The 55404-nt window shown below is 66.0% G+C and carries 56 protein-coding genes (1 of these 56 only partly in view); 22 read left to right on the plus strand and 34 right to left on the minus strand.

Features of this window, described 5'->3' with window-relative positions; all coding sequences use genetic code 11:
• Positions 1-195 precede the first annotated feature (195 nt).
• The 4 genes from ACR65K_RS17550 to ACR65K_RS17565 are packed head-to-tail and all read right to left on the minus strand — an operon-like array spanning position 196 to position 4264.
• Positions 196-1395 carry an N-acetylglucosamine-6-phosphate deacetylase gene (locus ACR65K_RS17550; RefSeq protein WP_440154290.1) on the minus strand — a complete coding sequence of 400 codons (1200 nt, stop codon included), beginning with the start codon at positions 1393-1395 and terminating at the stop codon, positions 196-198.
• A gap of 3 nt (positions 1396-1398) precedes the next feature.
• Positions 1399-2199: a copper homeostasis protein CutC gene (locus ACR65K_RS17555; RefSeq protein WP_440154291.1), complete on the minus strand. Its 801-nt coding sequence runs from the start codon at positions 2197-2199 to the stop codon at positions 1399-1401.
• The gene (gene nagB, locus ACR65K_RS17560; RefSeq protein WP_440154292.1) at positions 2184-2963 is read right to left on the minus strand and encodes a glucosamine-6-phosphate deaminase; all 780 of its coding nucleotides are present in this window, start codon (positions 2961-2963) and stop codon (positions 2184-2186) included. Before nagB ends, ACR65K_RS17555 begins: the two co-directional genes overlap by 16 nt.
• A gap of 50 nt (positions 2964-3013) precedes the next feature.
• Positions 3014-4264: a PTS transporter subunit EIIC gene (locus tag ACR65K_RS17565; RefSeq protein WP_440154293.1), complete on the minus strand. Its 1251-nt coding sequence runs from the start codon at positions 4262-4264 to the stop codon at positions 3014-3016.
• 230 nt (positions 4265-4494) lie between these two features.
• Between ACR65K_RS17565 and ACR65K_RS17570 the strand changes: the two genes are divergently transcribed.
• Both ACR65K_RS17570 and ACR65K_RS17575 read left to right on the plus strand, forming a co-directional pair.
• Entirely contained in the window at positions 4495-4725 is a 231-nt protein-coding gene (locus ACR65K_RS17570; RefSeq protein ID WP_050053469.1) for a PTS sugar transporter subunit IIB, read from the plus strand.
• Positions 4725-5183, plus strand: a complete 459-nt coding sequence (locus tag ACR65K_RS17575; RefSeq protein WP_440154294.1) for a PTS sugar transporter subunit IIA — start codon at positions 4725-4727, stop codon at positions 5181-5183. The genes ACR65K_RS17570 and ACR65K_RS17575 overlap by 1 nt, the downstream gene beginning before the upstream one ends.
• A 9-nt stretch (positions 5184-5192) precedes the next feature.
• Here the strand turns inward: ACR65K_RS17575 and ACR65K_RS17580 are convergent, their stop codons facing one another.
• Together ACR65K_RS17580 and ACR65K_RS17585 are read right to left on the minus strand one after the other, a co-directional pair.
• On the minus strand, positions 5193-5945 hold the full coding sequence (locus ACR65K_RS17580; RefSeq protein ID WP_440154295.1) for a GntR family transcriptional regulator: 753 nt from the start codon (positions 5943-5945) through the stop codon (positions 5193-5195).
• Between the two features lie 110 nt (positions 5946-6055).
• Entirely contained in the window at positions 6056-7354 is a 1299-nt protein-coding gene (locus ACR65K_RS17585) for an MFS transporter (RefSeq protein WP_440154296.1), read from the minus strand.
• Between the two features lie 168 nt (positions 7355-7522).
• On the opposite strand from ACR65K_RS17585, the gene ACR65K_RS17590 reads away from it, so the two are divergent.
• Both ACR65K_RS17590 and ACR65K_RS17595 read left to right on the plus strand, forming a co-directional pair.
• Positions 7523-8395, plus strand: a complete 873-nt coding sequence (locus ACR65K_RS17590) for an IclR family transcriptional regulator (RefSeq protein WP_440154297.1) — start codon at positions 7523-7525, stop codon at positions 8393-8395.
• A gap of 166 nt (positions 8396-8561) precedes the next feature.
• Positions 8562-9401 carry a hypothetical protein gene (locus ACR65K_RS17595; RefSeq protein WP_440154298.1) on the plus strand — a complete coding sequence of 280 codons (840 nt, stop codon included), beginning with the start codon at positions 8562-8564 and terminating at the stop codon, positions 9399-9401.
• An 84-nt stretch (positions 9402-9485) separates the two neighbouring features.
• On the opposite strand, the gene ACR65K_RS17600 is transcribed toward ACR65K_RS17595, so the two are convergent.
• The 3 genes from ACR65K_RS17600 to ACR65K_RS17610 all read right to left on the minus strand — a co-directional run bounded on the left by ACR65K_RS17600 (position 9486) and on the right by ACR65K_RS17610 (position 12872).
• Complete coding sequence (locus tag ACR65K_RS17600) at positions 9486-10082, minus strand: nucleoside/nucleotide kinase family protein (protein ID WP_440154299.1); 597 nt, start codon at positions 10080-10082, stop codon at positions 9486-9488.
• Positions 10083-10240: 158 nt separating this feature from the next.
• On the minus strand, positions 10241-11494 hold the full coding sequence (locus tag ACR65K_RS17605; RefSeq protein WP_440154428.1) for an SLC13 family permease: 1254 nt from the start codon (positions 11492-11494) through the stop codon (positions 10241-10243).
• A gap of 259 nt (positions 11495-11753) precedes the next feature.
• The gene (locus tag ACR65K_RS17610; protein ID WP_440154300.1) at positions 11754-12872 is read right to left on the minus strand and encodes a PrpF domain-containing protein; all 1119 of its coding nucleotides are present in this window, start codon (positions 12870-12872) and stop codon (positions 11754-11756) included.
• Between the two features lie 239 nt (positions 12873-13111).
• Here ACR65K_RS17610 and ACR65K_RS17615 point away from each other — a divergent pair, with 239 nt between their 5' ends.
• The 3 genes from ACR65K_RS17615 (at position 13112) to ACR65K_RS17625 (ending at position 15320) form a co-directional block, all read left to right on the plus strand.
• Complete coding sequence (locus ACR65K_RS17615; protein WP_440154301.1) at positions 13112-14050, plus strand: LysR family transcriptional regulator; 939 nt, start codon at positions 13112-13114, stop codon at positions 14048-14050.
• A 70-nt stretch (positions 14051-14120) separates the two neighbouring features.
• Complete coding sequence (locus tag ACR65K_RS17620) at positions 14121-14384, plus strand: hypothetical protein (protein WP_056329763.1); 264 nt, start codon at positions 14121-14123, stop codon at positions 14382-14384.
• Positions 14385-14387: 3 nt separating this feature from the next.
• Entirely contained in the window at positions 14388-15320 is a 933-nt protein-coding gene (locus ACR65K_RS17625; RefSeq protein WP_440154302.1) for a threonine/serine dehydratase, read from the plus strand.
• Between the two features lie 65 nt (positions 15321-15385).
• Here the strand turns inward: ACR65K_RS17625 and ACR65K_RS17630 are convergent, their stop codons facing one another.
• Positions 15386-15736 (minus strand): hypothetical protein, encoded by a 351-nt coding sequence (locus tag ACR65K_RS17630; protein WP_018770711.1) that lies wholly within the window; start codon positions 15734-15736, stop codon positions 15386-15388.
• A 156-nt stretch (positions 15737-15892) separates the two neighbouring features.
• Between ACR65K_RS17630 and ACR65K_RS17635 the strand changes: the two genes are divergently transcribed.
• Positions 15893-16810 carry an SMP-30/gluconolactonase/LRE family protein gene (locus ACR65K_RS17635; RefSeq protein ID WP_440154303.1) on the plus strand — a complete coding sequence of 306 codons (918 nt, stop codon included), beginning with the start codon at positions 15893-15895 and terminating at the stop codon, positions 16808-16810.
• Between the two features lie 76 nt (positions 16811-16886).
• On the opposite strand, the gene ACR65K_RS17640 is transcribed toward ACR65K_RS17635, so the two are convergent.
• From ACR65K_RS17640 to hisC, 3 genes are all read right to left on the minus strand, one after another.
• Positions 16887-17528 carry an NADPH-dependent F420 reductase gene (locus ACR65K_RS17640; protein WP_440154304.1) on the minus strand — a complete coding sequence of 214 codons (642 nt, stop codon included), beginning with the start codon at positions 17526-17528 and terminating at the stop codon, positions 16887-16889.
• A 70-nt stretch (positions 17529-17598) separates the two neighbouring features.
• Positions 17599-18231 carry a YitT family protein gene (locus ACR65K_RS17645; RefSeq protein WP_440154429.1) on the minus strand — a complete coding sequence of 211 codons (633 nt, stop codon included), beginning with the start codon at positions 18229-18231 and terminating at the stop codon, positions 17599-17601.
• A 38-nt stretch (positions 18232-18269) separates the two neighbouring features.
• On the minus strand, positions 18270-19388 hold the full coding sequence (gene hisC / locus ACR65K_RS17650) for a histidinol-phosphate transaminase (protein WP_440154305.1): 1119 nt from the start codon (positions 19386-19388) through the stop codon (positions 18270-18272).
• Between the two features lie 83 nt (positions 19389-19471).
• On the opposite strand from hisC, the gene ACR65K_RS17655 reads away from it, so the two are divergent.
• Together ACR65K_RS17655 and ACR65K_RS17660 are read left to right on the plus strand one after the other, a co-directional pair.
• A complete protein-coding gene (locus tag ACR65K_RS17655; RefSeq protein WP_440154306.1) occupies positions 19472-19951 on the plus strand; it encodes an Lrp/AsnC family transcriptional regulator in 480 nt (159 codons plus the stop codon).
• Between the two features lie 384 nt (positions 19952-20335).
• Positions 20336-22312, plus strand: a complete 1977-nt coding sequence (locus tag ACR65K_RS17660) for a rhamnogalacturonan lyase (protein WP_440154430.1) — start codon at positions 20336-20338, stop codon at positions 22310-22312.
• A gap of 225 nt (positions 22313-22537) precedes the next feature.
• On the opposite strand, the gene ACR65K_RS17665 is transcribed toward ACR65K_RS17660, so the two are convergent.
• From ACR65K_RS17665 to ACR65K_RS17690, 6 genes are all read right to left on the minus strand, one after another.
• Positions 22538-23140: a hypothetical protein gene (locus tag ACR65K_RS17665; protein WP_440154307.1), complete on the minus strand. Its 603-nt coding sequence runs from the start codon at positions 23138-23140 to the stop codon at positions 22538-22540.
• Positions 23141-23432: 292 nt separating this feature from the next.
• The gene (locus tag ACR65K_RS17670) at positions 23433-24377 is read right to left on the minus strand and encodes a hypothetical protein (RefSeq protein WP_440154308.1); all 945 of its coding nucleotides are present in this window, start codon (positions 24375-24377) and stop codon (positions 23433-23435) included.
• Between the two features lie 538 nt (positions 24378-24915).
• Positions 24916-25908 carry an SRPBCC family protein gene (locus ACR65K_RS17675; RefSeq protein ID WP_440154309.1) on the minus strand — a complete coding sequence of 331 codons (993 nt, stop codon included), beginning with the start codon at positions 25906-25908 and terminating at the stop codon, positions 24916-24918.
• A gap of 176 nt (positions 25909-26084) precedes the next feature.
• Positions 26085-28745, minus strand: coding sequence for an exo-rhamnogalacturonan lyase family protein (locus ACR65K_RS17680; RefSeq protein WP_440154310.1), 2661 nt, complete (start codon positions 28743-28745; stop codon positions 26085-26087).
• Between the two features lie 147 nt (positions 28746-28892).
• Complete coding sequence (locus tag ACR65K_RS17685; RefSeq protein ID WP_440154311.1) at positions 28893-29042, minus strand: hypothetical protein; 150 nt, start codon at positions 29040-29042, stop codon at positions 28893-28895.
• Positions 29043-29285: 243 nt separating this feature from the next.
• Positions 29286-29762: a sensor histidine kinase gene (locus ACR65K_RS17690; RefSeq protein ID WP_056329797.1), complete on the minus strand. Its 477-nt coding sequence runs from the start codon at positions 29760-29762 to the stop codon at positions 29286-29288.
• Between the two features lie 169 nt (positions 29763-29931).
• Here ACR65K_RS17690 and ACR65K_RS17695 point away from each other — a divergent pair, with 169 nt between their 5' ends.
• Positions 29932-30684 (plus strand): ZIP family metal transporter, encoded by a 753-nt coding sequence (locus tag ACR65K_RS17695; RefSeq protein WP_440154312.1) that lies wholly within the window; start codon positions 29932-29934, stop codon positions 30682-30684.
• Positions 30685-30782: 98 nt separating this feature from the next.
• Here the strand turns inward: ACR65K_RS17695 and ACR65K_RS17700 are convergent, their stop codons facing one another.
• Together ACR65K_RS17700 and ACR65K_RS17705 are read right to left on the minus strand one after the other, a co-directional pair.
• A complete protein-coding gene (locus ACR65K_RS17700) occupies positions 30783-31484 on the minus strand; it encodes an ABC transporter ATP-binding protein (protein WP_440154313.1) in 702 nt (233 codons plus the stop codon).
• A gap of 28 nt (positions 31485-31512) precedes the next feature.
• The gene (locus tag ACR65K_RS17705; protein WP_440154314.1) at positions 31513-32616 is read right to left on the minus strand and encodes an ABC transporter permease; all 1104 of its coding nucleotides are present in this window, start codon (positions 32614-32616) and stop codon (positions 31513-31515) included.
• Between the two features lie 166 nt (positions 32617-32782).
• On the opposite strand from ACR65K_RS17705, the gene ACR65K_RS17710 reads away from it, so the two are divergent.
• The 4 genes from ACR65K_RS17710 to ACR65K_RS17725 all read left to right on the plus strand — a co-directional run bounded on the left by ACR65K_RS17710 (position 32783) and on the right by ACR65K_RS17725 (position 36720).
• Positions 32783-34102: a sensor histidine kinase gene (locus ACR65K_RS17710; protein ID WP_440154315.1), complete on the plus strand. Its 1320-nt coding sequence runs from the start codon at positions 32783-32785 to the stop codon at positions 34100-34102.
• Positions 34095-34754 (plus strand): response regulator, encoded by a 660-nt coding sequence (locus ACR65K_RS17715; protein WP_440154316.1) that lies wholly within the window; start codon positions 34095-34097, stop codon positions 34752-34754. The genes ACR65K_RS17710 and ACR65K_RS17715 overlap by 8 nt, the downstream gene beginning before the upstream one ends.
• Before the next feature lie 53 nt (positions 34755-34807).
• A complete protein-coding gene (locus ACR65K_RS17720; protein WP_440154317.1) occupies positions 34808-36421 on the plus strand; it encodes an AMP-binding protein in 1614 nt (537 codons plus the stop codon).
• 113 nt (positions 36422-36534) lie between these two features.
• Complete coding sequence (locus tag ACR65K_RS17725) at positions 36535-36720, plus strand: hypothetical protein (RefSeq protein WP_440154318.1); 186 nt, start codon at positions 36535-36537, stop codon at positions 36718-36720.
• A 196-nt stretch (positions 36721-36916) separates the two neighbouring features.
• On the opposite strand, the gene ACR65K_RS17730 is transcribed toward ACR65K_RS17725, so the two are convergent.
• The 3 genes from ACR65K_RS17730 to ACR65K_RS17740 are packed head-to-tail and all read right to left on the minus strand — an operon-like array spanning position 36917 to position 37778.
• Positions 36917-37219: an antibiotic biosynthesis monooxygenase family protein gene (locus tag ACR65K_RS17730; RefSeq protein WP_440154319.1), complete on the minus strand. Its 303-nt coding sequence runs from the start codon at positions 37217-37219 to the stop codon at positions 36917-36919.
• A 40-nt stretch (positions 37220-37259) separates the two neighbouring features.
• Positions 37260-37595 carry a GNAT family N-acetyltransferase gene (locus ACR65K_RS17735; protein ID WP_440154320.1) on the minus strand — a complete coding sequence of 112 codons (336 nt, stop codon included), beginning with the start codon at positions 37593-37595 and terminating at the stop codon, positions 37260-37262.
• An 18-nt stretch (positions 37596-37613) separates the two neighbouring features.
• A complete protein-coding gene (locus tag ACR65K_RS17740) occupies positions 37614-37778 on the minus strand; it encodes a hypothetical protein (RefSeq protein WP_440154321.1) in 165 nt (54 codons plus the stop codon).
• Between the two features lie 59 nt (positions 37779-37837).
• On the opposite strand from ACR65K_RS17740, the gene ACR65K_RS17745 reads away from it, so the two are divergent.
• Positions 37838-39067 carry a GAF domain-containing sensor histidine kinase gene (locus ACR65K_RS17745; protein ID WP_440154431.1) on the plus strand — a complete coding sequence of 410 codons (1230 nt, stop codon included), beginning with the start codon at positions 37838-37840 and terminating at the stop codon, positions 39065-39067.
• A 69-nt stretch (positions 39068-39136) separates the two neighbouring features.
• On the opposite strand, the gene katG is transcribed toward ACR65K_RS17745, so the two are convergent.
• The gene (gene katG, locus ACR65K_RS17750) at positions 39137-41431 is read right to left on the minus strand and encodes a catalase/peroxidase HPI (RefSeq protein ID WP_440154322.1); all 2295 of its coding nucleotides are present in this window, start codon (positions 41429-41431) and stop codon (positions 39137-39139) included.
• Positions 41432-41578: 147 nt separating this feature from the next.
• Here katG and ACR65K_RS17755 point away from each other — a divergent pair, with 147 nt between their 5' ends.
• Positions 41579-41725 carry a hypothetical protein gene (locus ACR65K_RS17755; RefSeq protein ID WP_440154323.1) on the plus strand — a complete coding sequence of 49 codons (147 nt, stop codon included), beginning with the start codon at positions 41579-41581 and terminating at the stop codon, positions 41723-41725.
• Positions 41726-41821: 96 nt separating this feature from the next.
• Positions 41822-42913: an SDR family oxidoreductase gene (locus ACR65K_RS17760; RefSeq protein WP_440154324.1), complete on the plus strand. Its 1092-nt coding sequence runs from the start codon at positions 41822-41824 to the stop codon at positions 42911-42913.
• Positions 42914-42949: 36 nt separating this feature from the next.
• On the opposite strand, the gene ACR65K_RS17765 is transcribed toward ACR65K_RS17760, so the two are convergent.
• The 3 genes from ACR65K_RS17765 to ACR65K_RS17775 all read right to left on the minus strand — a co-directional run bounded on the left by ACR65K_RS17765 (position 42950) and on the right by ACR65K_RS17775 (position 44380).
• Positions 42950-43270, minus strand: coding sequence for a DMT family transporter (locus ACR65K_RS17765; RefSeq protein ID WP_440154325.1), 321 nt, complete (start codon positions 43268-43270; stop codon positions 42950-42952).
• A complete protein-coding gene (locus ACR65K_RS17770; protein WP_440154326.1) occupies positions 43267-43623 on the minus strand; it encodes a DMT family transporter in 357 nt (118 codons plus the stop codon). Before ACR65K_RS17770 ends, ACR65K_RS17765 begins: the two co-directional genes overlap by 4 nt.
• A 118-nt stretch (positions 43624-43741) precedes the next feature.
• Complete coding sequence (locus ACR65K_RS17775; RefSeq protein WP_440154327.1) at positions 43742-44380, minus strand: isochorismatase family protein; 639 nt, start codon at positions 44378-44380, stop codon at positions 43742-43744.
• A 136-nt stretch (positions 44381-44516) separates the two neighbouring features.
• Here ACR65K_RS17775 and ACR65K_RS17780 point away from each other — a divergent pair, with 136 nt between their 5' ends.
• Positions 44517-45485 (plus strand): GlxA family transcriptional regulator, encoded by a 969-nt coding sequence (locus ACR65K_RS17780; RefSeq protein WP_440154328.1) that lies wholly within the window; start codon positions 44517-44519, stop codon positions 45483-45485.
• Here ACR65K_RS17780 and ACR65K_RS17785 read toward each other — a convergent pair.
• The 6 genes from ACR65K_RS17785 to ACR65K_RS17810 are packed head-to-tail and all read right to left on the minus strand — an operon-like array spanning position 45434 to position 51385.
• On the minus strand, positions 45434-46582 hold the full coding sequence (locus ACR65K_RS17785) for an amidohydrolase (RefSeq protein WP_440154329.1): 1149 nt from the start codon (positions 46580-46582) through the stop codon (positions 45434-45436). The genes ACR65K_RS17780 and ACR65K_RS17785 overlap by 52 nt on opposite strands.
• Entirely contained in the window at positions 46579-47691 is a 1113-nt protein-coding gene (locus ACR65K_RS17790) for a mandelate racemase/muconate lactonizing enzyme family protein (protein ID WP_440154330.1), read from the minus strand. Before ACR65K_RS17790 ends, ACR65K_RS17785 begins: the two co-directional genes overlap by 4 nt.
• Before the next feature lie 57 nt (positions 47692-47748).
• On the minus strand, positions 47749-48558 hold the full coding sequence (locus ACR65K_RS17795; protein ID WP_056329842.1) for an amino acid ABC transporter ATP-binding protein: 810 nt from the start codon (positions 48556-48558) through the stop codon (positions 47749-47751).
• Positions 48555-49556, minus strand: a complete 1002-nt coding sequence (locus ACR65K_RS17800) for an amino acid ABC transporter permease (RefSeq protein WP_440154331.1) — start codon at positions 49554-49556, stop codon at positions 48555-48557. The genes ACR65K_RS17795 and ACR65K_RS17800 overlap by 4 nt, the downstream gene beginning before the upstream one ends.
• Positions 49553-50494, minus strand: a complete 942-nt coding sequence (locus ACR65K_RS17805) for an ABC transporter substrate-binding protein (protein ID WP_440154332.1) — start codon at positions 50492-50494, stop codon at positions 49553-49555. The genes ACR65K_RS17800 and ACR65K_RS17805 overlap by 4 nt, the downstream gene beginning before the upstream one ends.
• Before the next feature lie 24 nt (positions 50495-50518).
• Positions 50519-51385: a GNAT family N-acetyltransferase gene (locus ACR65K_RS17810; protein WP_440154333.1), complete on the minus strand. Its 867-nt coding sequence runs from the start codon at positions 51383-51385 to the stop codon at positions 50519-50521.
• Between the two features lie 104 nt (positions 51386-51489).
• Between ACR65K_RS17810 and ACR65K_RS17815 the strand changes: the two genes are divergently transcribed.
• From ACR65K_RS17815 to ACR65K_RS17825, 3 genes are all read left to right on the plus strand, one after another.
• Complete coding sequence (locus ACR65K_RS17815; protein ID WP_440154334.1) at positions 51490-53088, plus strand: PucR family transcriptional regulator; 1599 nt, start codon at positions 51490-51492, stop codon at positions 53086-53088.
• 217 nt (positions 53089-53305) lie between these two features.
• Positions 53306-55039: an ABC transporter ATP-binding protein gene (locus tag ACR65K_RS17820; RefSeq protein WP_440154335.1), complete on the plus strand. Its 1734-nt coding sequence runs from the start codon at positions 53306-53308 to the stop codon at positions 55037-55039.
• Positions 55036-55404, plus strand: partial view of an ABC transporter ATP-binding protein gene (locus ACR65K_RS17825; protein ID WP_440154336.1) — the 5' portion only. Its footprint extends 1659 nt past the window's final position; only the first 369 of its 2028 coding nucleotides appear in the window; it begins with the start codon at positions 55036-55038; its stop codon lies beyond the right edge, outside the window. The genes ACR65K_RS17820 and ACR65K_RS17825 overlap by 4 nt, the downstream gene beginning before the upstream one ends.

The raw sequence follows: 55404 nt of genomic DNA on the forward strand, positions 1-55404 counted from the left end.
CAACCCCGGCCGCCAGGAAAGCATCCTCGCAGTCCAGCGCATCGAGGGCAGCAACAGAGGAGTGAACACCCTCCAAAACCACCCCACCACCGCTGCCGATTCCCATGGAAACATCATCCATCGAGGGTCCGACAATCGTGGTTCCCAGGCATCAAGCCGCGGCCAGAACGACCGGGACTTGCCGTATCGGGGCACTCAGCTTGGCGCGGTGGCCCAAGAACCCTTTCGCAACACCCCGGCCAGGTTCAGTTCCTGATCAACCAGGACCACATCGGCGGGCATTCCAGGCCGCAGATCGCCTGCCCTAGCTGAAAGACCCAGCACGGCGGCGGGGACGGCGGTCGCGGACGTCACCGCATCCCGCAGGGAAACGCCAGCAGCAACGGTGGCCCGGACAACGTCCAGCAAAGTGCTGGTCCCGCCGGCGATGGCCCCCGTGCCATCCACGCGCGCCACGCCTCCGCTGACTGTCACGGAGAGGGAACCCAGCCGGTACCGCCCGTCGTCCAGGCCGGTGGCGGCCATGGCGTCGGTCACCAGGGCGATGTTCTCCGCACCCACAAGGTCGAACACCAGCTTCACAATTTCCGGGGCCAGGTGCACGCCATCAGCAATCAGTTCCACCACTGCTTTTCCAGCTTTTGCCGCGCTGAGGCTCGCCGAGACAGGGCCGGGGGAGCGGTGGTGCAGGGGAGGCATGGCATTGAATAAGTGCGTTACCGTCGGGCGGTTCCTCCCGGTGGAATTGGCGGCCGAGTCCAAAGCGGCCGCCGCGCGCGCCAGGAAGGCTGCCGAGGTCGTATGGTCCGCCGCGGTGTGGCCCAGCGAAGGAATGATGCCGCGGGCGGTGAGCAGGTCAGCAAGTTCGGAGGCGCCGGGCAGCTCGGCCGCCAAGGTCATGGAGGCCAAGGTTGGCCCTGCCGCGGCCAGCATGCGGGCCACCACATCCGGGTCGGGGTCCAGCAGCAGCGCGGGATTGTGGGCTCCGCACTGCTGGCCCGAGAGGAAAGGACCCTCCAGGTGCGATCCGGCAATCAGCCCCAGTCCTGCCAGCTCCCGCAACACCCCAAGGTTCCGGACCAGGTCCCCTGGCTCTCCGGTGACCAGGCTGCCCACCAGTGTGGTGGTTCCACGGCTGTGCAGGTAGCGTGCAGCCCGCTCGGCGCCGTCGCGATCGCCCTCCGAGAAATCCGAACCATACGCGCCATGGCAGTGCACGTCCACCAGGCCGGGTATCAGGACGCGGCCGGCGGGTGCGTCCGGCGGAACTACCCCGGGAAAGTCCCGCGCAGGGCCCGCGAAGGTGACTAGGCCGCCGTCGGCCGCCACCACCCCGTCCGCAATATCCAGCGACGCGGTGACGATACGCCCGCGAAGAAACAGTTCATTGCCCATCGTTTACTGTCCTTCATTCGTCGGTTGCATCAGCGGTACGGCGGCCACGGCGGCTGCCATGCGGGCGGCCAAGCCTTGGTCCGCGGCGCCAGCCCGGTCCCCGCCCCCGTGCCGGGGCCGCGCCGAGGTGTGTACGGCATGGACTCCCACTTCAAGGAGCGACGGTACCAGCGCCAGGGTGACACCCCCGCCTGCCATGATCTGGACCGAAGGAGCGCTCCGGCGTCCCTGCTGCACAATCCTGCCCAGCATCTCCAAGCCCGCGGCGCAGTTGGGGCCACCACCACTGGTGAGGACCCGGTCCACCCCGGCCTCCTCCAGCCGGGAGAGCGCCTCGGCGGGGTCCAGGCCGGCGGCCAGGGCTGCGTCGAACGCGCGGTGGAACGTGACTTCGGCGTCCGGCCTCACGGCCCGCGCTGCTGCCACGACGCGCCGGATAGCCTGGACATCCGGGCCGCCGTCGGATGCCAGGACACCAACCACCACGCCCGCCGCTCCGGCACCCAAAGCCGCAGCGGCATCGCGCTCAATGACATCGAGCTCGCCGGGTGAATAGGTGAAGTTGCCCGGCCGCGGACGCACCAGGACATGGACGGGAAGGCCCAGCCCGCACGCCTGCTCGATGGTGCCGATGCTTGGCGTGATGCCCTCCGTCTCCGCCAGGGCGGCGCAGAGTTCAACCCTGGCCGCGCCCACGGCGGCGGCCAGCCGGACGCCGTCGGCGTTTTCCACGGCAAGTTCCAGCTGCGGGCAGCGGACAGCAACCACCGGCGTGCCCTGGCCCGTGCTCAAAGCCCCTGCCACGCCGGCTTCCGTCCGAACGTATCCGTGTAGTAGTCCCGGTGGGCCAGCCGCGAGGCTGCGGCCTCGTCCACCAGGACCGAGACGTGCGGGTGCAGCTGGAGCGCGGATGCGGGGCAGTTGGCGGCGACCGGGCCCTCGACGGCGGCCGCGATGGCTTCCGCCTTGGCCTCGCCCATGGCGAGCAGCAGCAGGTGCCGGGCCTCGCGGATGGTGCCCAGCCCCTGGGTCAGGACGTGGTCCGGCACGGCGTCCGCGGAGTCGAAGAAGCGGGCGTTGTCCTGGCGCGTCTGGCGGGTAAGGGTCTTGATCCGGGTGCGCGAGCCGAGCGAGGACATCGGTTCGTTGAAGCCCACATGCCCGTCCGTGCCGATGCCAAGGATCTGGAGATCCACCCCTCCTGCAGCTGCAATCCGCGCCTCGTACTGCTCCGCCTCGGCCTGCAGGTCCTTTGCTATGCCGTCCAGGCCATGCACCGCGTCGGCGCCGAAGTCCACGCTTGCCGTGAATTCCTCCCGGATGACCGAGTGGTATGACTGCGGATGCCCGGCGGACAGTCCCACGTACTCGTCCAGCAGGAACGCCCGGGCCTCTGCGAAGCTCAGGCCGCCGCTGCGGTGCCGTTGGATGAGTTCCTGGTAGGTGCCCAGTGGTGTGGACCCGGTGGCCAGTCCCAGGACGGACGGGCCGCGACGGACCTGGTCCTCGATGGCGTCCGCGGCCGCGCGGGCGACGTCGGCAGGGGTGGGCAGAATGATGATTTCCATGCGGTCTTGGTGCTTCCGGTTGCAGTTGCGGGAGGTAAGGACGGAGGCCGCTACTTCGCGGCGTCTGTCTCCACAGTGACTTCGTCGTCCTCACGGCCAGGGGTTCGCAGGTTCCAGCGCTTGATGACGAAGGAGAAGAGGAAGTAGTAGATAACTGCGTAGCCCAGTCCTATGGGGATGAGCAGCCAGCCGTTCTGTGATTTGCCGAAGTTGAGGACAAAGTCGATCAGGCCTGCTGAAAACGTGAACCCGTGATGGATTCCCAGCGCGTTGACCAGGGCCATGGACGTTCCGGTCAGGGCGGCGTGGACGATGTAGAGCGGGAAGGCCACGAACATAAAGGAGTACTCAAGCGGTTCGGTGATGCCGGTGAAAAAAGCGGTCAACGCGGTGGAGAGCATGATGCCGCCGACGATCTTCTTCTGCGAGGGCTTGGCGTGGCGCCAAATGGCAAGTGCTGCTGCAGGCAGGCCGAACATCATGATGGGGAAGAAACCGGTCATGAAGATGCCCGCGCTGGGGTCCCCGGCGAAGAAGCGGTTGAGGTCGCCGCGGACCAGGTGGCCCGAGGCGTCGGTGTAGTCGCCGATGAGGAACCAGACGCCGGAGTTCAGGATGTGGTGCAGCCCTGCGGGAATCAGCATGCGGTTGGCGAAGCCGTAGATGCCTCCGCCGGCCACAGCGTTGCTTGCCACGGCCTGGCCCACCGCGGAAAGGCCGGCGTTGAAAAGGGGGTAGGCCAAGGCAAGGACGACGCCGGCTACCAGGCTGGAGACGGAGGTCAGGATTGGCACCAATCGGCGGCCGCTGAAGAAGCCAAGGAAGTCCGGCAGTTTTGTGCGGTAGAACCGCTGCCACAGCGTTGCGGAGAGCAGACCCACCACAATGCCGGCCAGGACGCCGTAGTTGATCATCGCTTGCTTGCCGGCCGGGTCAACCTGTCCGGCCAGGACCAGCGGGGACATGGCCTTGAAGACCCCGTCGATCACCATGTAGCCAACGACGGCGGCCAGAGCAGTGGAACCATCGGCCTTCTTGGCCCAGCCGATGGCGATGCCGACTGCAAAAATGAGCGGCAGCCAAGTGAAAACGGCATTGCCGGCTGCGGAGATGACGGCGGCGCCACCTTCAAATCCAGGGATGGCGCCGAGCAGGTCGGCCTGGCCAATGCGCAGCAGGATGCCTGCGGCGGGAAGAACAGCGATGGGCAGCATCAGGGTGCGGCCCAGGCGCTGCAGTGTGGCAAACGCCTTGTTTGGCTTCTTTTCGGGAGCCAGGGCGGCGGTCTCGGATGTTGACATGGTTGCACCTCTGCGGGTTCTGGTGGGGCTTGTAAAGGAGGGGTTCCAGCCGGTACTGTCTGGTTATGACCAGTTCAGTGTGATCCATCCCACGAGCGCCTGTCAAGGCAATGGGAAATCCTGCCGGGCCATTCAAAAGGCCGGTGGTGGAAGCCATAATTGGTCGCACTTGGGCCGCCGGCCCGGTGAGGAAGCAGTGCTCCGAGTGGGCACCGTCAGAAAGGGCAACCATGTCCAAAGCAGAAAAGATCATTGAAGGACTGGGCGGAGCCGGCAACATCGTGGAGATTGAAGCCTGCATTACCCGCCTTCGCACTGAGGTTAAAGATGGTTCCCTCGTGAACGAGGCCTCCTTGAAGGCGGCCGGAGCCCACGGCGTGCTGGCCTCCGGCACGGCTGTCCAGGTCATCGTTGGCCCCGAGGCCGATACCCTGGCCGAAGACATCGAGGACCTCCTCTAGTGGCGCAGCCCCTGGTGGTCCTGGCGCCCATCGCCGGCACCGTGATTCCCCTTGCCGAGGTCCCGGACCCTGTTTTCGCCGGCCAGATGGTGGGTTCCGGCGCGGCAGTGGAACCGCCTGTAGGCGAGATGTTCGACGTCGTGTCCCCCGTGGCGGGAAAGGTGATCAAGCTGCTGCCGCACGCCTTTGTGGTGGTTGAGTCCTCAGGGCGCGGCGTCCTCACCCATGTGGGCATAGACACGGTCAAGCTCAAAGGCGAAGGCTTTAAGCTGCTGATTACCCAGGGAGAGACTGTGGACGCCGGCGCTGCCGTGATGCGCGTCGATCCCACCGCCGCCCTCGCGGCCGGTTACTCGATGGTGAGTCCCGTCGTCGTCCTCGACACCAAGCCGGACACGGCAACCTTGGTCGGAGCCGGCACTGTCACCGCCGGGCAGCAGCTGTTCTCGCTCGATTAGGGCTGAGCGCTAGAGCCGGACTTCCATGTTCAGGGAGTAGCGGTCGGAGCGGTACCACGAGCGTGAATGCTCGATGGCAAGGGGCCCTGAATAGGACACCCGGTCGAAGGCCAGCACCGGCGCCCCTGTGCCGGTTCCGAGGAGCGCCCCCACGTCCGCGGGGGCGCCCTCGGACCTCACGCTCTGCCGGGCCCTGTCGATCTGGTGCCCGAACTGCGCGGCGAGGGCTTTGTAAACCGAGCCTGTCAGGTCGATATCCAGAAGTCCGCGGGCATGCTCAGGGTTGTACCAGGCGTCATCCACGCTGACCGGCCGGCCGTCTGCAAGTCGGAGGCGCTTCAGATGGATGGCCTCGGAGCCCGGTGGCAGGCTGAGCGCTTCGGCCGTATCCGTGGGGGCAGCGCCGGCTTCGGCCACCAGCACCACCGTGCTGGGCACGTGTCCCATCGCCTCCATTTCCTGCGTGAACGAGGCAAGGTGCAGTGTTGACTGCACGGGGGAATCCGCCACAAACGTGCCCTTGGCCGGAACCCGCACCAGGTGCCCCTCGTTGACCAGGCGGCCGATTGCAGCGCGGACGGTTATGCGGCTGACGCCGTAGGAGTCCATGAGCGTTCGCTCGCTGGGAAGCCGGGCTCCGGGCTCCAGTTCCTCTTTGGCGAGCTTGAGTATGATCAGCCGCAGTTGCTCGTGCTTGGGGACCTGGGTGTTATTGATGGCCGCGGCCGCTGCTCCCGCGGTGCTCCTTAATGTGGCGGACAATTGACGCCCCTCCTGCTGCTGGATAAGTCCGGTCCGGACCACCTGCTTGGATTATTCCACAGGCGCGGGCCGTGGGGAGCCGCCCGCCCACCTTTGTCGCGGGCCGGGCGTCAGCCCACCAGCTCCGCGTCCTGGGCAATGGCGGGCCGGCGTACTGCCCTGGCGCGCAGGGCGAGCATGAGCATGGCGCCCAGCAGTGCCGGCGCCGCGAATGCGATGGCGGCTACGGGGACGCCGCCCCCGAAGCTGACCAGCAGGGCGCCGTAGGTTGGGCCTGCGATGGCCCCGATGCGTCCCACGGCCAGCGCCCAGCCAAGGCCGGTGGCCCGCGTGGCGGCAGGGTAGAACTGTGCGATGTAGTCGTTAATCATGTTTTGCGTCCCCAGCCCGCCAAAACCTGCGACGGCGGCGAGTATGGTCATGAGCGCGGCCGGCGGGTTGGTGGACATCAGGAGCAGGGCCGCCGCTGCACTGACGAAGCCCACCACGACCAGCGGCCGAGGCCCGAACTTCTGGCTGGCAACAGATGCAAGGACAGTGCCGACCACGGCACCCACCGAGTACGCCAGCAGGAATGACACGGAGGATCCGACGCCGAACCCGGCGGTGCGCATGATCTGCGGCAGCCACGTGCTGACGCCAAAGATGGTCAGCAGGCTCAGGACGGTGATGGCCCACAGCAGGACAGTGGTTCCGGCGGTGCCATTGGCGAAGAGGGCGCGGGTGGGGGAGACGCGAACGGCAGCGGCCGGGACATCCAGGGTACGGGGCAGCCCGTAAGCGGCCTCGATCCGGTCTGCCTCGGATGTGCGGAGCTGGGTCCGCAGGAACGAGGGCGACTCCGGCAGCAGGAGCCAGGCGAAGGGAACGATCAGCAGGCCTGCAGCTCCGATCGCGTATACCGGGCGGAACCCGCTGGACTCCAGGACAGCCAGGGACGTCAGCGAGGCGGCAACAGTGCCCGTCGCCGGCCCCGTGAGCACGGCGCCCAGGACCAGCGACTTCTTCCCGGGCGGGGCGAACTCATTGGTGAGGGCCACCGCCGTCGGCAAAAGGCCGCCCACGCCGAAGCAGGCGATGAAGCGGAACGCTGCGAAGAGTTCCCAGCCCGGTGCCATGGCGCAGGCAAGCATGGCCAGCGAAAACAGCGCCAGCGCGCCTACAAAGATCCGACGGCGGCCCAGCCGGTCCGTCAGAGTACCCACGATCAGTGAGCCGAGCAGCATTCCCACCAGCGCCAGGGATCCCACCGCCCCGGCCCCGGCAGGCGTGACATTGAAGGGTGGCTGTCCGATCAGGGCGGGCAGGGTTGCACCGTAGACATAGAGGTCGTAGCCGTCGGCAAGCAGGCCAAGCCAGCACAGCACGAAGATTCCGGCCAGGGATTTGCTGGGGGCATTGGAGTTCATCATTGATTCCAATCGGGTCAAGGGACGCTGGCTGGATGCCTGCGGGACGTCCTTCAGCTTCGCCCCACGGTACTTGCCCTGTGGCCGGTCTTTTCACTGGGTGAAAATCCTCTTTGTGGCGGAGCCCACATTGTCCAAGCTTGATAGAGGCAACAGATGGAGGCGGACATGGCCGGAGCAGGCAGGCAAACAGCAGCCGCGCCCAGCGACGCTGCGCCTGCACTTCCCGGCACGCCCGTGCTGGTGCGGGCCCTGAGCCTGCTGGCCCAGTTTACGGAACAGCGCCGGGCCCTGAGCCTGTCCGAACTGTCCCGCCAGGCCGGCCTTGCCCCGGCAACGGCGCTGCGGCTGGTGAGGCACCTGACCGAGTGGGGTGCACTGGAGCGCCTCGAGGACGGCCGCTACGTGGTGGGGTTACGCCTCTGGGAAATCGCCTCGCTTTCACCGCGGGGCCACGGGGTGCGGCAGATCGCCCTGCCGTACCTTGAGGACCTTTACGAGGTCACGCGGCATCACGTGCTGCTGGCCGTCCGCGAAGGCACGGACGCAGTCCTGATCGACAGGCTCTCCTCGCGTACCGCGACTGAGGTGGCTTACCGGGTTGGAGGCCGAATGCCTTTGCCGACCACCGCCGTCGGGCAGGTCCTGCTTGCCTCCGCCGGCCCGGAACTGCTGCAGGAACTGCTTGCCCAGCACACGGAATCGCACGCGGTCGCGGGCGGAGTTCCGGATTCCGGCAGCCTTCCTGCGGCCCGGCTTCGCGGCGTCCTGGCAAACGTCAGGCAATCCGGCGTCGCAGTGGTCCGCAGGGACCATCCGTCCCGCACTGTCTCCGTTGCCGCACCCATCTACGGGGCGGACGGCGGCGTGGTGGCTTCATTGTCCATTGTGGTTCCGGATGCACAGACGCCGGCCCATGAGCTGGTGCCGCTGGTCCGCGCCGCCGCGCGTGCCATCTCCCGGAGCCTTGGCTACCAGGCGAAAGCCAGCGGAGCCTGGCGGCAACCGCAGCCCCTGCAGCCGGGTCACTTCCCCGTCTGAGCCGCGGTCAACGGGGGGGGGGGGCGAGTCCGCCAGATTTGAAATCATTCCGTTATTTCCGTCCCCGCCTTTCACCCTTTACGCTTAGAACTACTAAGCATGCTGTCTATTCTGGAGGGTAATCCTGATGCGAAAAGTTTCTGCGCTTGGAGTTGTGACTGCGGCGATGCTTGCTTTGGCAGGCTGTTCCGGAGGAGGCGGGGGTACTGCCACTCCGTCAGGCACGGCAACGACGTCCGCTTCTGCTTCCGCCACACAGACCGCAAACGCCAAGGTGTATTCGGAGGATGAGCTCCGCAACCTCATCTCAGGCAAGAAGGATGAGGACGGGAACGAACTCAAGCTGTACTCAAAGGAACAGGTTGACCAGGGTGGAAACATCGCCAACCTGCTCATGAGCACGGCAACTATTGACCCCAAGGACTGCAAGGACATCGCCACCGCCGGTCTGCTGGACAAGGTGGAAAGCGGCGACGTGGCCGTGGCACTCTCTGAGGGCAACCAGCCGCGCACACTGTCCGCCCAGTCCGGCAGCGCGGGCCCTGACGCCGTCAAGACGCTGAGCGACATCAGCGGCAAGATGAACCAGTGCGCCAAGTTCTCGGTTTCAGCCCTGGGCCAGAAGTACGACGTTTCCAGCCAGGAACTGAAGGCGGACACTGACGCTGAAAAGACCTTCGCTACCGTCAGCACCCGCAGCGGCGACAACCAGCAGAAGCTGATGCAGGTTTCCGCTGCCGAAGGCCGCCTGCTGGTGGTTGCCACCAAGAGCGGCACGGACCTGGGTGACCAGGACCAAAAGGAGCTTGAGGAGCTCATTAACGACGTGTTGAAGGCGGCCGAAAGCGGCGCAACGTCGAGCCCCACCTCCACCAGCTCGTCCGGTTCGGCCGGTATGTCCTCGCCGAGCAGCTCGGCTTCGTCCACCGCCTCATCCACCTCGTCGGCGACGATGTCCTCGGGCAGCGGCTCGTCGTCGTCGGCCTCTCCCACGGCATCGCGGTAGCGGCACCCACTCCGCAACCTTTGAAAGGGGGCGGGCCGGGACTTTACTGTCCCGGTCCGCCCCCTTTCTGTGGGACTACGGCGCCTACCCGGATAGAGCCGAGTCTGTATCCACGCCCACGGCGGCCAGCCGCGAGAGCATCTCCGCCAGCAACTGCTCTTTCGGGGCGGAGGCGTCCACCTTCACGAACCCCGCGTACTCCGGCAGATCGCGGTACCCGGCCTGGAATGCGGCGAGATCGTCAAGGCTCTCGGAATCCGTTCCACGCGCAACGATGCGGCGGTGTGCCTCGGCGGGGTCGATATTCAGGTGGATGACGGCGTCCGGCTGCGGCAGGCGGGCCAGCAGCCAGGGCAGGAACCGCCCGCGCGGCAGTCCGCTGGCGGAACGCAGCGCCAGCTGGCAGTGGAGGTGCCGGTCCATCACCACCAGGCCATCGAAGCGGCCGGCGCGCAGGTGTGAGACCAGGGCGTTGCCCACCCTGAGGGCGGTTTCGACGGCGTCAGAGAGTCTGGCGGGCAGGCGCACTCCCAGCCTGGCAGCCACCAGGGACATGACCCGCCGGCCTGCATGGTTGCTCAGGAGCAGGGCCCTGCCGCCCTTCGCCCGCACGGACGACACCAAGGCCTGGTCCGCCGTCGACTTTCCCGATCCGTCGATGCCCGTCAGCACAATGATCACGTGGCCTCCTTCCGCCGTTCCGTTTTAACGCCGGGGGTGGGCGCAACGTCCCGGGTGGGCTGCAATTCACAGGCAGGAGACAGAATCGGACCGAGGAGCGGAACAGCCAAACGGCCCGCCAGCACATGCTGACGGGCCGCCGGTGGTGAAGAGCCGACTTACATGATGCCGGTGGGTACCAGCAATGCCCAGGCCAGGGCGGGGGCTACCAGCACCACGCCGCCTGCGTAGAACATCAGCTGCTTGTAGACGCGCTGCCGGTCGTCCTCGCGGGCGTTGGCCACAACAAGTGCACCATCCGTGGAGAAGGGGGAGACGTCGACGACGGTGGCGGCGATGGCCAGGGCGGCAACGGTTCCGGAGGCGCTGAGCGAGCTGGTGGCCAGGAGCGGGCCGGCCAGCGGGATGAACGCGGTCAGCAGTGCGGTGGACGAGGCGAAGGCGGAACCAACACCGATCACGTAACAGAGGACCAGTGCGATCAGCAGCGGAGCCCCCAGGGCCAGGGCCTGCTCGGCCAGGGTGTCGATGACGCCCACGTGCTGCAGCAGGGACACATAGGTGATCATGCCGGCCACCAGCAGCACGGTGGACCAGGAGATGCCGCCGATGAACGTCTTGTGTTCCTTGATGTTGATGAAGGCGAGCAGCAGGCCTGCGGAGAGGGCCACGAAGCCGATGGGCATGTGGAAGCCGAGGGTGCACACCAGCATTGCCGCGATCAGCGCCAGGGTCAGGATCTGCTGGCCGTGCGGGCGCCCGGTGGAGGACGTATCGATGTCCACGTGCTGCCCGCTGCCGTCGCGCAGCTTGCCGATCAGGGCGAACAGGACGATGGTCAGCACCGACAGGATCAGGTTCAGCGCGAAGCTGGCGATGAACAAACCACCCTGGGAAATCGGGAAGTCATTCTTCAGTGCGATGTCGTGGACCAGGACGCCGGCCACGGACAGCGGGGAGAAGCCGCCGGCGTGTGCGCCGTTGATGATGAAGGCGCCCATGACCACCGGGTGGATGCGCGATTCGTACGCGAAACCGATGGCGGCCGGTGCCAGCAGGGCGATGGCGGCAGGGGAGAACGTTCCGAGCGAGGTCAGTGCGGCGGCGATCAGGAAGAACACCCACGGCAGCAGCAGCGTCTTGCCGCGGACCATCCGCACGCAGCCCTTGACGATGATGTCGATGGTGCCGTTCCGCTGGGCCATGCTGAAGAAGTATGTGACGCCGATGATGGTCAGCACGATGCTGGCAGGGAACTCTTCGAGGATCTGCTTATCGGACATCCCCAGCATGAAATATCCGACGCCGAAGGAGGCCACGAGCCCCATCACGCCAATGTTCAGCGGCCATTTGGTGGCCACGACGAACATCACCACGAGGATCACCAGCGGGATGATCTGGACAGCGGTCATGGTCGGCTCCGGGTCCGTGACGGCTCCCTGGCTGAAGATGCCGCCGACAACGAGGGCAATCACACCCAGGATGGCCAGGCCGGCCACCACCCACAGCAGGATACGACGACGCCGGGAGGAAGCGCGCGCGGGGCGCCCGTCCGGCGTTTCCGGCACGGGGGCAGCACCGGTCTTTACGCCCTTGGCCAGCGGGTCTTTGGTTTGCGGGTCTTCGGCCAGCGCATCTTTGGTCTGGACAGTGTTTGTCATGACAGTCTCCTCAGAGGGTAGCGCCCACGAGGGCTGCAGCGGCGGCGCTGCCGGAGACCTCGGGGAGATGGATGATGGTGGTGGCGATGGTGCGGGCCGTGCGGTCGACGCCGACGAGCAGGCTTCCGTCGTGGTCCTCGGTCCACGTTTCGATCACCCCGGCCGGGGTGCGGAGACGCAGTGCGGCGCCCAGGTGGCGGCCGGTGATGGCGTGCAATACAGTTCCGGGCGTCCGGGCAGCCAGGGTCAGGGCGATGCTCCCGGTGATGGCCAGTGCGGGGTGCGGCTTGCCCATCGAAAGCATCATGACGTTCACATCGCTGGCCGGGTCCCGGTCAGTGGGAGGTCCGACGACGGCGAGCTTGGGGATGGCGCGGGCCGCACCGGCGATGGTGGGAGTCAGTCCCATCCGCACGGCTGCCTGCCGCCGGATCTGTTCCAGGACCTCGAGTTGTTGTTCGATGCCGGTCTGCCAGGTTTCGTAGCGGTCCAGGTCCAGGCCGAGTTCAGCGGCGAGAACCATCACGACAGGAGCCCCGGCATCCACCATGGACACCGTCCAGCGGGTTCCGCCGGCAGTGATGGTGTCGGTTGCGGCCCCGGTGGGCAGCAGGGCCCCGGTGGTCTTCCCAGCGGGATCCTGGAAACCCAGCCCCACCAAGTGGCCGGGAAACGGTACCCCCGGCATGTGCGCCGACGGTACGTCCGGCAGTTCTCCGGACGGAGTGGCCACACGCTGGACGATGACCTGGCCGGTGTTCGTGTTCCGGGTGACAACGCGGGTGACGTCGCCTTCCGGAACCACCCACCCCTTCTCGATGGCGTACAGGCCAACCACTGCTGAGCAGTTTCCGCAGTTGCTGCCCCAGTCCACAGTGGCCTCTTCTATGCCCACCTGGGCGAAGGTGAACTCGATGTCCACGCCGTCCCCGGCCGGCCGATGCAGGATCACAGCCTTGCTGGTGGTGGACGTGGCTCCACCCACGCCGTCTATTTGCCGGGAATCGGGACTCCCGTACAGCCGCGGCAGCAGCACATCCAGGCTGGCGCCGCCTTCCTGAAGGTGCCCGGCCTCGAACACCCAGCATTTGCTGGTGCCCCCGCGCATCCATTCCGCTTCAAACTTCATTGCTTCCCACATCTCCTTGTGCCTGGTTTTCGTTGTGGCGCCTGAATCGAGAATGAGCCAGATCACAACTGAAGACAATGTTCAATAGTTGAAGAGGGATGTAGTGTTGCTTCAATCACTTGCAGTAAAAGGCGTCGGGAGCAGTAAAACCTGCGCCTGGTGCTGTGGAAGTTCCGCAGCAGTCAGGTTTTTATCGAGCAATTGCAGTTGGTGAATCAAATCCGTGGAAGGGTTAAGAGTTGCTTCAGGAAGAAGAGGACTATTTATTCGACATCCGGCGGCTCGCCCTGCTGCTGGAGGTGGTGGAGCAGGGATCCATCACCGCGGCAGCCGAGCTGAAGATGTACAGCCCGTCAGCCGTGTCCCAGCAGCTCCGGAAGCTGGAGCAGGAGGTGGGCCAGCCACTGTTGAACCGCCGCTCGCGTGGGGTGGTTCCCACCGAGGCAGGACAGATGCTGGCCGGCCATGCACGCAAGATCGTGCGCCAGATGCGGGCAGCGCAGTCCGACCTGAACCAGCTGGCAGGACTGAACCGCGGCTCCCTGACGGTAGGTACCTTTCCCACGCTGGCGGGCTCCTTCCTGCCCCTCGTCATCCGTGCCTTCAAGAAGCGTTACCCCGCAATCGGACTGTCCCTCCGCAGCGCCCGCTTCGACGAACTCGTCGCGGACCTCGAATCCGGGGTTACCGGGCTGTGCCTGCTCTGGGACTACCCCTGGAATCCCTTTCACGACGACGCCATCCGCGTCACAGAAGTGTTCCGTGAGAGCACTGTTGTCCTGGTGGCCCGGGGGCACCGGCTGGCGGACCGGGAGGAGGTCAGCATGGAGGACCTCCGCACCGAATCGTGGATTGTGCGGGCGGAGGCGCACCCGGTGGTGGAGGTGCTTCAGCGCTCCGCCCATGACGCCGGGTTCGAGCCGGTAATTGCCTTCCAGGCGAACGACTACCAGGAGGCGCAGGCGATGGTGAGTGTGGGGATGGGGGTGGCAATGGTCCCCAAGACTGCGGTGGCACTGCAGCATCCCGATGTGCGGGTATTGAGCCTGGGTGAGGCTGCGCCGCTGCGGCGAGTATTGCTGGCGCAGCGGCAGGACAAGGTGTACGCCCCGGCTGAGGTCGCCTTCCACTCAACGCTGCTGGAAATCGCGCGGGAACGGGCCGGCGACTACCTGTAGACCGTAGGCTGGAGGCCGGGCGGGGTTATCCGGCCGGTTGCACAGCAGTTCCCAGGTGAAAGGCAGGACCATGACCGTTTCCAGCGACGATCCCCAGAACACCGCAGACCTTCGCGGACCGGGCGACCCGGACGAGGCCAGGAACGAAGCGAAGGAGGCGCCGCAGGCCGGCATGCACCCGGAGCAGCCCGGTGCGTCGAACATCCGGGAGGAACAGCAGGCGCATGCTGCCGGAACCGTCCCGGCGTCGTATGTGGGCGGCGAGGAAGCAGCCCGGGAGCCCGAGCCGGAAGACGCACTTAAGGAGACGGGTACCTGGGATGACGAAGTCTGACGGATGATCACCCGCGCTGACGTCGACCAGGCCGCACAGCGGACCGCGGGCCTCATCCGCAGGACCCCCGTCATGGAGGCGGACCCGGGCGCGTTCAATGGCCCGGTCTGGTTCAAATGCGAATTCATGCAGCACACGGGCACGTTCAAGGCCCGCGGTGCGCTCAACCGGATCCTGGCCAGCAAGGAGCGGGGTGAGTTGCGGGCGGACGTGGGCGTTGTTGTGGCGTCGGGCGGGAACGCAGGCCTGGCCAACGCCTACGCGGCCAGGCAACTCGGCGTGCCCGCAACCGTGTTCGTTCCTGAAACCGCGCCGGCAGTCAAAGTCAGCAAACTGAAGGCGATCGGCGCCACGGTGGTCCAGGGCGGTGCGGAGTATGCGGCCGCCTACCAGGCCGCTGTGGTGCACGCGGAGACCACCGGCGCCATCTACTGCCATGCCTATGACCAGCCGGAAATCGCCGCGGGTGCCGGGACGGTTGGCTCCGAGTTACTGGAACAGGTGCCGGCTGTGGACACGGTCCTGGTGGCCGTGGGCGGTGGCGGGCTGATGGCGGGAGTTGCTGCCGCCGTCGAAGGCTTTGCCAAAGTAGTGGCCGTTGAGCCCGAAACCGCCTCCACCCTGCACGCTGCGCTGGCAGCGGGGAATCCGGTGGACGTCCCGGTATCGGGCGTCGCCGCCGACTCCCTGGGTGCCCGCCGCATAGGGGACATCGGGTTCTCCGTCGCGGTCCGCTGCGGCGTCGAAAGCGTCCTGGTGACCGACGAACAGATCGTTGCCGCTCGTTCGGCGCTGTGGAACGACTACCGGATCGTGGTGGAGCACGGCGCCGCAGCTGCCTACGCAGCGCTGACCTCCGGCGCCTACGTGCCGGGGAAGGATGAACGGGTTGCCGTCATCCTGTGCGGCGCCAACACGGATCCGGCCACGCTCTAGGCCTGGACACAAAAGGGGCCGGCCGCATGTCCGCAGGCGGCCGGTCCCCTTTGCAAGTGGATTGTTTAGCCGCCGGCCTGGCCGCAGAACTTGCTGTACGTGCTGCCTGCCTCCTGGTAGCCGGACTGGAGATCGGCCAGCTTGTCCTTGTCCGGGTTTTCCTTGGCCTGCTCGTCCGTGTACGCAAGGATCGAGGCCAGGGCGGGCTTGAGGTCGTCCGAGGCAACCGCGTGGATGGGGCGGATCTGGTTGGCGAGGTTGTTCATGCCCGTCTTGCCGGCGTTGTTGGCGGGGTTCGACACAACGGCCTGGATCCGCTCGCAGGTTTCAGCGGTGGACAGTTGGTGCGTGGCGGAGCAGGCCGTGGCGGAAGCAACGAGGCCGGCGGCAAACAGGGCTGTGGCGAATTTCTTCATGGGTCCCTCAGTAGTGGTCAGAGGTTTCGATTGTAAGCAGATTGGGTAGCCCCATGCCTTCGCAAGCCCAATACGGGCGCTTAAACTGGCAGCACCAATCGTGCGGAGCTTCCGCAGATGGGCCCCGCGCGCATCGACCCAGACTAAGGAACCAGCATGCGCCAAACAGTACGCCGCCGTGCCGCCGCCGGGCTCGTGGCCTCATTTTCATTGCTTCTTCCCACGGCCCTTCCGGCGCTGGCCGCGCCGGATCCCAGGGAGATAGTGCTCGACGGCGCCACCTCCGCCGAGGGCATCGCGGCAGGGGAGGGCAAGACTTTCTATGCAGGTGAACTCACCACCGGCGACATCTTCCGCGGCGACATCCGCAAGGGCACCGCAAGCCGCTTCATCGACGCGCCCGCAGGTCGCGCGGCCGCCGGGATGAAAGCCGACACCTGCAACGATCTGCTGTTTGTGGCAGGGGCCAACACCGGCAAGGCGTTCGTCTACAGCACCGAAACCGGTAAGCCCATTGCCGACTTCAACCTGGGCAAAGGGTTCATCAACGACGTCACGCTTACCGGCGACGGAGCCTGGTTCACCAATTCAGCGGCGGCGGAACTCTACTTCCTGCCGGTGGAAGACCACGGCCAGCTGGGCAAGGTGAAGACCCTCAAGCTGAGCGGCCCGGCGGCAGAGCTCACGCAGGGGTTCAACCTGAACGGCATTGCCGCGTCCGAGGACGGGAAAGTCCTGATCGTGGCCCACTCCATGAACGGAGCCCTGTACACGGTCAATCCCAAGACCGGGGAAAGCGCCGCAATCAAGGGCGTCAGCGTGCCGTTTGTGGACGGCATCCTGGTGCGCGGCGACAACGTATGGGCGGTCCAGAACCAACTGAACCAGATAACGCGCCTGGATCTTTCCAGTGACTTGTCCTCCGCCGAGGTCAGGAACACCATCAAGAGCGACGCCTTCAATATTCCCACCACCGTGGCCCTGTTCGGGGAGGGTACTCTCGCTGCGGTCAACGCCCAGTTCAACCAGCCGCCCAGCCCGTTCGAAGTGGTGCTGGTACCCGCCTGGAAGTAGTGCCTCGACACAAGACTGGCCGGCAGTAGGAACTGCCGGCCAGTCTGGGTGGGGCGAAAGCTATGGATGGGATGGATCAGACGGTCCGCGGCGCCTTGGCCAGGTTGTCCTTCAGCTCCAGGGCGTTCTGCCGCTTTACGTAGGCAGGGCGGTCCCGCTCCACGCGCCAGCTCTCGGACAGCGGCCCCACGTCCACGGTGTCGAAGCCGAATTCGTCGTAGAGGCGGGTGACCAGGTCCGCTGCTTCCGGGTAGTTGCTGGAAGTGGCCAGGGCGCGCCGGTCTTCGGTGCCGGCCGGAGTTCCGTCGGTGGTGATGTCCTTGGCCATGATGTGGTTGAAGCCCTTGGCCACCTTGGACTGGGGCAGGTGCTCCTGCAACAGGCCCGAGGTGGTGGCTTCGCCATTGTCCAGGGCGGGGATCCTGCCGTCCCGCTCCCAGTAGTAGTTGTTGGTGTCGATCACAATCTTGCCGGCCAGCGGCTCCGCCGGAACGTCCTTGTAGTTCTTCAGCGGCACCGTGACCACGGCGAAGTCCCCGGCCGCTGCCGCTTCAGCTGCCGTAGCCGCGCGGGCTTTGGGGCCCAGCTCGGACACCAGGTCCTGGAGGGTTTCCGGGCCGCGGGAGTTGCTGATGACTACGTCGTAGCCCAGTTCCACGGCCTTCCGTGCAACCTGGCTGCCAATATGTCCTGCACCGATAATTCCGATTGTTGTCATATGGGCCCCAACGCAGGTCCCCGCGCAGATATTTCAGCCGGCTGCGGGGAATAAACGGCCGGCCGGCTGCCTACTTTCCCAGGTAACGGCCGGGCCGGTGGTTCAGGGCAAGGATGAGGTTCAGGAGGGTGGCGCCGGCCGCGGACAGCAGCACCATCATCGGCGCCACGAGGATAAGCGATGCCAGGACGATGGCCACGTCCAGCACCATCTGCACATACCCCGCCCGCCACTTCAGTTTTTCCTGCAGCAGCAGGGCCAGGATGTTGAAGCCGCCCAGGCTGGACTGGTGCCGGAACAGGATCAGGAGGCCGACGCCGGCGAGCAGGTTTCCGCCCAGCACGCCGTACGCCGGGTCAATCTGCAGGGCCCCCAGGGCCGCGGGGTGCAGGCTGGCCATCGCCGAGACCAGGGCAATGGCGGCGCCGGTGCGGAGGGCGAAGTTCCAGCCCTTCTTCCACACCGCCAGGGCGAAGAACGGCAGGTTCACCGTAAAGAAGATGACGCCGAAAGGCAGCGCGACCGAATAGCTGAGCAGCAGCGCCAGGCCTGCGGTGCCTCCGGTCACTGCCCCGCTGGACTTGAGCAGGAACAGCCCAAGAGACGCGGCGAACGTGCCAGTCAGGATGCCCAGGACGTCCTCAACCACGGAATGACGGACGGCCGACGGCGGTACTGAAGGTGCCGCCGTCGGCCCTTCCATGTGCCGGGCCGGGGCAGCGGGGGTTTCTGTGGAGGTACTCACCGGGCTGTGCCCGCCTCACCAAGGAACCGCCCGCGATCGGCCAGGACGGCAAGGACACGGTTGTTGGTGGCTTCATCGGCCAGGGTGATTCGTACCCCGTCCAGCGCGTAACCGCGCACTAAAATATCGGCGTCGGCCAGCGCTTCCAGGAGCCGCATCCGCAAATCGTCGTCGGCCCGCAGCCAGTAGAAGTTGGCCTGGCTGTCCGGCACATCCCAGCCGTAGCTTCGCAGCGCCTCGATGACCCGGGTGCGTTCCCGGGCTACCGCCTCGGTCCGTTCAAGGACCTCGTCCCCGGCTGCAAGCGAGGCAACCGCGGCCGCCTGCGCCATTCTGTTGACGCCGAAGGGGACGGCGGTTCGGCGGAGGCCTTCGGCGATGTCCGGGCGGGCTATGGCGTAGCCGATCCGCAGGCCTGCCAGCCCGTAGGCCTTGGAGAAGGTCCGCAGGATGCAAAGGTTGGGGTAGCGGCGGTAGAAATCGAGCGAGTCAACGCCTGGCCCGCGCTGGAACTCGATGTAGGCCTCGTCCAGCACTACCAGCACGCGTGCCGGAACCGAGCGGAGGAACTCCTCAAGCGCAGCTTCACTGATGGACACGCCGGTGGGGTTGTTGGGCGAACACAGGATTACCAGGCGGGTTCGGTCGGTGATGGCCACGGCCATGGCGTCCAGATCGTGGTGTTCATTGGCCAGCAGCGGCACGGGGACTGAAGCGGCGCCTGCCACTGCCACCAGGATGGGGTAGGCCTCGAAGGACCGCCACGCATACACCACCTCGTCGCCGTGGCCGCAGACGGCGGAAATGATCTGCTGCAGCACACCCGAGCTTCCCGGGCCGGCGGCAATTTCGTCAGGGCTGACACCGAAGTGCCCGGCAATGGCTTCACGTGCCTCCACCGCACCCGTGCTGGGGTACCGGTGGATCCTCCCGGCCTCGGCCGAGATGGCTTCGATGACAGATGGCAGGGGAACGAAGTGGCTTTCGTTCGAGGCCAGGGCGGCGGTCAGGGCAGACTGCGCGCTCTTGCCGGCCACGTAGGCGGGAAGCTGGGCGACGACGGCGCGGACCTCGGGTGCCGCGGCTTCGGGAAGGGTGCTGGTCATGGACAGCATGGTGCGCGGATTCGGGACGTTTGCGCAACACAACGGTTTGGCGGAGGACAGATCAAGCCCTGGGAACAGGCCGGGATGGCAAAATGCTCAGTATGCACCTCATTGATGCTCTTGACGCAGAGATCCTCCTCACACTCGACCAGGACCCCCAGGCCACCGTGCTGTCCCTCTCGAGAACGCTGGGAGTGGCGCGCAATACTGTGCACGCCCGGCTCCGCCGGCTGGCCACCGACGGGAGCCTGGCGCCCTTCAGCCAGCGGGTGCGGACGGAAGCGTTGGGCCTGCCGCTGCTGGCCTTCATTTCAATTTCGATCAGCCAGTCCTCCAGTGACATTGCCGTGGCGGCGCTGCAGACCATTCCGGAGATCATCGAGATGCATGCCACCACCGGCGACGCCGACCTGCTCGCCAAGGTGGCCGCGAAGGACCCGGCTGACCTTCACCGCATCACCAACGCGATGCTGGCGATTGACGGCGTCGTCCGTACCAGCACCGCCATGTCCCTGGTGGAGGTCATGCCCACCCGCACCCTCCCGCTGCTGCAGGCGGCAACCCGCAAATAGCGGACCAACGCCCGCTCACCTTTGGCGCGTTTTGAGGCAACGCCCGCTCACCTTTGACCCGTTTTGAGGCAACGCCCGCTCACTCCAGGGGTTGAGAGTGAGCGGGCGATTGGGCAATAGACGTCAAAAGTGAGCGGGCCTCCAAGGGGCGTAGAAGCAAACGCAATAGAACAAATTCTCCCAATAACTTTCGGTCAAACTGTTGACGGACTTTGTCAGGCGCTGATAAACCTGAAGGGCAGAAAGCGTTTCCTCACAGACCAAATCCCTCGAAATTACTCCCGTGGGAATGCTTGGCCAAACGAATGAAACGTTACAAAACTGTCGTGCGGCAGACTCAGCTGCCGCCGCATCAAAGGAGATGTTCTTTTGGCACACCGCTCAATGTGTTCCCCGAAGTCCCCAGCGGGCAGGGCCTGGAAGGCTGCGCCCGCCGCAGCCGTGGCCACTTTCACCGCAGCGGCGCTCGCTTTCACCGGTGTCCCGTTCGCCGCTGCTGATCAAGGCCAGCCAACCCCGGCAGTGTCCGGACCCACGCGCCAGGTGGAAAACCTGGACCGCGCCCCGGTGGCAGTGCTCACGGACCAGGGCGTCACCCTGGGCTGGCGGATGCTGGGCCTGGACAAGGACAGTGTGGGCTTCCATGTCATCCGCGACGGCGTCCAGATCACCGACGAGCCCATCCGCAGCACCACCACCTATGTGGACCCGGCGGGAACGGCCGCCTCCAAGTACGTCATCAAGACGGTGGGGAACGGCAATGGGCAGGACAAGCTCAGTGCCGAGTTCAGCCCGCTGGCACAGAACTACCTGCCCATCAAACTGGACAAGCCGGCCGATGGCGTCAGCAAGGACGGCAAGCCGTACACCTACACGGCCAACGATTCGACCGTGGCGGACCTGGACGGCGACGGCGCCTACGAAATCATCCAGCTGTGGAACCCTTCCAACGCGCAGGACAACTCCAAATCCGGCTACACCGGCAACGTATACGTGGACGCCTACAAGATGGACGGCACCAAGCTGTGGCGCATCGACCTGGGCCGCAATATCCGCGCCGGGGCCCACTACACCCAAATGCTGGCCTATGACTTTGACGGCGACGGCAAGGGGGAAGTGGCCTTCAAGACCGCCGACGGCACCACCGATGCGGCAGGAACGGTCATTGGCGATGCCGCCGCAGACTACCGCACCAGCGCCGGCTACATCCTCTCCGGGCCGGAATACCTCACGGTATTCAACGGCGCCAGCGGCACCATCATGGACACCGTTCCCTACGACCCGCCCCGCGGAAGCGTTGCCGCCTGGGGCGACAGCTACGGCAACCGCGTGGACCGTTTCCTGGCAGGCGTTGCCTACCTCGACGGCGAGCACCCGTCCCTGATGTTCAGCCGCGGCTACTACACCCGCACCGTCCTGGTCACCTACGACCTGGTCAACGGCAAGCTGGTCAAGCGGTGGAAGTTCGATTCCGACGTTGCCGGCGCCGAATACAAAGGCCAGGGCAACCACAACCTCTCCGTGGCAGACGTGGACCAGGACGGCAAGGACGAGTTCGTCTTCGGCTCCATGACCATCGACGACGACGGCACCCCGCTGTACAACACCAAGCTCGGCCATGGCGACGCCATCCACACCGGCGACCTCGATCCCTCCCGCCCGGGCCTGGAGACCTTCGCCGTCCACGAGAGCATGTCCGCCAGCGGCAACCGCGGCGCCACTTTCCGCGATGCTGCAACGGGCGAAGTGCTGTGGAGCATTCCCGCCGTCAAGGACACCGGCCGCGGTGCCACCGGCGACATCGACCCCCGCTTTCCCGGCTCGGAAAGCTGGGCCGTGGGTGGCGACGCCGCCTGGAACTCGCCCGTCGGGTACCTGATGTCGGCCAAGGGGGAGCGGATTTCGGACAAGATCCCCGCCGCCAACTTCATGGCGTGGTGGGACGGCGACCTGCTGCGGGAAGTCGTAGACCACGACTTCAACGCCGAGGCCGGCGTGGGCGTACCCACCATCTCCAAGTGGAACTGGGAGACCGAAACCAGTGACAGGCTGCTGACGGCCACCGGTGCCCGCACCAACAACCACACCAAGGGAAACCCGTCACTTCAGGCGGACCTGCTGGGCGACTGGCGCGAGGAGCTGGTGTTCCCGTCCGCGGACAGCACCGAGCTTCGGGTTTACACCACCACCTCGCCCACCGAGATCCGGCTCCGTACCCTGATGCACGATCCCATGTACCGGACCGCGGTAGCCCGCGAAACGGTGGGCTACAACCAGCCGCCGCACCCGAGCTTCTTCATCGGCGAGGGAATGCAGACCCCGGCCATGCCGGCTGTCTTCTACGCCGGAAACGCCAAGTAGGCCCAGTCCAACTATCGCGGGACGGCTGGCAGCAATGACAACGACCGTGGCCAACCGCCACGGTCGTTGTCATTGTCTCGACGGTTCTCGGTGGCAACGAAGGCCCAAGGACTCTGTGTTGGGCGGACAGCCAGCGACAGGAGCGGAATCGTTTGCCTACTCCTACATCTCCATTTCGAAGATCTCCTCTCTGACGTTTTCATCAACGTCCCGTAGGTGCAGCAGTTAGTGCGAACTCTTCACCTCGTCGACAAACTGCTGCGCGATCTGCGACATCAGGTTCAGCGCCTCTTCCTCAGTTATCGCCAGCCCTGTGTTTGCGCCCATATCGAGAGACACCGTTCCGGCCAGGACGCGGAGCCCGACCCCAGCAGTGTTCCCGCTAAAGGATTCCTTGGTGACGTAGGCCTTCTCCCCGATGTCCGGACCAGGGAGAAGCTGGATCGTTATCTTCTGGGGCCCGGTGGCTCCGAACACCGTCTGGTCGAACGTGGTGCAGCGGACCATCAGTTCCGGGCTGTAATCAAAGTCGGCTCTGGCAAGAGTCTCCCGGGGACCGCTTCGGACATCGAAAAGGATCATGCCGGTTCCATGGGCGCCAACGTTAAAAATCTCGGCCAGCGCGAAGCCCATGGAGGGATCCAGTTGTGCCTCGTGCTGCCACGACCTATGGAAGACGTTGCACTCACCCGGCTCGGTCGGACCCAGTATCGAGGATGCTGATGCAGACATTGGCGGCTGCGTCATCAAGGCGTAAGACTTGCGGGCCATGGCTGTGTCTTCGGCCCTTCCGCCGTGCGGCTCCAGCACTTTGCTGCTGATTGCCATGAGCTCCTGGTCTGTGAAGACCTTCGGCGGCGTGGCGGTGGCCTCAGCCGACGGCGAGGCGGTACTGCTTGCAGCCGTTGTGGTGCTGCTGCCGCTGTTGGATGCGGTATCACGAGATTGCCCGGCTCCGCACGACGTGAGGATTAGCGCTCCGGCAGCCAGCATGAGGGCTCTGCCAACCCGACTGGCAGGCAGGAGCTTCCGTACGGATTTTCCGGCTTCTGGATGCATCAGAGTGTTCCTCAGGATTCGTTTCTTCCAAGAGCCTGGCGGGCGGCGAGCACGGGCTGGCTCAGAAGTTGATCCCCTTGACCAGGGTGACGAACTGTTCCTTGACCTGCTCTTCGGTGGGCCCGGCTGGTGAGATCAGGATCTCTGCGACAAATATGGCCATGTTCTGGCCGCGGGCCACCATCAGTGACATGTAGGTGACCGGGACATCGCTTGGCGGCCGGAGTGCTTTTGGTCCGCCCGGATCTGACCGGATAACCAGGATGGCTTTGTCGCCGACACCTTCGATGCTTTGGCCATCAGGGGGCAGAACTCGCGAGAGCGCGGACGCGCCGCCCTGGTGGAGCTCGATGGCGAATTTGAGTGAGTCAGGCCCTGGTGTGCCCAGAGCGCCAAATAGGTATCGGCAGTTGCCCTCGCCGGGGAGAACCTGCGCCTGGGTTGTGGCCCCGAAGGCCTGCTTGAGTGCGTCGGCGCTGACCAGGGCGCAAACGGGGCTGTCTGTCTCAGTCTGGGGACCGACAGGTGGCGCGGCCGGAACATGAAGTTCAGCGCCGTTGCCCCACCCGCCCTCGACAAGGGCCTGGGCAAGTGCTCGCGCTGTGGCGTCACCGTCCGGTACCGGGAAATCCGGCGTTATTGGTGGTGCGTCGACGATGCGCAGGTCGAGGGACTCGTTGCCCCGGACTGCCTTCAGGACAGTGTTGGCCGACGCCCCTCCGGGCTCGCCGCGGAACCACCCCGTCCACTGCATGCAAGCGAAGTCACCGATGCCCTCCACTGCTGAGCAGTCCGGAGTATTTTTCGTTTCCGCAATCTGCGGCGCCGAGGCGGGCGATGTCAACGAGACGGAAAGAGCCCGGCTTTTGCTCGATTTACTCATGTAGCTGCAGACGTACGCGGGGCTCCCTGCCGGCTTGCCCCCCGTTCCCATCTGGGCAAGCCCAGGATCGATCTTCGCGGCGATGTCCGGCGCGATGAGGTCACAGGCAGGGCTGCCCGACACGGGTGGGGGAGGTTCGGTTGGTCTAGTTGAGGGGGACTGCGTTGGTTCGGATGAGGGTGATGTTGTTGGGGATGAGGGCGTGCCCCCTTGCGTGCAGCCGCCAAGGAAAAGGGCCAGTGCCGCGGAAAGCATAAGAACTCTCCGAGGGGCAAGCTTCCGGTGAACGCGCATTGCTTCCCTCTCATCCTCCAAAAGCTGCCCCCCGAAGGGTGCCCCTGATGCGCTGATGCTACGGAGGCGAACGCCGCTTCAGAAGAGGCTTAGGACCCGCTGAGGAGCAGGCGCGCAGAAGTGGAGCCTCATCGCACTGCCGCCGTGAAGGTCGGCGTCTTCGTAGGCGCGATCCTGAGCCCTGGCCTCGTGGGCGGCGCTCCCTTGTATGAGCTGGACCTCGGGTGCATGATCCGCATCTGGCCGATCATCTTGAATTCGTCATCCGGGACGGGGCAGTCATCACAAGCGCCGTCATCTGAGCGATAACGGCAAAGCGCCGCCCGCCTTGGGGGAAGGCGGGCGGCGCTAGTTTTGCGGGTGGCGGTCAGTGTCCGCCGAGGTTGCCGCCGACAGGCGGCAGGCCGCCGTCGTTGCGGTCGTCCCCGCGCCGTTCGCCGGCGCTCAGGTTCTCGCCTTCCAGCGTCTCGTCGGACTCACCCGTGGTGTCCACCAGGCCGTTGGTCTGGTCGAACGTGTGGCCGATCCTGCCGTCATCCAGGTCTGCGAGGGAGCCGCTGGAGCCTGCAGCCGAGGTCGTACCTGCCGCTGTGGTGTCAGCCGTCCCCGTGCCCGGGTAGGCGCTGCCGGTGGTGGCGCCGGTGGTGAGGGGCTCGGCCGGGACTGCTGTGGTCGTGTCCGTCGTCAGCGGGGTGACGGTGGCCGGCTCGCCGGGAGCTACCGGCGTTACCGTTTCATCGGCGGCCGCTGTTTCTCCCTTGTTGCCGCTGGCAGCCATGGCTGCTGCTGCGCCGGCCGCCGCTGCAATGCCCACGCCGGCAGCAACCTTGCCGGAGACACCGGCCTTGCCGGAATCACCGCGGGATGCACCTGCGTGCTCGACACCGGGCGTGCCCACGGTGGCGCCGGGGTTGACGGAACCGCGCCACGCGCCGCTGGCATAGCCTTCATCCTCGATAAATTCCTTGAACTTCTGCAGGTCCGACTCCGCCTGCCGGTCCACGACGTTGAGCTTGTCGCCCACCTTTTCGATGACGCCTTCGGGCTCGTATTCGAGGGTCAGCTTGATGGAGGTCTGGCCGCCGCCCACGTCTTCGAATTCAACAGCGCCGGCGTTCGTGGCACCTTCGGTAGCGGCCCAGGCAACCTTGCGGTCCGGAACCTGCTCCAAAATCTTGGCTTCCCACTGCCTGCGGACCCCGCCGATCTCGGCCACCCACTCCAGGCGGTCATCACTGAGCTGGGTCACGCTCTTGACGCCGCCCATGAAGTGCGGAAACTCCTCGAACTGCGTCCACTGGTTATAAGCGGTGCTCACCGGTACGTTGACCAGAATGCGTTTTTCGACCTTCGTGCTCATAACGTCTCCTTCGCTTTGCTACCGGGAACTGATGAGTAGGAAAAATCATCAGCATGCTTACCAACATACCTTTTGGGTGCTGATGTTTCCAGAGCCTCACTTCAGCGGGTATGGGAAAACCACGACGGCGGCACCTGAGTGGGTGCCGCCGCCGCGGTCTGTTTAGGGCTGGAGGGTCAGTCCAGGTACTGGCCCACCAGCGCCAGGTTCTGGATGACTGCCAGCCCGAACTGGGCGGTGTCGTTGGTGGAGACGGTGGGCGCTTCATCCACCGGCAGCAGCACGTGCGGAGGCTCGATCCTGCGGAGCGTGAAGGCGGATTCGTGGTTCAGGTGCTCGCCGCCTTCGGCAAAGCTTTGCCACGCCCGGGCTGCCAAATCCGGATCATTCAGCTTCGACGCCGCGTAGGCCGTCAACCGGCTGTGTGCCTGGGTGAGGTAGATGCCGTCGAGGGGCTGGCCCACGGTGTCCACCTGTTCCTCCTTGCCGGCCAGGAACAGGCGGCAGTACTGCAGCCACGCCCGCTCGAATTCCGGATCGTCCACCAGGTCCACCAGTTCGCTGCAGATCTCCACCAGGCCGAACACGGCGCTCAGGTGCGAAACCGAGATCATTTCCCGCCCCGTATCGAACCGGCCCTTGTCCAGGTGGTACAGCGCTTCGCCCGTGAGGAATCCGTACTTGAGCTTGCCGATGTCCGCCATGGTGCCCAGCAGCCGGTCCCGGGACCGCGGGTTGCCGGTGCGTTCCCAGTCTGTCAGCCAGGTGGCGGCGAGTGAGCCCCAGTCCGTCCCCAGGCCCACGCCGAGTGCGTCGCGGTTGGGACGGTAGGTGGCGGCGTCGGGCCGTACTTTGCGGACCGGGTCCAGTCCCAGGAAGTTCTGGTCGCTGTCAACCAGTTCGGTGAGCAGGTCCCCGGTGCGCTCGTCTGCGGTGAGGTAGTAGTAGAAGCGGCGGTAGGCGGGCGTGCTGATCCGCAGCTGCTTGGCGCTGCAGCCCCAGTGCTGGACGTTGTGCCGGGAACCCAGTCCCTCCCAGGGGCCCAGGTGGTAGACGTCCACCTCGCCCGTGTGCCGTGTCATGGCCTCCGCAAAGCGGAAAATGTCCGCCCGGCCGGAGCGCAGGTAGGAATACCACAGCCACAAGTCCGGGGAGAGCTCCGAGTTGTCCCACGCGTAGCCGCCTACGTCGTACCGCCACACGTGCCGGTCAAAGTCGTAGGTGTGCATCACGTCGCCGTAGTTCCAGAAGCCGTACCAGCGCCGCTGCTCCACCTGGCCGGCGTAGAAATCGAACAGGAAGTCCAGCCGGTCCTCCAGCCGTGCCCGCGCCGGGGTGCTGCGGTCCACCGGATCCCAGTCGCCGAAGACGCCCGCCGCGTGCAGGTATTCCGGCGTGGCCTGCAGGAGGGCGGGGGTGGAGGCGGCCGCAGCGTCGGCGGCGAGGTTTTCGGTGGTGGGGGTCGCGTCGTAGGCGAACAGGGTCAGCTCATGCGTCCGGGCGATTCCGGTGGGGTTGCCGAAGCCCGGCTCATAGTCCTCATATGTGATCTCCAGGCCTTCGAGCTGCTCCTCGAACGTGTCCTGGCTCAGGCCGTCATGGTAAAAACGCAGGTCCATCGGCTGCGCCTCGGGGGAGTAAAGCCAGGCGGTCAGCGATGCTTCGTCCGTGCCGGCGCCGCGGATGTCCAGCTGGCCCGGGTGGGACTGCCAGAAATCCTTGATCCCCACACCCAGGCCGCCGCGGGTATCGCTCAGGGAGCAGAAGCCGCCGGCGCGGGTGCCCCCGGAGATCCCCACCCACCCGTGGCCGGCGGCGGTGCGCTTGCGCAGCTCGAATCCATCAGCGCTTAGCTGGCTGAGGGTGTAGTCGCCCCAGCTGGGGATCAGGTGCAGGCGGTTTGAGACTTCCGGATTCCAGCTGTCCGCCGGGGGAGTGGGGCGGCCGGCGATCTGGGCGTCCCGCACCTCCGCGCCGGGATCCCGCCGCAAGCCGGTAAGGCCGCGGACCGCTTCGGTAAGGAATCCTCCATCGGCGCCCGCGATGCGGATGTGCCGGTCATGCAGTTCAGCCTCCAGCGGGACCGTGAACTGCACGCCCAGCCCGGCCAGGAAGTCCCGGTCCGCGTCGCCGTCCCAGATGAACGAGTGCACCATCCGGACGCTGCGGGCGTTGGCGTGGAAGTAGAAGCGGATTACAAATGGCAGCCAGTCCCGCTTTTCACTCCCCGGCACGTCCGGGCGGTGGTGGCCTTCGATCCGCACCACGGCACGCACGGGACCGCTTTGTTCCAGCACGATGGCGTTGACCCCGCCAGTGAAGGCATCCCGGCCAACCGTTCCCGCGCCCTCGGACACGCTGTCCTGCAGCAGGCTCACCAGCCGGGCGTCGCGGGCGACTTCCCGCCCGTCCCGGGAAAGGCTGCTGAACAGGGTGGACCCGCTGCGCTTGATCACCATCTGCAGGACGCCGGTGTCCACGGTGAGAGCGTCGGCACCCTCGGTGACCGTGACGGACAGACCCCCGCCCGGCGACGGCCAGCCGGCGGCGGAGGTTGTGCCGCCGTCGGCCGTCACGTGGTAGCTGGCCGACGGCGTATCCGTGGCCGGGAGCGCGACGCCCGCCCACTTCAAGGAGCCGTCCGGCCATGTTGCCAGTGGCCAGGCCTGGCTGGAGACCGGCGTGCCGGTGCTATCGGCAACTGCCAGCGCCTCCGTGCCGGGCACGGTCCCGCGCGGGAATGGCATGCCCCACGTGGTTCCGCTGCTGATTTCTGCTGGTGCCTGTCCATCGATCCACCTGATGAGGGTGCTGTCCGTCATGTCATCCAATTCCACTGGTGATTGCTGCGCGAAGAAGTCCCGCCGAAGGCGGGAAAGCGCTTTCTCGATTTGAACTACAACGTAGTAGACCAGTGGCGTGCGTGCAAGGGGATTTTGCCAGGCGGTCCCGGCTGCCGGCAGGAAAGGCAGCGGGGAGGGAGCTTACTTTTTGGCCTCCCCGTCGTCGTCCGGCCCCTCGGCCGGGTCCTGCGCGTGTACGCTGAGATCAGTGGGGTCCGCGCCCGGATCGCCCTCGGCCGGTGATTCGGCATGGATCCGGTCGTCGTCGTCCCTTGAACGATTTTCAGTCATGACTGCTCCTCGTGGCCGTGTTCGCGGTCCCCTCATTGAGCGCCCCGGTCCCTGACCTGTCAAGGACTTCCAGCGCAGTGGGTCGCGGCCGGGCTTGCTGTGCCGGGCTGGTACGGCTGTGAGATCAACCGCCGCCAAGCTCTCCCGCTGATTCCCCGCGGTCTTCATAAGGCGTACGGATGCCCGCCGTCCCAGCAACGGCGGGCATCCGAGTCTATTGAGCCGGCATGGTGGGCCGGAGGGTCAGTCAAGCGGCAGTGTCACCGTCACGCTGGTGCCTTGCCCGGGCGTGGAACTGATGTCCATCGCACCGCCGGCTTCCTGCACGGCCACCGCCATGAGCCGCAAGCCGTACCCGTGGTGCCGTCCGCACGTGGCCAGATTACTGTCAAAGCCTGTGCCGTCGTCGGCCACGATCAAGCGGATGCCGTGGTCCACGGCTGCCAGCTGGATGTTCAGTGTGGACGCGGACGAGAACTTGAACGCGTTGCTGAGGACCTCGCGGGCGGACTGGTACAGGAGGGACGCGCAGTCCGCCGGGATCTCGATGCCCCAGTGCGGAGTATCCCAGTGGACCGCGGTCCCGCGCTGCCGCAGGGGTGCGGTGAGCCGGTCGATGCATCCGGCGAGCCCCAACGTGTGGAAGTCCAGCGGCTGTTTGTCCGTCAGCACGCCTCCCACGGTTGTGACTTCGTTGTCCAACGCTGTTCTGCTTCCCATGACGTCCTGCTCCCCACAAGCTGGTTGTGTCCTATGGCTTCAGCGTGGACCTGTAAGGTCTAGGGATCGCAAGGTTTGCCTCAAGATCGCATCAATTCTGCGCGCGGATGGTGACGGGGTGCACTGCCGGCCTTTGTTTCAGTTCCGCCGCACTGGGGACGGAAGACGTATGCCTGCTTGGTTGATGTCACTTGTTTGGGGCACCGGTGCCGGTGCGGCCCTGGTCCTGGGAGCTGCCGTTTCCTGGCGGTGGTCCATCCCGTCCAAAGTTGTTTCCACGATCATGGCCTTCGGAGCCGGCGTGCTGATCTCGGCGCTTGCCTTTGAGCTGGTGGACGAGGCCGTGAAGGGCGGCGGGCTGTGGCCCACGGTGGCGGGCTTCCTGGCCGGGGCGGTGGTGTACGTGGGCGCCAATATGCTCCTGGCGCGGGCCGGCGCCAAGCACCGCAAGCGGTCCGGAGACCAGCAGCCGTCCGAGAAGGACGATCCCGGCAGCGGCACGGCGATAGCCGTAGGCGCCCTGCTGGACGGCGTTCCGGAATCAGTGGTTCTGGGTGTCGGCCTGTTGGCCGGGGGAGCGGTGAGTCCTGCCATGCTGGCGGCTGTCTTCATCTCCAACGTCCCCGAGGGCCTGTCCGGTACGGCCGGCATGAAGAAGGCCGGACGGAGCAGGGGCTATGTGTTCGGGCTCTGGGGCGGCATCGCGGTCCTCAGCGGTATGGCGGCGCTGCTGGGATATGTGGCGCTTGAAAACGCACCGGAAGAACTGGTCGCGTTCATCACCTCCGTTGCGGCTGGCGGCATCCTGGCCATGCTGGCGGACACCATGATTCCCGAAGCCTTCGAAGAGCACCACAACCTCACCGGGCTGACCGCTTCCGTGGGGTTCCTGACCGCGTTTACGATTCACCATCTGGGGTAGGGAACCGGGCCTAAGTAAATGGCACGACGGCGGGGTGCGGCGCAGTGCCGCACCCCGCCGTCGCGCTTTGCTGCAGGGCATACGCCTGCCGGACGCCCTTACACCCCGGCAAGGACGGGTGCCGTCAACCGGCCGTCCCGCATGGTGGCCACGGCGTCCGTCAGCGGCACGAACTCGGTGTCATGCGTGACCATCACCGTTGCCACCCCGAACTCCGTTGTTACCTGGCGCAGCAGGGCAATGATCGAGGCGCTGCGCTCGTGGTCCAGCGCGGCGGTGGGCTCGTCCACCAGCAGCACCTTGGGACTGCCCATGAGTGCCCGGGCGATGTTCACCCGCTGCCGCTGTCCGCCGGAAAGCTGGTGCGGCAGCTTCCGGGCGCTCGCGGAGAGGCCCACAAGGTCCAGCAGTTCTTTTGCCTTGGCACGTGCCAATTTGGCGGGCTTTCCGCGCAGGTGTTCGCTGATGATGAGTTGTTCGACGGCGGTGAGCGAGGGCAGCAGGTTGGGCTGCTGGAAGATGATGCCCACTTTGCCGCGGCGCAGGGCGGTGAGCTCCCTGTCCTTGAGGGCCGCGGTGTCGGTGCCATCGATGATGACCTGTCCGCGGGTGGGGCGGACCAGGGTGGCGGCCACGGCCAGGAGGCTGGACTTGCCGGAGCCTGAGGGGCCTACGAGTGCCACGAGCTGGCCCGCGCGGGCGGTCAGGCTGACCCGGTCCAGGGCTGTGGTGGTTCCGCCGCCGTCCGGATACTCGAGGGTGACGTCGAGGAGGTTTAGGGGAGCAGGAATAGGGGACATGAGGGTGTTCCTTTCGGGGAGGGAGGAGTTAGTTGCCGCCGAGCGCCAGGAGCGCATCGACCTTGGTCACGCGGCGGACTGCCAGGGCGGCGCCCGCCAGGCCCAGGGCAACAATCCCGACGACGGGAAGCACCGTGGTGCCCGCGTTCAGCAGGAACGGGGCAGCCTGCGCGGCCAGGGAACCGGCGGCCACGCCCACGGCCCCACCCGCTCCAGCGCCCGCGACGAGGACAATCGCGGCCTGGGTCAGGGCGTCGCGCAGGATGTAGGAACCGGGGGCGCCCATGGCCTTCAGCACCGCGATGTCCCGGGTGCGCTGGATGGTCCAGACGGTCAGGAAGGCCACGATCACCAGGGAGGAGATCCCGTAGAGGAAAGCCTGCATCAGGGTCAGGGAGCCGTTCTCGCTCTTGAAGGAACCCAGCGCCTGGAACGACCCCGTACGGGACTCGCTGACCGTATGCGCGGTTGTATTGGCCGCGGCCTCGTCCACCCTGGCCCCGTCCGCGTAGGTGACCGCGACGACGGTAGCCAGCTGGCCGCCGTCGGACACGTGCGCCGCTTTGGCCCAGGCGGGCAGCGCCGTCCACACCACGCTGGTATGGGCATACCACTGGTCCGGCACCACGGCGGCGACCGAAAGCTCCACGCCTCCAAAGGACACCCTGTCCCCCTGGCCCACGGACAGGGCCTCCGCAACGGTTGTGCCCAGCACGGCGGTGCCGGTGGATACCTCGATGGGCGCCAGCGAACTGCCCGGTGAAACACCGAAAACCGCCACGTTGGCCGTTCCTGAACCACCGGCCGTCTGGGCCCGGGTCTGGGTGATGCCCAGCGGCTCGGCGGACTCGACGCCGGGCTGGTCCCTCCACGTCTCCACTTGGGCGGCAGTCACGGAGCTTTCCGTGTAGGACGCCTTGGGGGCGGCTGACCCCGGTGCCCCGAAAACGATGGTGTCCACCGGTTTGGTGCCGGCCGCACCCAGCCTGTCGATGGCGGATGTCGACTGCTCGGCCAGTCCCGCGGTCAGGCCGGACAGCATGACCAGCAGGAGGGTGATCAGGGCTACGACGCCGCCCATCATGGCGAACCGGCCTTTGGCGAAGCGGATATCGCGGATTGCCAGGAACACGTTGTTTCTTCTCTCAGCAGGGGTGGTTGTTCTTGTCCTTCCACTCTCCCGGGAAGGGTATGGAGCGGCATCGCGGGGACGGTTGATCCGCACGCGTGGAAGGGTGGAGCCGGGAGTCAACCTTTCGGTTGATCCCCTGCGGGCGGTCCCGGCATAAGCTGAGTGAATGCCTGCCACGCCCCCGCCGCAAACACTGGAAAAGGCCGGCGGCATCCCGGCGAAGGGGCCATTGGCTGCCTTGGAAAATGCCTCGTCGGCGGCCATCCTCCGGGTCCTGCGGGTCACCCTGCACACGGGGTTTGCCGTGCTGCTGGCTGTGGCACTGGTCCGGATGCTGATGGCCGGAGGCCCGCTGCGCTGGTTGTGGGCGGGGGCCGCCGTGGTCCTGGCTGCTGTGTACCTGGCCGGAACGGTCGTCGAAAAACGACATGCCGAAGCCCGCACCGGGTTCAACCCCCGCCGCTACGGCCTGCTGTGGCTGGGCCTGGTCACGGGACTGTGGGCGTTCCTGCTCGCCGGGAGTGCCGACTTCGCCTGGCTGGCCTTCCCCATCTTCTTCCTCCACCTCCACCTGCTGCCCCGCCGCGCCGCGCTGCTTGCGATTGCGCTGATGACCGTGGCTGTGGTCGCGTCACAGTGGGCTGCCGCCGGCACACCTGTGCCGCACGCGGCGGCCATCGTAGGGCCCGTTCTGGGCGCGGTTTTCTCGGTGATCACCGGGCTTGCGTACGCCGCCCTGTACCGGGAAGCGGAGAACCAGCGACGTGCGGCGGACGAACTGCGCCGCACGCGGGAGGAACTGGCCAGGTCCCAGCATGAGGCCGGGGTGCTGGCGGAACGCGAGCGGCTGGCCCGGGAAATCCACGACACCCTGGCCCAGGGGTTGTCCAGCATCGTGCTCCTGGGGCGGGCGGCGGAGAAGTCGCTCATGGACGGGGATACTGCCATGGCTTCCGAGCGGGTGGCGCGGGTGCAGCAGACCGCTACGGATAACCTTGCGGAGGCGCGCAGCTTTGTCCGCGGCCTCTCTTCGCCCCAGCTGGAGGGCACAACCCTGGTGGAGGCCCTGCGCCGGCTGTGCGGGACCACGGAGACCGGCGCCGCGGCTGCGGGAGTTGCGCTGCGGTGCCGGCTCGAGGTGGACGGCGAGCCGCAGGAGTTGCCCCAGCCGGTCCGCGTCACCCTGCTGCGGGCGGCGCAGGCCAGCCTCGCGAACGTCCGTGAACACGCCCGGGCCGCCAACGCCGTCGTCACCCTTGCTTTCCTGGGCAGCGAGGTGACCATGGACATTTACGACGACGGCACGGGGTTTGATCCGGCCGGTGCGGCCGGTGCCGCGGACACAGCGGACGGCAGCGGGTTCGGGCTGCGCTCGCTGCGGGAGCGCGTCAATGCGCTCAACGGCTCGCTGGCAGTTGAATCCGCGCCGGGAGAGGGCACTGTGGTGGCCATCCGGTTGCCGCTGGGAGGGGGACCGCGTGGGTGAAGTGCGTGTCCTCCTCGTGGACGACCACCCCGTGGTCCGTGCCGGGCTGCGGGCCATGCTCACCGGGTTCGAGGGCATCTCCATTGCCGCGGAGGCCTCCGACGGCGCGGCTGCGCTGAAGGAGCTGGCACGGCTGAGGACGCTGGGCGAGACGCCGGACTTGGTCCTCATGGACCTGCAGATGGGCAGCGGAATGGACGGGGTCACGGCCACCGCACAGATCCGGAAGCTCGCCGCGCCGCCGCCGGTGCTCATCCTCACCACGTACGACACCGACGCGGACATCCTGGCCGCGGTGGAGGCCGGGGCCAGCGGCTACATGCTCAAGGACGCGCCGCCGGAACAGCTGCGGCAGGCCGTCCTGCAGGCCGCCGCGGGCGGCACAGCACTGGCGCCCCGGGCCGCTGCCCTGCTGATGCAACGGATCAGCAATCCCGGCACCTCCCTCACCCCGCGGGAGGTGCAGCTGCTGGAACTGCTGGCCACCGGCCTTTCCAACCGCGCCATCGCCAAGCACGTCTTCATCTCGGAGGCTACGGTGAAGACCCACCTGGTGCACATTTACGGCAAGCTTGGCGTGGACAACCGCACGGCCGCCATCGCCGTGGCCACGCAGCGGAGGATCATCCGGGCGCCGGGTTCCAAGGGCTGACTGTGCAGTAGGTTTATTCCACTGCCCCAGGCCCATTGTTCAAAGGAGAATGAATGTCCCGTCCGGTTCCAGCCGTTGATGCCCTTCTTGCCACTTACGGTGCTCCTGATGCCTGCGCAGCCGAGCTCCTGTGCGACAGCCACGATCCCAATGGTGTTGCCTTCACGGTGGTTGCCGCAGACCTCTCCTCGGAGGACATCACCTACGGCGAGCTCCGGGAGCGCTCGGAACGGGGAGCGGCTGCCCTGGCAGAGCTGGGGGTGGGGCCTGGAGATGCGGTGGCCACCCTGATGGGAAAGTCGGCCGACCTTGTGGTCATGCTCCTGGCCATTTGGCGGCGCGGGGCTGTCCATGTGCCGCTGTTCACTGCCTTCGCGTGGCCGGCCATCGAACTTCGCCTCACCGCGTCCGGCGCAAAGGTTGTGATTACTGACGCCGACCAGCGGGCGAAGATCCAGAAAACCACGGCCGCCGTGGTGGTTGCCGGTGCAGAAGCCTCCAGTCCGGACCTGGCGCTCACGACGCTCCTGGCCGGGCAGCAACCCGGAATCGTGGCTGAAGCTGTGGGAGGTGACGGTGACCTGGTGCTGATCTTTACGTCCGGCACCACGGGTGCTCCCAAGGGTGTGCCGGTGCCCGTCCGGGCGCTGGCCGCGTTCCGCCAGTACGTCGAAGTGGGCCTGGACGTCAGTGAAGAGGACGTCTTCTGGAATGCCGCAGATCCCGGCTGGGCATATGGCCTGTACTACGGGATCCTGGGGCCCATGGCGGCAGGGCGTCGCAACCTGTTGCTGCGGCCGGGGTTCTCGCCGGAACTCAGCTTCAAGGTGTTGGAGGCATTTTCGGTCACCAACTTCGCGGCTGCTCCCACGGTGTACCGCACCATGCGTGCAAAAACCGACGCCGGAACGGGACCTTTCCGGCTGCGGCGCGCCTCTTCCGCCGGCGAGCCGCTGACCCCCGAAGTGATCAGCTGGGCCCGGGAGGTGCTGGGCGTTCCCGTCCGGGACCACTACGGACAGACCGAACACGGAATGATGATCATCAACGCCTGGCACGACGACGTGAGGACGGAGCTCCGTTCCGGTTCCATGGGCCGGCCCCTGCCGGGGTGGAGCTGCGCTGTCCTCAAGGACAACGCCGACGAGCCGGCCGCGCGGGGCGAACTGGGCCGCGTCGCCGTCAACGTGGCCGAAAGCCCCATGATGTGGTTCAGGGGGTACCGGGACGCCCCGGACAAAACGGCCGAAAGGTTCAGCGCGGACGCCAAGTGGTACCTGACCGGTGACGCGGGCATGGTGGACGCGGACGGCTACTACTTCTTCTCTTCCCGTGATGACGACGTGATCATCATGGCCGGATACCGGATTGGCCCTTTCGATGTGGAGAGCGTCCTTGCCACCCACCCGGCGGTCCTGGAAACTGCCGTGGTGGGCGCCCCCGACGAACTGCGCGGAGAACTCCTGGAGGCCTATGTCGTGCTGGCGGAAGGGACCAACGGCAGTGACGCCTTAGTGGCCGAACTCCAGACCATGGTCAAGACGCAGTTCGCCGCGCACGCCTACCCGCGCCGCATCCACTTCGTGGCGGACCTGCCCAAGACGCCGTCGGGGAAGCTGCAGCGCTACATCCTGAGGCAGCAGCGGGCCGCGGAAGCGGGCAGCTAGCAGGCAAGAGATTTAGGCGGTTCCTGTTCGCCGGCAAAAGTGATGCCCCCTTTACCGGCGCCTTTTGCCGTTGGGGCTGTTAGCGTGGAGGCCCAGCCACAGAAGGAGGAGCGATGTCCGTCAATTCACCTGATTCACTGCCCGAGGATGAGCCGCAGGAAGGGTCCACGGCCGGCAAAGGGAATGCCAACGGCGGGATCCCCGGGGGTAAGGACGGCGTCGGGATTTCCGATGGTGCCGAGCCCAACACCTTCGAACCCGAGGAAGATCCTGATGCCACGGCGGGGCCTGCTGATTGAGGTTCCTTGAAGAACTCCTTGAGGCCCCTCTCAAGGTTGGCTCAAGATTGGCCGAAGGTGCCCGTTTTGGCACTTTGGCCAACCTACTGACCGGTAGTTTGTAACTGCTTGCCCGCCATTTCCCCCGGCAGGGAAGCAAGAAGCCCTCGCGCTGGAGCTAGACTCGCGCGGGGGCTTCCCCCATGTTCCGGCCGCGTCAGTGGTTCGGCAAACTCACGCGCTCGAAGTGCTCCACGGTCGGGAACGGCTCATAGAACCTGTGCAGCAGGGTCCGCCACTGCTGGTACTCGGGAGAGCCGCGGAAACCGAGCGTATGATCCTGCAGCGTCTCCCACTCGACCAGCAGTAGGTAGATGCTGGGGGATTCGATCGACCGGGACAGCGACAACGACATGAAGCCCGGCATCGAGGCAATGATGGGGCGGGCCTGGCGGAACGCGGCCTCGAATTGCTCCTCGCGGCCAGGGATGACGGGAAGCAGCGCATGTTCGGTAATCACCGGGCAAGTCTTTCAGACCGGTGGCGGGGAATATGGCTGGCTAGGGTTTGTTGATCCAGTAGCGGCGCTTGCCGTTGCGCGTGTCCTCATACCGGCCACCGTTTTTCTCGATGGTTGCCCGCGATCCGGCGTTGTCCTCGTCGCAGGTCAGGAGAACCCGGTCGATCCCGAGTGACCGCGCCACGGGAAGCGCGTCCGCAAGGGCTTGCGCTGCATGGCCCCGCCGCCTGGCAGCGGGCCTGACGCTGTAGCCGATGTGCCCGCCTTCGTTCAGGAGGTAGTCGGTCAACTCATGCCTGATGGCCAGCGAGCCCACGAACCTGCCGCCGTCGACAATCCAAAGGTAGGTGCAGGGCACAAAGCCGGGCTTACGCACGGTTTCGGGCAGGGCGTCCTAGACGAGGGCATCGACGAAGCGGCCAAACACCTGGGCGTCCTTTAGTTCGTCCAGGGACCAGCCGTCGGCACCCGCACCGTCTTGGCGTGCGCCGGCAAACTCACCGGCTGCTTCAAGCCAGGATTGATGGAAACTGACGTTTGGGGCAATGAGCTGGGCCATCACACGCCCGGGACCCTAATGTGCGGTCTGAAAGGGGACAATTAATGGCGCACACGCTCATGGCATCTGCAGCCCCCGGGGATCCGATCGGGCGGGACCAGCTACTGCAGGAATATGGTTTGGCATCGCCAACCGGGGAGGGCCTGCTTGTCACCTGTGATGAGCAGTCAATGGAACCCCTTCAAAACCTCGTTGAGCTGGCCGCCAAACTCTGCGGCGTGCCTTACGGGGTGATCAACGTTGTCACGTCCGACGAGCAGCGCCAGGTGGCCGCTGTCGGTTTTGAAGCCGCAGTCTGTTCGCGGCAGGACTCCATGTGCGCCAAAGTCTTCCTCACCGGTGAAACGACTGTTGTTACGGACGCCTCGCTGGATCCCCGCTTCGCAGCAAATCCGTTTGTCACCGGGGAGATCGCCGCCGTACGGTTTTACGCCTCGGTACCGTTGGAAACCGCATCAGGATTCGTGCTCGGCTCCTTGTGTGTATTTTCCGATTCGCGGGCGGTGCCTGATGCGGACCAGCTGGACATGCTGGAAATCCTGGCCCGCCAGGCGGTGCAACTGCTTGAGCTGCAGCGCCGGACACTGCAGCTGAACAGCGCCCTCCACGAAGTGCGGGAAAGCAACGCCAAGCTGGCAGAGTTTGCAGGCCGCGTCAGCCACGACCTCCGTGGGCCGCTTACCACCATCCTGGGCTATGTGGAGATGGGTGAGGATGACCCCGGGGTGGACAGCACCCACCCGGCCGCTGAGTATTTTCAGCTCATCGGCGCCAGCGGCCACCGGATGCTTGCCATGCTCCAGGACGTCCTGAAGTACTCAAGTGTCGGCGGAGCCATCCAGCGGCAGCGTGTATCACTCCAGGCTGTGGCGGGCGAAGTGGCGCATGATTTGGGCCTGTCGTTCGGGCCGGGCGCGGTCCTGGACAGCGAGGACTTGAAGCTGCAGGTTGATCCTGGCCAACTGCGCATCCTGCTGCAGAACCTGGTGGCCAATGCAGTCAATTACCCGAGCCCGGACCGGAAGCTTGAGGTGCGGATCAGCGGCATGTCCAACTATCACGGGACCACGGTGTTGGTGGCAGACAATGGCAAGGGGATCGCCCCGGAGGACCGGCAGCGCGTGCTGGAACCCCTGGTCCGGCTGCACCGGGAGGGCGACGGACAAGGTTCGGGCCTGGGCCTGGCCACCTGCCGGCGGATTGCGGACGCCCATGGGGGAGAGCTGAGCCTGAAGGAGACGCCCGGCGGCGGCACCACCGTGGTGATCAGCTTTCCCGCTGAACACTAGGCGCCTTAAAGGGGTCCGGGCCGACTGAAGTTGCAGCCGGCCCGGACACACCGGTTCAGTTCACCTTGGTCACTTCAGGTCGAAGCGGTCCAGTTCCATGACCTTGGTCCAGGCGGCCACGAAGTCGTTGACGAACTTCTCCCTGGCGTCCTCGCTGGCGTAGACCTCGGCAAGGGCCCGCAACTGTGAGTTGGAGCCGAACACCAGGTCCACCGGGGTGGCCGTCCACTTCAGTTCACCGGTGGCGACGTCGGTGATCTCGTAGACGTTCTCCTCCGACTCGGATGCCTTCCACTTGGTACCGGGCGAGAGCAGGTTGACGAAGAAGTCGTTCGTCAGGACCTGGGGCTTGTCCGTCAGCACGCCGTGGTTGGAACCGCCCACGTTGGTGCCCAGGGCACGCATGCCGCCCACCAGCGCCGTCATCTCCGGTGCGGACAGGTCCAGCATGTAGGCCTTGTCCAGCAGGAGGGTTTCGGGCGGGAGCTTCGAGCCGGGCCGCAGGTAGTTGCGGAACCCGTCTGCCCGCGGCTGCAGGTACTGGAAGGATTCGACGTCGGTCTGCTCCTGGGCGGCATCGGTGCGTCCCGGGCGGAACGGCACGGTGACGGGGAAGCCGGCGTCGGCAGCGGCCTTTTCCACCGCGGCGGCACCGCCGAGGACGATCAGGTCAGCGAGGGAGACCTTCTTGCCGCCCGTCTGCGCGGCGTTGAATTCCTCCTGCACGCGCTCAAGGGCCTGAAGGACGGTGGCCAGCTGCTCCGGCTCGCTCGCTTCCCAGCTGCGCTGCGGCTCCAGCCGGATCCGGGCGCCGTTGGCACCGCCACGCCGGTCCGTCTTGCGGTACGTGGCAGCCGAGGCCCAGGCCGTGCCTGCCAGTTGCGGGATGGTCAGGCCGGAGTCCAGGAGTTTGGCCTTCAGGGAGGCAATGTCCTGCTCGTCGATCAGTTCATGGTCGACGGCGGGAACGGGATCCTGCCACAGCTGCGCCTCGGGAACCCAGGGACCCAGCATGTGCGGGCCAACCGGGCCCATGTCACGGTGCAGCAGTTTGTACCAGGCCTTGCCGAAGGCCAGTGCGAACTCGTCCGGGTTCTTGAGGAAGCGGCGTCCGATTTCCTCGTAGACGGGGTCGAAGCGCAGCGACAGGTCCGTGGTCAGCATGGTGGGGCGGTGCTTCTTGGCGGGATCGTGGGCGTCCGGGATGATCTCGGGGGCGTCCTTGGCAACCCACTGGTGGGCGCCGCCGGGGCTCTTGACCAGTTCCCATTCGTACTCGAACAGGATCTCCAGGAAGCGGTTGCTCCACTGGGTGGGCTTGTCAGTCCAGGTGACCTCAAGGCCCGAGGTAATGGTGTCCCCACCCTTGCCGCTGCCGTAGGTGCTGAGCCAGCCCAAGCCTTGTGCCTCAAGGTTGGCGCCCTCCGGTTCGGGACCCACATGAGCATCGGCGGGGCCGGCGCCATGGGTCTTGCCGAAGGTGTGGCCGCCGGCGATCAGCGCGAAGGTCTCTTCGTCGTTCATCGCCATGCGCTTGAACGTCTCGCGGATGAAGGCGGCAGCAGCCACGGGGTCCGGGTTGCCCATGGGGCCTTCGGGGTTGACGTAGATCAGGCCCATCTCGGTGGAACCGACGTCTTCGGACATCTGGCCTTCGCCCACGTAGCGCTCGTCGCCGAGCCAGGCGTCTTCAGGGCCCCAGAAGATCTGCTCGGGCTCCCACACGTCCTCGCGGCCAAAGGCGAAGCCGAAGGTCTTGAAGCCCATCGATTCCAGGGCAACGTTGCCGGCCAGGACCAGCAGGTCGGCCCAGGAAAGCTTCTGGCCGTACTTCTGCTTGACCGGCCACAGCAGCCGCCGGGCCTTGTCCAGGTTGGCGTTGTCCGGCCAGCTGTTCAGCGGCGCGAACCGCTGGCCGCCGTCGCCTGCTCCACCGCGGCCGTCTTGGACGCGGTAGGTGCCGGCCGCGTGCCAGCTCATGCGGATCATCAGGCCGCCGTAGTGGCCGAAGTCCGCCGGCCACCAATCCTGCGACGTGGTCAGGACCTCGGTGATATCACGCTTCAGGGCCTCGAGGTCGAGCTTCTGGAATTCCTCGCGGTAGCTGAACGACGGGTCCAGCGGGTTGCTCGCCTTTCCATGGGTGTGCAGCACGGAAAGGTCCAGCTGGTTGGGCCACCAGTCCTGGTTGGTCCGCGGCCGGTGCCCCTTGGGCTGCGGCGAATCGATCGCCGGGTTTTCGCTTTCGCTGCCCTGGGCCGTGGCGCTGCCATGGGCCACCGGGCACCCGCCCTCAGCTTTGCTGTCCAGGCCTTGGGCGCTACCCGGCGTGGGGACTGGAGGGTGTTCCTGGCGGTCGGTCATGTGCTTCCTTCCATCGGGTCGAGGCCGTGGAGCGGACTCGGGGGGGGCCGGTTCAACCTTCCCATTTGAACATAGGCGGGCCGCCCGGGGGAGGTCCTCTTTGTCCGGAAAATCTGCAGGAACTTGTTCGGGAAAATTGCAGGAACAATGGGAAACGCATTGCGTCGAGCGCTTCCCCTGCCCGTCTACCTGTGGATGGCGCGGCCCGCGGACTCGGACAACCCCGCCGTGCCGCCGGTCATCGCGCTCGCCGAACGCGTCTGGCCTGGCGTTTCCGGGGCGGCCACCGCATAGGTGCGGAATATCTGCCTAAGGCTGCAGCTTGTCGCTAGGAGGCCGTCGTCGGAATTAACATCCCGGCCCAACCAGGCACCCACGAGAAGGAGCACTATGACCATCGGCGCAGGAATAGCAGCGGGCAACGGACGGACGGCCCTCGTCGTCGGAGCCACCGGAATCGCGGGGTCTGCCGTGGTGGATACCTTGGTTGGGGAAGGCTGGGAAGTCCTTGCCTTGTCCCGCGGGTCCGGAGCCAAGCGCCCCGGTGTCAGGTGGCTCTCCGCAGACCTGACCTCGGCTTCCTCCCTGGCCGCCGTGCTTGGTCCGGAGAACCCCTCACATGTCTACTTCACCGCATGGTCGCGGCGGGACACCGAGGAAGAGAACATCGCAGTGAATGCCCGCATGGTGCGTGACCTCCTCGCCGCACTGCGGGGAAAGGAAGTGGCCCACGTTGCCCTGATGACTGGCCTTAAGCACTACCTCGGACCGTTCGAGGCATACGCCGCCGGGGAAATGCCGGACACACCCTTCCACGAGGAGGAACCGCGGCTTCCGGTGCCGAACTTCTACTATGCCCAGGAGGACGAGCTCTGGGCGGCAGCGGCGCAGCAGGGATTCACCTGGTCGGTGCACCGCGCGCACACGGTGATCGGGCATGCGGTGGGCAATGCCATGAACATGGGCCTCACGCTTGCCACGCAGGCCACCCTGTGCCGGGAAAGCGGCGAGCCGTTCGTTTTCCCGGGATCAGAAACACAATGGAACGGGCTGACCGACATGACGGATGCCGGTCTGCTGGCCGAGCACATGCTGTGGGCCTCCACCACTCCCGAAGCCGCCAACGAAGCCTTCAACATCGTCAACGGCGATGTGTTCCGCTGGCGGTGGATGTGGCCGAAACTCGCAGCTTACTTCGGCGTGGAGTGGGAGGGATACCAAGGCCAGCCCCGTCCCCTGGAGCTGTCCATGGCGGACCGTGAAGACCAGTGGCGGCAGCTTGCCGCGAAGTACGACCTCAGCGAACCGGAGCTGGACCGGATGGCATCCTGGTGGCACACGGACGGTGACCTGGGGCGCGGCATTGAGGTGGTGACGGACATGGGGAAGAGCCGTGATGCCGGGTTCACGGGGTACCGGCGGACGCTGGACTCTTTCACCGCACTTTTTGACCGCTACCGTTCGGAAAAACTGATTCCGTGATGGTGGCGCTCTTCGTCATGCAGCATTCATACGGCCCTAGTGCACCGCGCCCAGTTCGATGAGCAGGACGCCGCCGATGATGAGGCCGAGGCCGAGCATCATGACGGGGGTGATGGCCTCCTTGAAGAAGACCCGGCTGGCCAGGGCGGTGAGTGCGACGCCGGCGGCGGCCCAGATGCCGTAGGCAACGCCGAGGCTCATGCCTTGGTCCAGGGTCAGCGTGAGGAGCGTGAACGCCAGGACATAGCCGACGCCGACCGGGACGTACCAGCGCCGCTTACCGGTGGAAGCGACCCGCAGGAGGAGGGTGGCGCTGACTTCAGTGAGGATTGCCGCTGCCAGCAGCAGCCACATCATGAGTTGACCATTTCTTTGGCAGGTTCCTCCGCCGGCTCCTTGTGCGAGCCGAGTTCAACGCAGAGCACGCCGCCAATCACCATGGCGACGCCGATCATCATCACCGGGGTCAGTGCTTCGCCGAAGATGACGGCGGCCAGCAGCACGGTGAGTGTCACGCCCAGCGCCGCCCAGATGCCGTAGGCAACGCCGAGGCCCAGGCCTTTGCGGAGGACGCCGGCGAGGAAAGCGAAAGACGCCGAATAACCGAGGACAACCACGATGAAGAAAGCAGGATTATCAAGGGCCGCCTTCAGGGAGAGGGACGCTGTTACCTCGCTCAGGATGGCGCCGGCGAGGAAAATCCATTTCATCTAAACAGTTCCTTGAAATTTTGTTACGGGCTGGTTCCCGTGGATGCAACGCCGCGATTGCTGCTGGTGTTCCCGCACTTCCCGCCGGTAAGGACAGGCGGGAAGTGCGGGGCGCTGGCTAGGTTTGCGGGGCCAGTTCCAGTCCGGCCACCGCGGAGCTGCCGAGGTCGCTGCCGGTGAGTGGCTGCTGCGCACTCAGGGCGTTGGCCCAGGTGTCGGTATCGGCTACTGCTGCCCAGTTCGAGTTCAGCAGCGCGAGCAGCGTGGTGTGCACTGTTTTTGCGTCGGCGGAGCCTGCATCATTGGCGAGGTTGATGGCGCCGGTGGCATCGGAGAGCACTTCGGTGCTGAAGCCGAGGAACTCTGCCTCAACGGCGGAGGCGAGCACGCAGTTGTTGGTCATATAGCCCACCAAGGTGACCGTGTCGACGTCGTGCTTCCGCAGCCACTCGGCGAGGTCCGTACCGGCGTATACCGAGCCATACTGCTTGACCAGCTGCTTCCATCCACCCGTCCTGCGGCGTTCGATCTCTGGGTGCAGCTCGAATTCAGGGGTGCCGGGCGCAAACACCGGCGCGCCTTCACCGGCGGAATGCTGGATCACGGCGATGGGGATGCCTGCGGCGGTGGCGGCGTCAACCGCTTTCGCAATTGCGGGCAGCGACTCCTGGTGCAGCGGGTACTGGATTTCGAGGGGGCCGCTGAAGTACTGCTGCTGCACATCGATGAGGATGAGGGCGCGGCGGGGGCTGCTCATTGGTCTTGGTTCTCCCTGACGTTGATTCGGCTGCCGGGTGGCGACCGTTCCAGTCTTCCTGCCGGGGATGCCGCTCAACAGTGGCACGAAGGCTAACGTACGATGGATTCGGGCCAAAAGTACGGAAAGAGGCAGGATGAGGATCGCGGTGTTCGCATTCGATGGGGTGACGATGTTCCACCTCGCCGTTCCGCAGATGGTTTTCGATGAGGTAGCGCGGCAGGGCCTTGCCGGCTGGACGACGGTTCTATTTTCCGACCAGGAAGGCGGGATCACCACCGCTGAGGGATACCGGCTGGGGGAGGTGGAAGGGCCGGCGGCCGCAAAGGAAGCGGACATTGTGGTGGTGCCTTCATGGTTCGACGACGGGCGCATGCTGGGCGATAGGCTGCGGCAGGTGCTCCAGGAGGCGCACGGGCGCGGGGCACCCATTCTGGGTTTGTGCCTTGGCGCGATTCCCGTGGCCGACGCCGGACTGCTCGCCGGGCGCCCGGCTGTCACGCATTGGCAGGCGTTCGACTCCCTTGCTGCGCGGCACCCGGATGTCCCGCTGGACCAGTCTGTCCTCTACATCGACCACGGCGATGTGCTGACTTCCGCCGGCACTGCTTCTGCGCTGGACGCCTGCCTGCATGTCGTGCGGGCCCGCCTGGGGGCGGAGGCAGCCAACCGGGTGGCCCGCAGCCTGGTCATCGCGCCGCACCGGGAGGGCGGACAGGCGCAGTATATCGAGCATCCGGTGCCAGCGCGCTCAAACGATGACCCGATCTCGCGGCTGTTGGAGTGGAGCTTGGCGCGCCTGGGGGAGCCGCTGACCATCGACAGGTTAGCGGCGCAGGCGCACCTGAGCCGCCGCACATTTGTCCGCGCCTTCCGGGCCGCAACCGGGACCACACCTGCCGCGTGGATCCGCGCCCGCCCCCTGGATGCCGCCCGGCGGCTGCTCGAAACCACGGACCTTGCGATCGAACAGATCTCCGCCGACTGCGGATTCGGCAACGCCGTCACCCTGCGGCAAAACTTCGCAGCCGCCTTTTCCACCACCCCCACCGACTACAGGCGGCGGTTCGACGCGCGGGCCGACCCGGCTCCGGCCATCACCTGACGGCAGGACGCCAGAAGGACAGCCACGGCACGTTCCATCGCATCGCCGTCGAAGGTCATGCCCGGGTGGTGCAGTCCGGGTTGGACGTTCGCGCCGACTGCCAGCATGGCGGCCTGAAGTGCAGGGTTCCGACGGGTGTAGAAGTGGAAATCGTCGGAACCGGATGTCACGATCCTTGGACGCAGGTACGCGCTGCCCAGTGCTGCTGTGATCGACGAAGCCAAGGCCGCCTCGGCCTCCGGACCTATGACTGCAGCAGGCACTTCGTCACGGAAGTCCAGGCGGATGCCGACCCCGGCGGCGGCGGCCACCGAGCGGCACACTTCCACGAGTCCGGTCCGCAGCGTGTCCATGGCCTCGTTCGTTTGGGCCCTCATATCTACCCCGAAGTGCCCGCTGCCGGGGATGACGTTGAGGTTGCTTCCGCCGGCGTGCAGCATCGTCATTTTGGCGGAACTCGGCACCTGCGGATCGATTTTCAGGCGCCGCAGCCCTGCCGAGACTTCAAAGGCAAGTTCGACGGCGTTCGCCCCGAGGTGGGGCCGCGCGCCATGGTGGTCTTCACCGGTGATGGTGCCGTTGGCAAAAAGGCAGGCGCCATGGGAGATGGCAGGCGCCAGGCAGGGTGCCGGGAGTTCCTGCTGCGGACGCAGGTGAACTCCGAAAAGGTACTCGAGCCCGTCCGTGACACCGAGTGCCGCCACGCGTTCCGCCCCGTTGCCCGCTTCCTCCGCCGGTTGAAAGATGGCGCGGACAGCACCGTCCATCGGCCCCGCCTGCTCCGCCAGTTCGAGCATGACGGCAGCAACGATCGCCATGTTGGCGTCATGGCCGCACGAGTGGACCACGGTGGGTTTCCCGTCCACCTCCTGCACCAACGCATCCATGTCCGCCCTGAGCCCTATCGTGGGAACGCCCTCCCCGACGTCCACGGTGAACCCGGGGAAGGCGCCGAATTTCCGAGGTTCCAGGCCTGCCCTCGTGAGCATGCCGGCCAGGTAATCGGAGGTGGCAAATTCCTCCATGCTCGGCTCCGGGTGCTGGTGGAGGTGGTTCCAGATTTCATGAAGACGGCGCCGCGCTGCCTCATTGATCACGCAGTTACTCCGCACTCGCTGACCGTCAGGTCGGCCAGGACATCGAGGTCCACGTCCACCCCCAGCCCTGGACCTTCACCCACTTGGACCTCGGGCAGGACGTAGGCCAGGTTGCCGGGTTCCCGGGCGAACTTCACGGGTCCTGAGAGTTCAGTGGACACAATGTTGGGGTGGGACAAGGCCAAATGGAATCCGGCGGCTGAGCCAATGCTGGTTTCCAGCATGGAACCGATCTGGACCTTGAGGCCGCCGAGTTCGGCCTGCGTGGCCAGGCGGTGGCAGGGCGTGATCCCACCACTCTTCATCAGTTTGAGGTTGACCATGTCCACTGAACGGTCCCGGACAAACCGGACCAGGTCGGCGGCATCAACCACTGATTCGTCAGCCATGAGCCGGGCACCGGTGGCCTGGCGCAGCAGTTTGAAACCGTCGATATCGTCGGCGTGGAGCGGTTGTTCCACCCAATCGATTCCGTACGGTTCCAGGGCGCGGATCATTTCACGTGCGGTGGCGGGATCGGCCCACCCCTGGTTGACGTCCACCCGGATGGCGAGGTCCATGCCGATCGCTGCCCGGACAGCCCGGACGCGTTCAATATCCAGGCCGTCACCGCCGCCGAGCTTCATCTTGAGGTGGCGGAAGCCCTGACTCCGGGCCTGGACTGCCTGTTCGGCCAGGACCTCCGGGGCAAGGATGCTCATGACCCTGGCGATGGTGGGTTGTTCCGGGCGGCGTCCGCCCAGCAGGCCGTAGATGGGGCGGTTGGCCGCCTTCCCGGCCAGGTCCCAGCAGGCAATGTCGACGGCGGCTTTCGCGGCTCCGCAGCCTTTGAGCGCCTTGTTGAGGTGCTGGTGGACGGCCGTGATGTCGCGGGGGTCCAGTCCCAGCACGGCGGGAACAAGTTCCGTCCGCAGCGCTTCAACCGTTCCGGCGGGCGTCTCTCCGGTGATGTGCCCGTCCGGGACGCTTTCGCCGTACCCGGTCAGGCCGTCGTCGGTCTCCAAAGTAAGGATGACGCTGGGCATCGAGGCGTAGCTGTCGTAGGAAACCACGAACGGTTCCAGCAGCGGGAGGTCGACAAGGGTGATGGTGGCGTGGGAAATCTTCAAGGCTGGGCTCACAGTTCACGAGGGGGAGGACGGTGCGGAGGGAGGGGCGAAGCGGGACTACATCACGCTTTCGAGGAAGGAGATGGTCCGGGGGTTTTGCGGGTTGTCCAGCACGTCTTCGGGAGCGCCGGACTCCACCACCACGCCGCCGTCCATGAACACCACGCTGTCGCCCGCTCCGCGGGCGAAGCCGATCTCGTGGGTGACAACGATCATGGTCATACCGTCCGATGCCAGGGTGCGCATGACGTCCAGTACGTCTCCCACCAGTTCGGGGTCAAGGGCGCTGGTTGGCTCGTCGAACAGGAGCAGCTGCGGATCCATGGCCAGCGCGCGGGCGATGGCGACGCGCTGCTGCTGCCCGCCCGAAAGCTGTGCCGGATAGGCCTTAGCCAGGTGGGCCAGCCCTACGCGGTCCAGTAGTTCCATCCCGCGCCTGACGGCCTCAGCCTTGGCTACCCTCTTGACGCCCACCGGGGCGGCCCAGATGTTCTCCAAGGCAGTCATGTGGGGGAAGAGGTTGAAGCGCTGGAACACCATGCCGATGCCGCGGCGCTGCCTGGCAACCTCGCGGGGGCTCATCTCGAAAATCTTGTCCTGGCGCTGTGCGTACCCGATCAGGTCCCCGCCAACGGAGATCCGGCCGCCGTCGATCCTTTCCAGGTGGTTGATGCACCGGAGGAAGGTGGATTTGCCTGACCCGGAGGGGCCCAGGAGGCACATGACCTCACCGCTGTTGACAGTCAGGGAGATGCCTTTGAGGACCTCGACGCCGCCGTAGTGCTTCCGCACGTTGCTGGCCACAAGGAGCGGCTGCGCGGCCGGGCGCTGGTCAGGATGTCTGGGGGAGGCCAGTGCCTCGGTCATGACTGGTGTCCTTTCGGTGCTTTCGGGGCCATTGCCGGGCCGGCCGGCTGCTTGCCGAGCATGGCCCTGATCCTGGCAAGCGGAGTGGGAGCCTGCTGCCGGGCGTTGCCGCGGCCGTAGTGGCGTTCCAGGTAGTACTGGGGCACGGACAGGACGGAGGTGAGGAAGAGGTACCAGCAACTGACAACAATGAGCAGTTCCACCTGGCGCAGGTTCTGCGAAGAGATCTGGGTGGCCACGGTGTAAAGCTCGAGCACTGCGATGACGGAGAGCAGGGACGTGTTCTTGAGCATCGAGATGGTCTCATTGCCCATTGGCGGGATGATGACCCGCATGGCCTGGGGCAGGACCACCCGGAACAGCGTGAAGGCCGGGGACATTCCCAGGGAGGAGGCGGCTTCGTGCTGGCCGGCATCGACAGAGAGCATTCCGCCGCGGATGATTTCCGCGGAATAGGCGGCCTGGTTCAGGGTCATGGCCAGCAGGCCGGCCGTGAAGGCGGGGACCAGGGTGTTCGTGTCCATGGAGAAGACGGTGAAGTCCGTAAAGGGAATGCCCAGCGAGATTTGTGAATAGAGCAGGCCCAGGTAGCCCCAAAAGACCACCTGGATCAGCAGGGGAGTGCCCCGGAAGACCCAGACGTAGAACCAGGCGAAGGCGTTCATGACGGGATTTTTCGATAGGCGCATCACTGCGAGGAACACGCCCAGGACCGTGGACACCACCATGGACACAACGGTGAGGACAATCGTAAGGCCTACGCCCCCGAGGATCCGGGGATGGAACAGGTAGCTGCCGATGGTGCCGTGGTCGATGTTCGGGTTGGTCCAGAGCGATGACGCCAGCGCGGCGGCGCTTACGGCAAGCAGGGCAGCTCCCACCCAGCGCCAGGGGTGCCGGAGCGGAACGGCTACGACGTCGTCCTGGCCGCCTCCGTTCGCAGGCGCGGTTCCGGCCGCAGCAGTTTGCTGGCGCGGGGTTGTGACGGCGGGGTTCATGGTTTGGTACCGCCCAGGTTCAGTCCTGTTTCCTTGACGGTGTAGTCAGAGAGGTTGTACTTCGCCAGGATCTGGTCGTAGGTGCCGTCTGCGACGAGCGACTGGAGGGCGGCGAGCAACGCTTTGGAGAGCTCCGCGTCCTTCTTGAGCACGCCGATACCGGTGTAGACCGGGTTGTATCCGGCCGGGTTGGCAGGGTCCTTGACCAGGTCGAAGATCTTGCCGCCGCCGGCGGTCGTGGCGGCGTAGGCTGCCGCTGCCGAATCGACGACGTCGGCGGCGGCTTTTCCTGAACGGACGGCAGTTTGGACGTCAGTCTCCAACGGGAGTTCGGAAATCCTGATGGGCTGGGATCCCTTGTCCAGGCACTGCTGCTCGTAGGTCCGGAGGATTTCGGCCTGGACGGTGGCCTTCTGCACGGCGACGTCCTTGTCGCAGAGGTCCAGGACGGTGGTGATGTTTCCGGGATTGCCTTCGGGCACCAGGATCGAGAAGCCTGCGTGGAAGTAGTCCACGAAATCCAGGGTCTCCTGGCGCTCGGACGTATCGTTCATCCCGGACATGATGATGTCGTTCTTGCCCGATTGCAGCGAAGGAATAATGCTGTCGAACGCCTGGGTCCGGAGCTCCAGCCGCACGCCCAGCTTGGCTCCGAGGGCCTGGGCAAGGTCGTAGTCGAGGCCCGTGAGCTGCTGGTTATCGTCGAACATCTCCATGGGTGGATAGGGAATGTCGGAGGCGACGTTGATGACGCCTGCGCTCTTGTAGCGTTCGGGAAGGGCGGCAGCGGCCGCGGGGTCCACGGCGCCTCCCGAAAAGGTGTTGGCGTTGCCAGCAGGTGTTGTGCCTGCCGAGCAGGCTGCCAGGCCTGTGGCCAGGGCGACGCCGACGGCCAGGACGGCTGTGCGGGCGGTTACAGCACGGGGTGTGATGCGCATAGGTACTCCTCTTGGGGTGGGGGGTTAGGCCTGGTCTGGGGCGGTCAGCCGGTACCAGCCGCCGCGTGTGACGCCGGATGCCTGGCGGCCGGAGGCGAAAGCGCCTTCGAAGATCTCCCGGAGGAGTACGCGCCACTGGGCAGCGGTGCCGGGGTCCGAGCTGCGGAGTGCCACGATGTCTCCCGGAGCGCGGCACCACAGGGTTCCGCCTGATTCCAGGAGGACAGGCAGCGAGTCGGGACCGTATTCGAGAACGCCGGCCAGGTGGGCAGGCGGGAGTTCGATTTCCGCCTGGATCCCGAGTCCCGCGTCCAGGCTCCGTTGCGAGGTCAGGGGCCATACCGCCACGAGGCGGTCGCTTTCGTCGTTGGCGTTGATTTCGTCCTGCATCTCACCGTAGAAGTTGCGGGCATACTCTGACGCGTAGGCTCCCAGCTTGGTGAGGTTGAAGCGGGCGTTCCGGCTGACCAGCGGGTCAAAGGTCCAGGTCATGGTGTCGATGCCGCGGGCCAGGGACCATGCCCGCTGGTGTTGTTTGAGGGCGAAACCGACGCCCTTGTCGCCTGTGCCGGGAAGCACTCCGGCAATCAGGGAGTAGGTGGACCGCCCGCCGGGGGAGACGATGCCCACCGCTGCTCCGCAGAGTTGCCCTGCTTGGTTGTACGCGGCGGAGACGTTGCAGCCGGCGTGGGAAATGCTGCGCAGGAGGTCGAAGGGGATGGGTGCTCCGTGCGGGGACATGCCCCAGATGGCAATGAGCAATGCCTCCACGTCCCGGAGCCGGTCGCGGTCGTGTTCGTCCACCACCAGGACACCGGCCCTGGATGCTGCTGCGGTTGCTGATTCTGCGGCCTGGAGGGCGGCCGGGCCGGCATCAAGAGTAAGTGACATGCGTCAACTATCTGCTGTGCCAGCAGGCGGGGGCTTCAGTGCGGCCAACGAAGGTTGCTAGCATTTGTTGTGTTCCAGCACTAAGAGTGGAAAGCTTTGGCGTTATGACCGAGACCACTCACCTCAACGACGGCATCCACCTGGCCCACCTGCTGCGGTTGCTGGAGAACACGGGACTGGTCCTGCATTCAAGGGCGGTGCCGCCCAGGTTGTCCCTGATGAGTCCATCGCTCTATGACCCGTTCGTTCCGCTTGAAGGGCTGAGCGGGGGTATTTTGCTCGGGATCGGGCTGCACCCCGCGGACGCGGGCACTGCCGGCGTCATCCGTGATGCGGCGGAGGCCGGCTTTGCGGCCGTGGTGCTCAAGAAACTCCGCCAGGACATCGAACCCCTTGCAGAGGTGGCGGACCATGCCGGCATTGCCCTCCTGGTGGTGGACGACGAAGTGGGCTGGCGCCACCTGAATGCGCTGCTGGATTCTGCCCTCAACGCCTCGGCAGATGCCGGCAACCCCATCCAGCCGCTGGGAGTGGGGGATCTTTTCGCGCTGGCAAATGCCATCGCGGCGATGGTCGGCGGGGCAACCACCATCGAGAACCTGCAGGAACAGGTATTGGCGTACTCCACGCTCGAGGACCAGCCCATCGATGAGGACCGGCGCCGGGGAATCCTGGGCCGGCAGGTTCCGTACCTGCCCGAGAACGCGGGCCAGTACGCGTCGGTGTTCCGTTCCTCCGGGGCAGTCCGGATCGAAGGCGTCCGGCCGGCCATGGACAGGATGGCGATAGCGGTCCGGGCAGGCAAGGAGCCGTTGGGGTCGATCTGGGTTGTTGATGTGCATGGCGATCTGGACGGAGATGCCGAACAGGCCTTGGAGCGCGCCGCGGACATCGCAGCGCTCCACATGCTCCGCGCCCGCAACAGCCATGATCTTGCACGCCAGCAGCGGGCGGAACTCCTGCGCAGGCTGCTCGAAGGAGGTGACGACGCCGTCTTGGTGGCAGAACAACTGGGGCTGCGGCACTCCGGCCCTTTCGCCGTCGTCGCTTTCCAGCCCGAGGTTGGCCAGGCAGCCGAGACCACACTGGTCCGCGTTGTGGACCTGGTGACCACGCAGTGCGAGGCCCACGGCCAGGGTGCCCAGTGCGTTCAGGTGGGCCCCACCATCTATGCAATCTTCCTGGCGGCAGCCACGTCATCCCTGGGCTCGATCGAAACCCTTGTCCGGCGGCTCAACGATCGGGCGAGGGCCTCGCTCGGGGTTGAGCTGCGGGCCGCGGCAGGTCCCGCCGTCGGCACCGTCTCGGACATCAGCCGTTCACGGCATGATGCTGACCTTGTCCTGCTCATGCTTGCCTCGGACGGCTCCCCGGTCACGTACGCCAGCGCAGGGGAGGTCCGCAGCCGGCTCACCCTCCTGGAGCTGGCCGCGACGTTCCGTGCGGCACCGCACCTTCTGTCCGCTGCCGCACGGAGGATCAAAGAGTACGACGCCGAGTTTGGCACCGGATATGCCCTCACGCTGCGGACATACCTCGACTGCTCCCGAGATTCGGCAAGGACGGCAGCGGCGTTGTCCCTGCACCAGAACACCCTCCGGTACCGCCTCAAGCGCCTGCGCGACCTCTTCGGCGTGGATCTGGATCAGCCTGCGGACACGCTGGTGCTATGGCTCAGCCTGCACGTGCTCGAACTGAACTAGCTGGGCGAGCCGGCCGGAGAGAACGCGCGATACGTGGATTCCGGCAGCCACTGAAGGGCACGCCGGCCCGCCAACGGGCGCTGCAAGGGTCACAACTACGCCCTCGGTGAACCGCACCAACTTCCCCTCCGCGTGCACTGATCGTTCCCAGCCTCCGGACGTACACTGACCTTCGCACCACACGTTTGTGGACACTCCGTCAGGTTGGAGCCCGGCCTTGCTCTGGAAGTTGCTCGTCGAATACCTGCGGCCGCACCGGCCGCTGCTCGCCGCCGTCGTGGTGTTCCAGCTGGCGCAGTCCATCGCGTCGCTGTACCTGCCCACGCTGAACGCCGACATAATTGACCAGGGCGTGGCCAGGGGCGACACCGGCTACATCATGTCCACCGGCAGCTTCATGCTGCTCATCACGCTGGCCCAGATCGTGTGCGCCGTCATCGCCGTATACTTCGGGGCCAAGGCCGCCATGGGCCTGGGCCGGGACCTGCGCGGCGACATCTTCGAACGCGTGGGCCAGTTCTCCGAGCAGGAAGTCACCCGCTTCGGTGCCCCGAGCCTCATCACCCGATCCACTAACGACGTCCAGCAGGTCCAGCAGCTGGTGCTGATGTCCGCAACGCTGATGGTCGCCGCGCCCATGCTCAGCATCGGCGGGGTGATCATGGCCATCCGTCAGGACGCCCAGTTGTCCTGGCTCATTGCCGTGTGCGTCCCTGTGCTGCTGATCGCCGTCGGCCTGATCGTGACGCGCATGGTGCCGCTGTTCCGCAAGATGCAGGCCCGGATCGACACCGTGAACCGCGTCCTGCGCGAGCAGCTCACCGGCATCCGCGTGGTGCGGGCGTTCGTGCGCGAGGACATGGAAACGGCCCGCTTCGCCCGCGCCAACACGGACGTCACGGATGTTGCCCTGCGCGCCGGCCGCCTGATGGCCCTCATGTTCCCCGTGGTCATGCTGGTCCTGAACGTCTCCAGCGTGGCGGTGATCTGGTTCGGCTCGTTCCGGATCGAGGACGGGTCCATGCAGGTGGGCACCCTGATCGCGTTCCTGAGCTACCTGATGCAGATCCTGATGTCCGTCATGATGGCCACCTTCATGGCGGTCATGATCCCGCGCGCGTCGGTGTCCGCGGACCGCATCGGCGAGGTGCTGGGCACCGAGTCCAGTGTGCGGCCGCCCGAGAACCCGGTCAGTACCAAGGTGCGGCGCGGCGAGCTGGAAATGCGCGACGTCGGATTCGCCTACCCGGGTGCCGACCAGCCCGTCCTGTCAGGGATCAGCTTCACCGCCAAGGCAGGGCAGACGACGGCGATCATCGGCAGCACCGGCTCCGGCAAGACCACCCTGGTGAACCTGATGCCACGGCTTTTCGACGTGACCTCCGGGGCGGTGCTGATCGACGGCGTGGACATCCGCGAGCTGGACCCGGACCTGCTCTGGGGGCACATCGGCCTGGTCCCGCAGCGGCCCTACCTGTTCTCCGGCACGGTGCGCAGCAACCTGCTGTACGGCAACCCGGACGCCACCGAGGACGAGCTGTGGACCGCGCTGGAGATCGCCCAGGCCCGTGACTTCGTGGAGGAGATGGAGGACGGGCTGGACGCGGCCATCTCGCAGGGCGGCACCAACGTCTCCGGCGGGCAGCGGCAGCGGCTGGCCATCGCCCGGGCCTTGGTCAAGCGGCCCGAGCTGTACATCTTTGACGATTCGTTCTCGTCCCTGGACACAGGCACCGACGCCCGGCTGCGTCAGGCCCTGAAGCGCAGCACCGCCGGGGCCACGCTGGTGATCATCGCCCAGCGCGTGTCCAGCATCGTGGATGCGGACCTGATTCTGGTGCTCGACGACGGCAGGATCGTTGCGCACGGAACGCACCATGAATTGCTGGAGACTTCGGAGACGTACCGCGAGATTGTCTCGTCCCAGCTGGCAGCGGAGGAGACGGTATGAGCCCGGAACCCACTCGCGAGGCAGGCACCAAGGCCGGACCTGCGTCCAAAACTGCAAGTGCCGACGTCGTACGCATTCCCCGCCCGGCAGGCGGTCCGGGAAGGGGCGGACCCTTTGCCGGGATGAACGTTCCGGCCGAGAAGGCGATGAACTTCAAAGGCTCGGCCAAGCGGCTGCTGGCCACCCTGCGTCCGGAGCGTGCATGGCTGATCCTGGTGCTGTTCATGGCCGTGGCGGGCGTGGTGCTGCAGGTGATCGGGCCGCGGCTGCTGGGCGAGGGCACCAACCTGATTTTCGCCGGGGTGGTGTCCAAACAGCTGCCGCCGGGCGTGACGCAGGCGCAGCTGATCGCGCAACTGCGGGCG

It is taken from the genome of Arthrobacter sp. SAFR-179 (assembly GCF_059414945.1).

Bases quoted from the DNA above. Each gene is read 5' to 3' on its own strand.
- ACR65K_RS17675 (WP_440154309.1), bottom strand. From the start codon at position 25,908: ATGAGCACGAAGGTCGAAAAACGCATTCTGGTCAACGTACCGGTGAGC.
- ACR65K_RS17800 (WP_440154331.1), bottom strand. From the start codon at position 49,556: ATGAACCCCGCCGTCACAACCCCGCGCCAGCAAACTGCTGCGGCCGGA.
- ACR65K_RS17550 (WP_440154290.1), bottom strand. From the start codon at position 1,395: ATGGGCAATGAACTGTTTCTTCGCGGGCGTATCGTCACCGCGTCGCTG.
- ACR65K_RS17625 (WP_440154302.1), top strand. From the start codon at position 14,388: ATGATCACCCGCGCTGACGTCGACCAGGCCGCACAGCGGACCGCGGGC.
- ACR65K_RS17795 (WP_056329842.1), bottom strand. From the start codon at position 48,558: ATGACCGAGGCACTGGCCTCCCCCAGACATCCTGACCAGCGCCCGGCC.
- katG (WP_440154322.1), bottom strand. From the start codon at position 41,431: ATGACCGACCGCCAGGAACACCCTCCAGTCCCCACGCCGGGTAGCGCC.
- ACR65K_RS17590 (WP_440154297.1), top strand. From the start codon at position 7,523: ATGGCCGGAGCAGGCAGGCAAACAGCAGCCGCGCCCAGCGACGCTGCG.
- nagB (WP_440154292.1), bottom strand. From the start codon at position 2,963: ATGGAAATCATCATTCTGCCCACCCCTGCCGACGTCGCCCGCGCGGCC.
- ACR65K_RS17630 (WP_018770711.1), bottom strand. From the start codon at position 15,736: ATGAAGAAATTCGCCACAGCCCTGTTTGCCGCCGGCCTCGTTGCTTCC.
- ACR65K_RS17660 (WP_440154430.1), top strand. From the start codon at position 20,336: ATGTGTTCCCCGAAGTCCCCAGCGGGCAGGGCCTGGAAGGCTGCGCCC.
- ACR65K_RS17770 (WP_440154326.1), bottom strand. From the start codon at position 43,623: ATGAAATGGATTTTCCTCGCCGGCGCCATCCTGAGCGAGGTAACAGCG.
- ACR65K_RS17690 (WP_056329797.1), bottom strand. From the start codon at position 29,762: ATGGGAAGCAGAACAGCGTTGGACAACGAAGTCACAACCGTGGGAGGC.
- ACR65K_RS17610 (WP_440154300.1), bottom strand. From the start codon at position 12,872: ATGAAGTTTGAAGCGGAATGGATGCGCGGGGGCACCAGCAAATGCTGG.
- ACR65K_RS17720 (WP_440154317.1), top strand. From the start codon at position 34,808: ATGTCCCGTCCGGTTCCAGCCGTTGATGCCCTTCTTGCCACTTACGGT.
- ACR65K_RS17775 (WP_440154327.1), bottom strand. From the start codon at position 44,380: ATGAGCAGCCCCCGCCGCGCCCTCATCCTCATCGATGTGCAGCAGCAG.
- ACR65K_RS17695 (WP_440154312.1), top strand. From the start codon at position 29,932: ATGCCTGCTTGGTTGATGTCACTTGTTTGGGGCACCGGTGCCGGTGCG.
- ACR65K_RS17740 (WP_440154321.1), bottom strand. From the start codon at position 37,778: ATGGCCCAGCTCATTGCCCCAAACGTCAGTTTCCATCAATCCTGGCTT.
- ACR65K_RS17585 (WP_440154296.1), bottom strand. From the start codon at position 7,354: ATGAACTCCAATGCCCCCAGCAAATCCCTGGCCGGAATCTTCGTGCTG.
- ACR65K_RS17805 (WP_440154332.1), bottom strand. From the start codon at position 50,494: ATGCGCATCACACCCCGTGCTGTAACCGCCCGCACAGCCGTCCTGGCC.
- ACR65K_RS17755 (WP_440154323.1), top strand. From the start codon at position 41,579: ATGGGAAACGCATTGCGTCGAGCGCTTCCCCTGCCCGTCTACCTGTGG.
- hisC (WP_440154305.1), bottom strand. From the start codon at position 19,388: ATGCTGTCCATGACCAGCACCCTTCCCGAAGCCGCGGCACCCGAGGTC.
- ACR65K_RS17780 (WP_440154328.1), top strand. From the start codon at position 44,517: ATGAGGATCGCGGTGTTCGCATTCGATGGGGTGACGATGTTCCACCTC.
- ACR65K_RS17765 (WP_440154325.1), bottom strand. From the start codon at position 43,270: ATGATGTGGCTGCTGCTGGCAGCGGCAATCCTCACTGAAGTCAGCGCC.
- ACR65K_RS17710 (WP_440154315.1), top strand. From the start codon at position 32,783: ATGCCTGCCACGCCCCCGCCGCAAACACTGGAAAAGGCCGGCGGCATC.
- ACR65K_RS17595 (WP_440154298.1), top strand. From the start codon at position 8,562: ATGCTTGCTTTGGCAGGCTGTTCCGGAGGAGGCGGGGGTACTGCCACT.
- ACR65K_RS17685 (WP_440154311.1), bottom strand. From the start codon at position 29,042: ATGACTGAAAATCGTTCAAGGGACGACGACGACCGGATCCATGCCGAA.
- ACR65K_RS17815 (WP_440154334.1), top strand. From the start codon at position 51,490: ATGACCGAGACCACTCACCTCAACGACGGCATCCACCTGGCCCACCTG.
- ACR65K_RS17570 (WP_050053469.1), top strand. From the start codon at position 4,495: ATGTCCAAAGCAGAAAAGATCATTGAAGGACTGGGCGGAGCCGGCAAC.
- ACR65K_RS17635 (WP_440154303.1), top strand. From the start codon at position 15,893: ATGCGCCAAACAGTACGCCGCCGTGCCGCCGCCGGGCTCGTGGCCTCA.
- ACR65K_RS17605 (WP_440154428.1), bottom strand. From the start codon at position 11,494: ATGACCGCTGTCCAGATCATCCCGCTGGTGATCCTCGTGGTGATGTTC.
- ACR65K_RS17565 (WP_440154293.1), bottom strand. From the start codon at position 4,264: ATGTCAACATCCGAGACCGCCGCCCTGGCTCCCGAAAAGAAGCCAAAC.
- ACR65K_RS17655 (WP_440154306.1), top strand. From the start codon at position 19,472: ATGCTCAGTATGCACCTCATTGATGCTCTTGACGCAGAGATCCTCCTC.
- ACR65K_RS17745 (WP_440154431.1), top strand. From the start codon at position 37,838: ATGGCATCTGCAGCCCCCGGGGATCCGATCGGGCGGGACCAGCTACTG.
- ACR65K_RS17810 (WP_440154333.1), bottom strand. From the start codon at position 51,385: ATGTCACTTACTCTTGATGCCGGCCCGGCCGCCCTCCAGGCCGCAGAA.
- ACR65K_RS17760 (WP_440154324.1), top strand. From the start codon at position 41,822: ATGACCATCGGCGCAGGAATAGCAGCGGGCAACGGACGGACGGCCCTC.
- ACR65K_RS17640 (WP_440154304.1), bottom strand. From the start codon at position 17,528: ATGACAACAATCGGAATTATCGGTGCAGGACATATTGGCAGCCAGGTT.
- ACR65K_RS17700 (WP_440154313.1), bottom strand. From the start codon at position 31,484: ATGTCCCCTATTCCTGCTCCCCTAAACCTCCTCGACGTCACCCTCGAG.
- ACR65K_RS17665 (WP_440154307.1), bottom strand. From the start codon at position 23,140: ATGGCAATCAGCAGCAAAGTGCTGGAGCCGCACGGCGGAAGGGCCGAA.
- ACR65K_RS17620 (WP_056329763.1), top strand. From the start codon at position 14,121: ATGACCGTTTCCAGCGACGATCCCCAGAACACCGCAGACCTTCGCGGA.
- ACR65K_RS17645 (WP_440154429.1), bottom strand. From the start codon at position 18,231: ATGGAAGGGCCGACGGCGGCACCTTCAGTACCGCCGTCGGCCGTCCGT.
- ACR65K_RS17725 (WP_440154318.1), top strand. From the start codon at position 36,535: ATGTCCGTCAATTCACCTGATTCACTGCCCGAGGATGAGCCGCAGGAA.